Below are 57,671 nucleotides of genomic sequence, written 5' to 3' on the forward strand. Positions count from 1 at the left end.
GGTCGCCGCACGCCGGAGGAAATCGACGCCTTCAAGATCACGCCAAATTATCGCAAATTTGCACTGGAACTGGCCAAGGAACGTGAAGCACGTCCTGCGGCTCTGCGTGACGTGCTGAGCTTCCCAACGGATATCAGCTGGGCAACCACGGCAGATGAATTTCAGCACGAACTGTTCCGGCATGATCTGATCGGCAACAACAACTTCTATGTGCGTGGCTTGCGGGTTCATCACAACAAGGACGACAGCTTTACGGCCTTCTTTGCGAGCAAATATAGCCACGAAAGACTGGTCGCCCTTTCTGTAGCCCTGAAAAAACAGTTCGGTGACGAGTTGCTCACCATGGAAACTGATGGCGAACATATTCATATCACCGCCAAAGGGCTTGCGCATAACTATCTGGCCAACCACAAGCGCCCGAATGGCAAGCTGGCTCTGAACAAAGTGCAGCCTGCTCACGAAATTACGGCGATGCTTGCTTCTGGCGCCATGTCTCACGGGGCTTTGGTCGCTCCAGCTCATGAAGCCGTTGCCCATGGTGCAAATATGGTTGGTGCATTCTCCAACTCTGGTGAAGGTGGCGAGCATTATTCCCGTTATGGCACGATCCGCTCTTCGAGCATCAAGCAGCTTGCATCCGGTCGCTTTGGCGTTTGGACCGGCTATCTGGCTGACCCGACGCTGGAAGAAATCGAGATCAAGATCGCACAGGGTGCTAAGCCGGGTGAAGGTGGCCAGCTTCCGGGCAAGAAGGTAACGGTCGAGATTGCTGCCGCACGTGGCGGCACGCCGGGTGTTGAGCTTATCTCGCCTCCTCCACATCATGACACCTATTCCATTGAGGATCTGGCTCAGCTCATTCATGACGCCAAGGCGGCACGTGTAAGAGTTATCGTCAAGCTCGTGTCCTCTGAAGGCATCGGCACGATCGCTGTGGGTGTTGCCAAGGCTGGTGCTGACGTCATCAACATTGCCGGTAACACCGGTGGTACGGGGGCCGCAGCTGTTACCTCGCTCAAAAACACGGGCCGTGCAGCCGAGATCGGTCTTGCTGAAGTGCATCAGGCACTCTGCGCCAACGGTCTGCGAGACAAGGTCATTCTGCGTTGCTCCGGCGCTCATCAGACCGCAACGGATGTGATCAAGTCCTGCCTGCTTGGTGGCGACAGCTTCGAGTTTGGTACGACGGCCTTGATGATGCTCAAATGCGTCATGGCGAAAAACTGTAACGTCAAATGCCCTGCAGGCCTGACGACAAACTCAGAAGTGTTCGATGGTGACCCGCGCGCTCTTGGACAGTATCTGATGAATATCGCCCATGAATGCCGCGAGATTCTCTCAAATCTCGGCTTCAAGAGCATGCGTGAAGCCCGTGGCCGCTCAGACTATCTGCACCTGATCAAGCATCCAAGCGCGATCGGTCAGATGGATCTGCGCAACATGCTGCAAGTGGTCAAAGAAGTTCACATCAAAGAGCCGGTTTATCTGGAAGCGCATTTTGAAATTGACGATATGCTCTTGAAGGAATTCAAGAACAAGGCTGTTCAGCGCCATCACAGAAATGCAAAGCTCGTTGTTGAGAAGAAATTGGACAACCGCAACAAGACCGTTGGTGGCCAGTTGGCGATTGACATCGAACGCATGCTGCAGCACGAAATTTCTGAAAAGCATGTGAAGTCCATGCCGATGGTCTATACCGATGATCGCGGGCGCAACATGCTCAAGCCAGAAACGCTGGAAATCCACACGCACGGTTCAGCTGGCCAGTCTTTTGCGGCCTTCTGTAACTCCGGCATGGTGTTCCATCATGTCGGCACCTGTAACGATGGTGTCGGCAAGGGCGCATCTGGTGGCAACATCGCCATCCATACGCCGGGTGGTGGTACAGAAGAAAACTATCTGATCGGCAACTTCGCTCTCTTTGGCGCCTCTGGCGGGTCTCTGTTTGTTGAAGGGGGCGCTGGCGACCGCTTTGGCGTTCGTAACTCCGGGGCAACCGCAGTTGTCGAAGGGGTTGGTGACTTCTGCGGCGAATATATGACCAACGGAGCCATCATGAACCTTGGCGGCTTTGGCAAGGGCTTCTGTAACGGCATGTCCGGTGGTGTTGCCTACCAGTATGATCCTTATGATCAGCTGGAAGCCCTCTACAGCCATGACTCGGTCAAGCTGCATCGTCTTGACGGCGATAGTGACCGGGCCAAGCTCCACCAGATCGCAGTCAAGCGCCTGCTGCGTCATCACGTGAAGTTCACCGGTTCTGAAAAAGCCAAGTTCCTTCTGGAAAATTTTGATACTGAAATGGCTAACTTCAAGTTCGCCACGCCGTTGGCGCTTGAAACCTATCAGAATTATGAAGCTATTCTGAAGGCCAAACCACGCAAGGAACTGACCGAAGAGCTAGCAAACGCACTGGTTTCGTACCAACTGCGCAAGTTCAAGCTGGCCTATCGGGATGGCAAGGTGATTGCGAACGGCATCATTCCTCAGCAAGGTGAAACTGACACCAAGCTGATGTATGAGCTGATCAACAATTTCACCGTGATCAACATGGCCCAGCAGATCGTCAAAGGGCGCTATCGCGGCGCTGAAATCAGTGCGGAAACGCTCAATAGCGGTGTTCGCAAGCTAATCCTCACCGAGGATTTCACCCTGATGACGAAATTGTCCGGCATCGCGCGCAAGGCTCTGGAAGACTATTCAGATCTGGAACTGGCCGTGCTGGTTTCTGACAAGCGCATGAAGGACTATAAAACGGCTCTGTCCAACCGTAACGTCCGCCTGATGGATTCCATCGGGACATATGGTTGGATCCTGCTTCAGGATCGGTTGAACCGCAAAGCCATGGGCGAGTTGCCGGATTTCGAAAGCTTGTTTGCCGCGACTTCCAGCCAGGAACTGGTCAAGCAGGTGCCATGAGCACCTGCTTTCCAAGACGTCCTTTCGATATCAATTTCAATTGACGGATCAATGAGAGATGACCATACCTTTCCTTCCTGATGACTCCCCTTTTTCTGAAGACCAGAAGTCCTGGTTAGCTGGCTTCTATGCGGGGCTGCACACCCAGATGCTCGCCGGCAAAAAGTCCTCTACGTCCGAATCCCAATCGACCATTACCGCTCACATCCTTTTCGGTACCCAGACAGGGAACTCGGAAGGGTTGGCTGAAGATTTCGCCGCCACGCTCAAGGCAGAAGGCGTCAACGCCGTTGTCGCCTCGCTGGATGATGTGGAAGTATCCGCGCTGGTCGAAATGAATTATGTTTTCCTGATTACCTCCACCTATGGTGAAGGGGAAATGCCTGATAACGCGCAACTCTTCTGGGATGCCCTTAAGGCGGCGGACGCCCCTCGCCTTGAACATATGCATTTCTCTGTTCTGGCGCTGGGTGATACCGCCTATGACGGCTATTGCGAAGCCGGTAAGCAGTTTGACCTGCGGTTCGAACAACTGGGTGCCAAGCGTTTGGCGGCTCGTGTGGACTGCGACGTCGACTTTGAAGAAAGTGCTGACGGCTGGATGGCCTCAGCGCGCGAAGAACTGGCAAAACACAAGCCCGAAGACGCAGGTGGGCCAATCCCGCATAGCGCTGCGGCGGCTGCCAAGCCGGCCAAATCTAAATGGACGCGCAAGAACCCGTTTGAAGCGCCGGTTACGGTCAATCATCTGCTTTCCGGTGAAGGCTCCGCGAAAGAAATTCGCCATTACGAATTTGATCTTTCCAACGATGGACCAAACTATGTTGCAGGCGATGCCCTGAACATTATCCCGACCAACGACCCTGCCCTCGTCTCAGAGTGGCTGGACTATTTGGGTGTGTCCGGAGATACCGCTGTATCCGGCAAAGACAAGTCGCTTGAAGAACTGCTGTTCAGCCAGTTGGAGATTTCAACACCGTCCAGTGAATTCATCAAGGCCATTGCGGCTCGCACGGATGATGAGCATCTCCAGCATATTGTCGACTTCAACGACAAAGAGGCGATGGAAGCGTATTTGTGGTCCAAGGATGCTCTGGATATTGCAAGACTGCATCCCAAAGCACGCTTTTCGGTTGATGAGCTGATCAAGCTCTTCAAACCTTTGCAGCATCGTGCCTATTCTATCTCCTCCAGCTCGAAGATGTTTGCAGACAGCGTGCATCTAACAATTGCTTCCGTACGCTATGAAAGCCATGGGCGCAAACATGGTGGCGTTGCATCCTGTTTTCTTGCTGATCGTGTCGGTAATGAAAAATCCAAGGTTTTTGTTTCGCCCAACAAGAGCTTCCGCGTGCCAGAAAACAACGATGTTCCCATGATTATGGTTGGACCGGGAACTGGTATCGCTCCGTTCCGCGCCTTCCTTCAGGAACGTCAGGCAATCGGAGCCAAGGGCTATAACTGGCTATTCTTTGGTGACCAGCATGAAAAGACCGATTTCATCTACAAGGACGAATTGACCAAGATGCAATCTGACGGCATTCTGAACCGGCTGGATCTTGCCTTCTCTCGCGATCAGGCTGAGAAGATCTATGTCCAGACCCGTATGCAAGAGCATGCTAAGGATCTTTACGCTGCACTCGAAGAAGGTGGTCATTTTTATGTCTGTGGCGATGCCTCTCGGATGGCCAAAGACGTGGATCGCGCCTTGCACAAGGTGATTTCAGAACAGGCTGGTCTCAGCTCAGACGGTGCCATGGACTATGTCAACCTGATGAAAAAGGAAAAGCGATACGTTCGCGACGTCTATTGATCCGATCGAGAATAACCAACAAGAAAGCCAGCCTGCAAAGCTGGCTTTTTTATTGCGCGCCCTGTTCCTGCACCATTTTGACCGCCTAGTACAGGTGATCAATGTTATGTCGGCATTTTTCGGGATATACTAATATCTCAAGACGGTAAGCGGATTGCGGCCGTAGGGCCATTGATCAAGGGGATAGATTAATGAAAAAGGCTCGGTTATTTTCTTCCATCATGATGGCTGCTGGCATCATGTTCATATCACCATTGTTGGACGGAGCGCTGGGACCAAACAAGGCCGCTGCGCAGGGCTATCGCAACATGACCTGTGGCGAGCTTTGGTATGCCCGCAATGCCATTTTCGCTCGACAAGGATATTGCTTCAAAACCGCCAGAGCACGACAGGTCTTTGGCCCGCGATGCTATGCTCCATGGGGGCGTTTGACACCGGGGCAACAAAGACGCGTTGACACCATCGTCTATTGGGAAAGACGGTTTGGCTGCCGTCGCTGACGCGAATGATAATTGGAAACCAAAAGGAATGGCCTGTCGGCATGAAGCTGACGGGCCATTTCTGCATCCTGACACATATTGCGAAACGGTAAGATCTCAGAGACTTCGGCCGCTCTCTTTCATCATATGTGCTACCTCATCAAAGGCTTTGTCCTTAGGCAGATCCTCCAGCTCCAGTGAGCATTTTCTGCGCCAATTCGGATGCTGATCGACGGTCCCGGGCAGGTTCTGTGCTTCTTCCTCAGCCAGAATATCATCCAGCTGCACAGCCAACATCGCGACCGGTGAATGCGCCAAACTCCCATGGATCGTGTTAAAGAGATGATCAAAGCTCAAATCGCCATGTGTGCTTTCATCCGGATCCAGTTTGGCGAGTTCCGCGACATCGTGCGCACGCGCTTCCAAAGCTGCGGTTGAAGGATGCTCAGAGCCCCTGATCCGGTCCCGCCACTTGATGTCACATCCAGAGATGAAGCCCTTGAGGGTTGGCGTATCATGGGTGCTAAAGCTGGCCAGACTGAATTCTCTTAGTTCGTTGGGATGCTTGAAACGGCCATCGGGCCATTTTTCATATTGCAGGACCGAGTAGCCATAAATGCCATGCGCTTGCACAGCATCGCGGAAACCGTCTGGCACCAAGCCGAGATCTTCCCCGATTACAGCCGTATTGGAAGCATCTGCCTCAATGGAGAGAATGGAAAGGAATGTATCGAGTGGTTGAGTCACATACGCTCCGGGTATGCCACCATCAGGTATCCAGAAGCTTCGGTTCAAACCGAGCACATGATCAATACGCAGGACGCCTGCATATTGCATGGCGGATCGATAGATGTTGCGTAGAGACTTGTATTTGTTCGCGGCCAGCTTTTTGGGCGCATAGGCGACGAGGCCCCAGTTCTGACCGTCAGGCCCTAATTGATCAGGAGGCGCGCCTAAAGAAATGCCCTGAGCGACACTGTCATGCTCGCACCAGCTTTCGCCGCCTCCGCGACGCGCGCCAACGGCAAGATCCAGATAGAGCCCCAAGCCACCATTGCCGCTTGCCCGTTGCTGTGTTTGGGTCAGCTGCACACTTGCTATCCATTGGAGCCAGACATGGAAGTCAATCCGCGCAGCATACAATTCTCTGGCAGCACGTATGGCATCTTCTTGGCGATCTCTAAACTGCACCGGCCAGCGGTGCCATTCAGGGCCGTAATGATCTGATAGAGCCTCATAGAGCGCGAAGCGTTCAAGATAAGACCCTTTCTCAGCTCTGAAGGCCGCCAAAGCGTCGAGAGATGCCTGATCTGCATGAGCAAGGAAGAGCGAATGTAAATCGCGCAATGCCGCATTGTGACATACGCGATGGGATTGATATTCGACCTGATCAGTTGCTCTCAACTCAGTCCATTGCGTTTCCACGGCCTGCAACAACGCATGAAGTTGAGGAGTATCCTGCATGCCGCAAAACCGATCAATCGCGATATGCTGGGTGTTCAGAAAGCCCCGGTGCGTCGGAGAATAGGGACTCATGGCATATCGATCTGAAAAGCCCAAGGCGTGCACGGGATTTATGCCGACAAAACTCCCGCCAAGGGATTGCACATACTCGGAAAACTGAGCCAGGTCTTCAAAATCACCAATGCCGGAATTGCGATGTGACCGGAAGCCATATAACGGCGCATTGATACCCCAAACGCGGCCTTTGCCCGTCAATTGCTCAACGGATGGCGCTGTAAGCGGGGCAGTGATAAGCGTGACGATTTCGACTCGCCCACCCACTTCACAAACCAGCTCATGGATTCCTGATGGCAAGGGTGGCAGGGAGATATGCGTGTCGGCAATGCCACACAAGGCTTCATCCGGTATGCCGCTTCTAACCTCGTCAGAAAGGTCTTCATCCAACTCGATGTGCCAACGGGCACCAAGGCCGAAATTGCACTGATAATCAAAGCCGGTACCGGTGATCAACTCACGAGGAAACCATCGATCCTGTTCGGCCACCACATAGGCGTCAATGGCCTCGTCGATCATTGCATCATTGTCCAGATGCAAGCCATTGGCGCGCAGAAGGGCCAACTGAGTTTCTGCTGACGTCTGAACCAGATTGCCGTCAAAATCGTTGTAAGCAGTGTGAATTCCAAAAAAACCAGCAAGAGCGTTCAGCTTGTCTTGATTCATGTGTTTGCAGTATCCGCTTCTAGTATCAGGGCAACGACGGAGGAACCCGAAATTTCGGTGGAATCCTGCTGTGTTTCCAGGCTCGGGTGTTGGGTTTGTTGTGCCGTATCCAAGGCCCTGACCCAGCGAAATCCATCTGGACAGGAGGGCAAAACAACACTGGCAGCAACATTGCTGCGGTTAAAAATTATAAATACAACATCATTGTCTTTTTCATATGACGGTGCTTCAGCAGAGCAACGCAAGGTGAGACAGAAGCTTGAGAGGCTTGGGTCGCGCCATTTGAGCGAGAAGCCACCAAAATCAGTCCATTCCACGTCTCGCAGATCGTCCTGTTGACGCTTGGCACCATGCAAAAAGCGGTCCTGACGCAAAGCCTTGTGCTCGCGCCGGAAGCTACTCAGGTAGCGCACGAACTCCATCAGGTCATTGTCGGCATTGGCCCAATCAACCCAGCCAATTTCGTTGTCCTGACAATAGGCGTTATTATTGCCCTTCTGGCTATTGGCAATCTCGTCGCCCGCCAGCAACATTGGGCTACCCTGACTGAGAAACAGTGTAGCCAGAAAATTCCGCTGACGGCGTTTGCGACGCGCAAGAATGACCGGATCTTTCGTATCGCCTTCAGTGCCGCAATTGTCACTATAGTTGGCGCCATGGCCATCCATGTTGCTTTCACCATTCGCATCATTGTGGCGATTGTTGTAGCGGGTGATATCGGCCAGCGTAAAACCGTCATGGGCAGAAATGAAATTAACCGAAGACCAGGCGCGGCGCCCTGCCCGATCGAATTTGTCAGCCGAGCCGAGCAAACGGGAGGCCAGATCTGGCGTTGTTTGCGGATCACCTTTCCAGTATCGACGTGTGGTATCTCGATAGCTGTCGTTCCATTCGGAGAATTCAGGCGGAAAGCCACCAAGACGATAGCCACCCGGGCCAATGTCCCATGGCTCCGCGATCAGGCGCACGGTGGAGAGAATGGGATCCTGTCGGATGGCATCAAGGAAGCCGCCGTAAAGATCAAAGCCATAGTCTTCTCGAGCAACCGTCGTTGCCAAATCGAAGCGGAAGCCATCAACCCCCATACAAAGCACCCAGTAGCGCAAGGAATCCAGAACCATACGCAGAACATACGGGTGCGAAACATTGACCGTGTTGCCACAGCCGGTATCATTGACATAATAGCGTGGCTGGCCAGCAATCAGGCGATAATAGGTCGCATTGTCCAAACCGCGGAAACAAATGGTAGGACCATTCTGGTCGCCTTCTGCGGTGTGGTTGAACACCACGTCGAGATAGACCTGTATTCCGGCAGCCTTTAGCTTTTGCACCATGGCTCGGAAACCGACAATACCATCAGGCCCCAGATACCGTGGCTCCAAAGCAAAGAAACCGATGGAATTATAGCCCCAATAATTGACCAGATTCTTGTCGAGCAAAAATTCGTCGTCAAGAAAATGGTGCACCGGCATCAACTCAACGGCTCGTACATTGATCGACAACAGGTGATCAATCATGGCATCACTGGCGAGCCCTTCATAGGTGCCGCGCAAACTCTCTGGCACATCAGGGTGAAGTTTGGTGAGACCTTTGGCATGGGCCTCATAAATTAAATCACGCCCATCCATGACAGGCGCCTCAGTTTGCAGAAAGTCATTAAGTGCCGGATCCGAAACGACGGACTTCGGAACGCAAGCCGCGCTATCTGCAGCGCCAAAGGTCAAGTCTCCACCGCTTGCGCCTTTTTGATATCCAAACAGGGTCGCCGACGGGGTCCATTTCCCGAAAATCTCGCGCGTATAAGGGTCTAGCAACAATTTATTGGAATTGAAACGATGCCCCTGCTCTGGTGCATAGATGCCGTGTGCGCGATAGCCATACAGCGTTCCCGGCTGTAAACCATGTAGATAGCCGTGCCAAACCGGTCCTGTTCTTTCGGGCATAGATATCCGGTCGATCTCTTTCGTCCCGTCATCGGAAAACAGGCAGAGATCGATCTGACTCGCATTCGCAGAAAAAACCGCAAAGTTGGTGCCCTCACCATCATAGAAGGCACCCAGTCGATGTGGAGTTCCATGGGATATCTTGTATTTCATCAATGATCGGTCCTACTGGGCACAGTCATTCAAATGAGCGACTTGTACAGGTCTGCATATAGCTCGGCGGATTGGTTCCAACCCACCTCTTGCGACATGGCGCGTCGCATCATTGCCTTCCATTTCTTGGTTTCGGAAAACAGGTCACATGTCCGATGGATGGCCAAATCAAGGGCTTCAACTGTCGTCGGTGCGAACTGGATACCTGTAGCGCATTTGGTCGCTAGAGCGGCAGCATTGGCGTCGATAACCGTATCAGCAAGGCCACCCGTATGCGCAACGACCGGGATTGTGCCATAGCGCAAGGCATAAAGCTGTGTCAGACCGCAGGGTTCAAAGCGCGAAGGCACGAGAATTGCGTCCGCGCCCCCCTGGATCTTGTGTGCCAAATCTTCGCTATAACCGATTTTAACCGCAATATTTTCCGGTGCATTCTGTGCTGCATTGAGACACGCTTCTTCGAGCCGTTTCTCACCCGTTCCGAGGACAAGAAGCCGCGCTCCACGCTCGACAACGGTCGGAATGACTTCCATAAGCAGGTCGACACCCTTTTGGGTTGTCAGGCGAGAGACAATCCCGAACAAAGGCGCATCAGGATTGCTTGCCAAGCCATATTGCTGTTCAAGCCATTCCCGGTTGGCTGCTTTGCGCTTTAGGCTTTTGGCGCTGTAGGTCTTTGTCAGACTGGGATCTTCCTGCGGGTCCCATACACTGAGATCGATACCGTTTAAGATTCCGACAAGGTCGCTTTTTCGGCTTTTGAGAAGACCTTCCAATCCCATTCCGAATTCAGGCGTCAGCAGCTCATGGGCATAGGTGGGGCTTACCGTGGTGATCTTGTCTGCAAAGGCCAATCCGCCTTTTAGGAAACCGGCATGCCCCCAATATTCAAAACCATCTGGGTTGAACATATCGCCCGACAATCCCAGAGTTTGTACGACACTGCCATCAAACAACCCCTGAAATGCGATATTGTGGATTGTCATGACCGACGGAGGCGCTTCTCGGCCGGATTGCTTCATATAGACAGGAACGAGGCCTGCTTGCCAATCATGAGCATGGACGACATCAGGTTTCCAACCGCCAATGCCATCCAAGCCGATTTTAGCACCAATCAGTGATAAGGCCCCAAAACGAATGGGATTGTCTTCCCAGTCGAACCCCTCTTCATCAAGATAGATGGTCCCCTTCCTGTCATAGAGATGGGGTGCTTCCAACAGCAGAAGATTAAGCCCTTTGGCCCGCACGGATATGACGCGTGCAGGGCCTCCAAACAGATCTTCCAATTCGAGCAGAACATCACCATGTTGAGCCCAACCACTCACATCAGGATAGGCAGGCAAAAGAATTTTGATCGTGTGATCAAGCTGTTCGAGAGCCTTTGGTACTGATCCGATTACATCGGCCAGACCGCCGGTTTTTACGAATGGTGAGCATTCGGAAGCAACAAATAAAATGTTCATCTATAGGTCCAATCTGTCAATCATGGACTGGGTGATTAGGCAAATGCCCTTTTCAGTTCTGCGGAACCGTTTGGCATCAAGTTCAGGATCTTCGCCGACAACCAGACCCGCTGGTATTTTGACGTCGCGATCAACAATGACATCCTTGAGCTGTGCCTTTCGATTGATTTCGGCATATGGCAACGCCACGACACCACTCATTTTCGAGAATGAGTGTGCTTTTACGCCTGTAAAGAGCAGGCAACGATTAAGGGATGAACCTGAAATGATACAACCGCCGGATACCATTGAAGAAACGGCCTGACCACGACGGCCCTCTTCGTCATGAATAAATTTGGCTGGTGGCGTCAGCTCCTGATGCGTCCAGATCGGCCAATCATTGTCGTAGATATCCAACTCCGGAATAAAGTCCGTCAGGTCGATATTGGCTTCCCAGAAGGCATCTACGGTTCCCACGTCACGCCAATATGGTTTCGTTTCCAGTCCGGAACGAATGCAAGACCGGCTAAATGGATGGGCGATAGCTTTGCCACCCTTGACCAGCTTAGGGATGATGTCCTTACCGAAATCGTGATGCGTATCGGGATTGCAGGCTTCCTCGCGCAGAATGTCATAGAGGAACTTCGCCTCGAACACATAGATTCCCATGGATGCCAGAGCGCGTTCAGGATCGTTTGGCATCGCAGGTGGATTTTCGGGTTTTTCGATGAAATCTAAAATGCGATCATCTTTATCGACTTTCATCACGCCGAACGCCTTGGCTTCTTCCAGAGGCACTTCAATGGAGCCGACCGTCACATCCGCACCCGTTTCTACATGCTGACGCACCATCAAGGCATAGTCCTGCTTGTAGATGTGATCACCGGCGAGAATGACAATGTATTTGGGGCCATAGCTCTCCAGAATGTCGATATTTTGATAAATGGCGTCCGATGTGCCCTGATACCAAGCTTCGTCATTCATGCGTTGCGATGCGGGCAGAATGTCGAGAAACTCGTTACGTTCTTCACGCAGAAAGCTCCACCCCCTCTGCAGATGGCGGATCAAACTGTGGGCCTTATACTGGGTCGCAATACCGATACGTCGGATACCGGAGTTCACGGCGTTGGAGAGAGCAAAGTCAATGATGCGACTCTTTCCGCCGAAATACATGGCAGGTTTTGAGCGCTTATCCGTGAGTTCCTGCAAGCGGCTGCCCTTGCCGCCAGCGAGAATGAATGCCATCGATTGATTGGCAAGTTTCGACGTTTCACGATCGAGTTTCATAAAATGCTCTCCCCACTTGTGATTGTTGACACACGTTCAAATCCGTTCAGGCTTGCTCCAGTTGAAAATAGAGCGTTGAAAGTGGCGGCAAGGTCAGTGAGAGCGAAACATCGCGTTCATGCGAACCAATATTCTCGGTCTCTGCTGCGCCCAGATTGCCACGTCCACCGCCTGCATAAAGGCTTGAATCCGTGTTCAGAATTTCCACCCATCGACCCGCCTTGGGCACACCAAGGCGATAGCTCTGACGCTCAACCGGCGTCATGTTGCAAACCACCAGAACCGGTGCATCGCCCTCATCGCCATATCTAATCCAGGCAAATACGGAATTTTCAGCAGAATGGCATTCGATCCACTCAAATCCTTTTGGATTGCTGTCATTCCTATGAAGTGCAGGAACCTCGCGATAAACGCGGTTCAGGTCGCGCACAAGCGACTGCACACCACGCTGGAAGTCATATTGAAGAAGATGCCAGTCCAGACTTTCATTGTGGTTCCATTCTTCCCCTTGCGCGAATTCGCCACCCATGAACAGCAGCTTCTTGCCCGGGTGCCCCCACATGAAGCCGAAATAGGCCCGTAGATTCGCGAACTGATCCGCCGGGTAGCCGGGCATTCGGCTTAGCAAAGAGCCCTTGCCATGGACGACTTCGTCATGGCTAAGCGGAAGAATGTAATTTTCGGAAAAGGCATAATGCATTCCGAAAGTCATATCGTGATGATGATATTTGCGATGCACAGCCTCATGGGACATGTAGCGCAACGTATCATTCATCCAACCCATGTTCCATTTATAGCCAAAACCCAGTCCACCATGATTGGTTGGAGCACTCACACCTGGAAATGCCGTAGACTCTTCGGCAATCGTCATGATGCCAGGGGCTTCGCGATAAGAGGTAATGTTGGTGTTACGCAGAAAATCGATAGCTTCGTAATTTTCGCGTCCACCATCTTTGTTGGGAATCCATTCCCCGTCCTTGCGCGAATAATCCCGATACAGCATCGAGGCCACGGCATCCACACGCAAGCCATCGATATGATGTTCATTGAACCAGTAAAGCGCGTTGGCGGACAGGAAGTTGGAGACTTCGCGGCGACCATAGTTGTAAACGAGCGTGTTCCAGTCCGGATGAAAGCCTTCGCGGCGGTCTTCATGTTCATAAAGCGCCGTGCCATCAAAGCGGGCAAGACCGTGAGGGTCTTCAGGAAAATGCCCCGGCACCCAATCTATCAGCACACCAATGCCTGCAGCATGGAACGCTTCCACCATGTCACGAAACTCTTCCAACGTGCCGTGACGAATGGTCGGTGCAAATAGACCAACAGGCTGATACCCCCAAGAACCATCGAATGGATATTCCGAGATTGGCATCATTTCGACATGAGTGAAGCCCATATCCTTGACATATGGAACCAACTGTTCGGCCAGTTCTGAATAAGACAGCGGCCGGTTCCCTTCGTCTTTGACGCGGCGCCAAGACCCCAGATGCACTTCATAGATGGAAATCGGTTTGTCAATTTTTGTCGTCTGCTCGCGCCCCTGCATCCATTCGTCGTCTCGCCAGTCATGACCATCAAGCTTACGAACGATTGAAGCGGTGCGCGGAGCATGTTCCGAGCCAAAACCAACGGGATCAGCCTTCAATGGAAGCAGTTGGCCCTGACGATCAAGCAGCTCATATTTATATGCCTGCCCCTCGCCCACTTGTGGAATGAAAATTTCCCAAACACCGGTTACCCCACGCGGACGCATGGCATGGCGCCGGCCATCCCAGTTGTTCCAGTTGCCTACGACAGAAGCGCGGCGCGCATTGGGAGCCCAGACAGCGAAATGCGTCCCTTCGACTCCATCATGGGTAATGACATGGGCCCCGAGTACTTTCCAGAGCGACTGATGGGTTCCTTCACCCAGAAGATATTCATCTAGCTCACCGATAACGGGACCGAAACGGTAAGGATCTTCCTGAATCCAGACATGATCCCCAACGCGGGCCCGGATCTTATAGGCAAACCACTCTTTCTTGCCTGCAATCGGCTTGGCGAACAGATCTGGCGCGACATCATCGCGTTCCAGTTCCTCAATCAGTGCGCCAGTTTCGTGGTGGATTACTTCTACTTCGCATGCGCCGGGAATGAAGACCCGAACAACAAGCTGGTCTTCCCATTCTTGCAGCCCCAAAACCGAGAATGGATTGCTGTGAACACCATTCTGAATGGCCTGAGCGTCTCTTTTTGAAGTATATGTCGTCATCGCCCTGCTCCCCCTTTGTTACTTTTACGCTAGAGCATGTGATCCGCAAATGGAACTGCCAGTTGGGTAGTATCCCTTTGTTTTTTTAACCTAGAATTTCATACCGCCAATTTGTCGCAGGAGCTGATATTCTTTATAAAATCGGATTCTAGTTATAATTCTAAGACCCCGACGGCAAAGGCTCAAATTTCGCCGTCGGGTCATTGTTAGCGGTTAGCGCTCATAAAGAGATTTGGCGCCCCAGATATCTTTTGCATAGCCTTTGATGGTGCGATCCGATGAGAACCAGCCCATATTGGCCGTGTTCAAAATCGTCTTGCGGGTCCACTCCTTGGTATCGAGATAGGCTTTATCGACTTTACGCTGCGTATCGAAATAGTCGTCGAAATCACAAGTCACAAGGAAGTAGTCGCTCTCATACATCATCTGCACGATTGAACCGTAGCGATGAGGTTCATCAGGCGAGAATACACCGCTGGCGATCTGGTTCAGCACACGGTAAAGACGCGGGCTGGCCTCGATGGCGCGGCGGGAGTATTCGGGCTGATGACGGCGTTCCTCAACCTCTTCTGCGGTCAAACCGAACAGGAAGAAGTTTTCCGCCCCTACATGGTCGCGAATTTCGACATTGGCACCGTCCAGTGTGCCAATCGTCAAGGCACCGTTCAACGCAAATTTCATATTCCCCGTGCCTGACGCTTCCTTGCCGGCCGTAGAAATCTGCTCGGACAGATCTGCCGCTGGCATGAGGATCTCTGCCATGGACACATTGTAGTTTTCGGGGAATACGATCTGCAGATAGTCCTTCGTTGCCGAGTCATTGTTGATGACGGTAGCGACATCATTGATCAAGTGAATGATCTTCTTGGCCACTTCATAACCCGGAGCTGCCTTGCCACCAAAAACCTTGACGCGTGGCGTCCAGTCTTTAGTCGGGTTCTCCTTGATCTCGTTCCAGTAGGCCACGGCTTCGATCAGGTTCATCAGCTGACGCTTATATTCATGAATACGCTTCACCTGAATATCGAGCATTGCGTTTGGATCAATCTGAATATCACGAATATCAGAGAGCCAGTTGATGAAACGCCGTTTATTCTCGAGTTTCGCCTTATGGAATTCTTCCTGGAATGCGGCATCGTCGGCGTAGGGCGCCAGACGTTCCAGCTGTTCCAGATCATCCGGCCATTCAATGCCGATGGTGGAGTTGATCAGATTGCGAAGCGGTTTGTTGCAGTCATATAGCCAGCGACGCGGCGTGATGCCGTTGGTCTCGTTGATAATCCGTTTCGGATAGACCTTGTGCAGATCGCCAAAGACGGTTTCCTTGACCAGCTCGGTATGGAGAGCCGAGACGCCATTGACGTGGGTTGCCATGATAAAGGCCAACTCACCCATATTAACGTTGCCATCCTTGATGATACGGATGTCCGACCCGGTGTCTTTAAGATGCTGATCCTGAATGATTTCAATGATGCGATAATGACGCGGCAGAATGCGTGCGAATAGATGCTCAGGCCACCGCTCCAGCGCCTCAGGCAGGAGCGTGTGGTTGGTATAGCCAAGGCATTTGCGAGTGATATCGATGGATTCATGGATTTCGATGCCATGAATATCTGTGAGCAAACGCACCAATTCGGGGCCTGCGATGGCCGGGTGCGTATCGTTGAGCTGGATCGCTGCCTTTTTGGGCAAATCGCGCAGATCATCGTTGGTGGAACGATAGCGCCGGATCAGATCCTGAATGGAAGCAGAGGTAAAGAAATATTCCTGCTTCAGACGCAACTCTTTACCGGTGTCTGTGGTGTCATCGGGGTACAAGACGCGGGAAATGGTCCGCGCCAGAGCTTCCGGCGCACTCGCCGCAAGGAAATCGCCCCGGTTGAAGCTCTCAAGGTCGAATGCGCGGGTCGGTTTAGCGGACCAAAGACGCAAGGTGTTGCACCAACGTGCTTGCCAACCAAGGGCCGGAGCATCATAAGCCTGAGCCTTGACGGTTTCTGCCGGATACCAAACAGCACGACCATCTGTTTCGCTCACATGACCACCAAAGGCGATAATATAGGCCACTTCTGGGCGTTCGAACTCCCACACGTTGCGCTGAGCGAGCCAACCTTCAGCCGTCTCCACCTGCGCCCCATTTTCAAAATGCTGTTCGAACAGGCCGTGTTCATAGCGAATGCCATAGCCATGAGCCGGAATGCCCAACGTTGCCAGGGAATCGAGGAAACAAGCCGCCAGACGGCCCAAACCGCCGTTGCCGAGCGCGGCATCGGGTTCGTTGGCCACAATGGCGTCATAGTCCTGCCCGAACTCACGCATCGTTTCGCGGGCGACATCTTCAAATCCGAGGTTGATCGCCACATCTTCAATGAGACGCCCGATCAGAAACTCCATCGACAGATAATAAACGCGTTTTGCGTTGCTGTCATAGGTTTTGCGGGTGCTATCAAACCAAGGGTCAACGACGATATCGCGCAGAGCCAGAGACAGGGACATACGCCAATCATAAGGCGTTGCATGCCCTTGATCCTTACCGAGAGAATATTTGAGATGCCGGAGAACTTCTTGCTTTAGCTTGATTTGGAAAATCTTTGTGTTCATGAGCCCGAACGTCCAGTTGTTATATAGCCATTGGCGATACCGGAGGCTGTCCTCCAGATGTCAGTATGCAATCATGATACCTTATTGCGCATTCATGCTTTAAAAATCGCAAACTAATGCCTTCTTACGCGCTTGATATGTCACAAAAGTATACAGATGCCTTGTTTTCCACGGCAGGTACCGTCAAAATTTGAACTACTAAAAACTATCGTCAAATGCTTCTGCATAAAATACAAGCACTGTGGTTGAATCGGGGCAAAAATGGCAACTTTTAAGCAAATGCCTTCGCTCTTTGCGCATCAAGTGAGCAGAAATATTGGCAGTTTTCCCCAGTCAGGAAAAATCTCTCTGCCATTCTAGCACGTATCTCACCCTTTGAAAGAACCTTCAAATTTCCCCTCAGGTTTCAACGTCACCTTTCAATGTAAAGTTATAACACCCTAACAAGGGTGATTCGCCACCCCCAAATTCCAGAAATCTTTTCGGTTTCGAAAGCATGCTTTTTAAGCTTGAGAAACGCAATTCCCTGGCCGGTCATAACGGTGCCGAAAGGCACATGAAGCATTCGCACGCTACGCAAAAACATGCTTCGGACTTCTGCGAAGGGCAAACATCAAAGGAGAATTTTAACTGAACCGCATCACTGCTTGCATTAGCCAATAAAAAAGCGCAGCCAAGGCCGCGCTTTTTCGCAAGAGCATTCAATGTCATTTGTTTGATCAAGCCGCTTTTACATTGCTGAGCTTGGGCATCAATTCGAGCAAATGCTGCGAATATTCATGCTGCGGATTTTCGAACAGCTGCTCGGTGTCTGCTACTTCCAGCAATTGGCCATGTCGCATAACGCCGACCTTGTCGCACATCTGGCGAATAACCGGCAGGTCATGGCTGATGAAGAGCATGGTCAGGCCCAATTCCGCTTGCAAATCCTTCAATAAATTGAGGATCTGGGCCTGAATGGACACGTCCAGTGCAGATGTCGGTTCATCACAGATCAGGAAGCGAGGCCGTGTCGCCAATGCGCGAGCAATGGAGATACGCTGACGCTGTCCACCCGAGAATTCATGCGGATATTTGAGCGCCGCTTTGTCGCCCAGACCAACATGATCGAGCAAATCACGCACGATGGTTTCCGTTTCTGCCCGAGAGCTTGCCAATCCGTGGAAACGGATCGGCTCGGCAACGATATCCAGAACCTTCTTGCGTGGATTAAGCGAAGAAAATGGATCCTGGAAGATCATCTGCATCTGGCGGCGGAAATAGTCGCGCTTTTTCTCTGTCGTAATCTGGGTCAGATCCGTGCCGGCAAAATAGATGCTGCCTTCCGCTGGAGTGTAAAGGCCGGAAATCATGCGAGCGATGGTTGATTTACCGCTACCACTCTCTCCAACGAGGCCAAAGATCTCGCCTGAGTTGATTTCGAAGTTGGCGTCTTTTACCGCATCGAAATATTCCCGCTTGCTCTTGAACATAGAGTTTTTGGTCAGGAACCGCATATAGAGATTCTCGACGTGAATAAGCGGGCCCGTATAGTGGTCACCAAAGTCACGCGCCTGACCCAGCCAATGGTTGGCAACATCAAGGCTCTTTTTGGCATCACCGGCAGACTCGATATATTCGACCAGAGGAAATCGATCCAGACGCTTGTCTGGACGTGGCACAGCGCTGATTAGGCTCTGAGTGTAAGGATGGTCCGGATCACCAAGAATCTTGGCCGTCGGCCCCTCTTCCACCAGATTGCCGCGATACATGACAGCAACGCGGTCGGTCACATCAGCAATCACCCCCATGTCATGGGTAATGATCATCATGCCCACATTCTTCTCGATGCAGAGCTTCTTGATCAATTCAAGGATCTGGGCCTGAATGGAGACGTCCAGCGCGGTTGTCGGCTCATCGGCAATGATCACTTCCGGTTCAGCACACAGAGCCAGAGCAATCACCACGCGCTGTCGCATGCCGCCAGAGAATTGATGCGGATATTGTTTGACCCGATGGTCTGGATCGGGAATACCGACCTGCCGGAGAAGGTCAACGGCACGTTGTTGGGCTTCATTCTCATTCAGATCGAGATGCAGCAAGATGGTTTCCACCAGTTGCTTTTCGATGGTCTGAAGAGGATCGAGCGACGTTAGCGGATCCTGAAAGATCATGCCAATGCGCTTGCCACGCAGCTTGCGCTTGGCATTGTCGCTGAGATTATCGATGCGCTCGCCCTGAAGATGAACTTCACCCGCAGCCATACGCCCGGGAGGCTCAAGTAGGCCGATTACGGCATTGCCGATGGTAGACTTGCCGGCACCGGATTCCCCGACCACGCCCAGAACTTCACCAGGATTGACATGCAAATTCACCTTGTCCACGGCAACCATTGTGCCGCGACGGCTGGGGAATTCGATACGGAGATCTTTTACTTCCAAAAGAGTCATAATTGATCCACCTCGCCTTATCGCAGTTTCGGATTGAGCGCATCACGCAGCCAATCACCAAGAAGGTTCACGGCAAGGACGAGCAGGATGAGAGCAACGCCGGGGAAGATCGTGATCCACCACTCTCCCGAGAAGAGATAGTCGTTACCAATACGGATCAAGGTGCCCAGCGATGGAGTGGTCGGCGGAACGCCAACACCCAGAAAGCTCAATGTCGCCTCGGTGATGATGGCAAGGGCCAGATGGATCGTCCCAATAACGAGAACCGGACCGGTTACGTTTGGCAGAATGTGACGGAACAGGATCGTACCCGGGCGAATGCCGATGACGCGCGCCGCCTGTACATATTCCTTGCCCTTTTCCACCATGGTCGCTCCACGCACCGTACGGGCATATTGCACCCAACCGGAGATACCAATGGCGAAGATCAACACATAGACCGCCAACTCATCATGCAATTCGCGTGGGAAAATACCGCGCGCGACACCATCAATCAGCAATGCGATCAGAATCGCAGGGAAGGACAACTGAACGTCAGCAATACGCATGATGAAGGTGTCTGTGCGGCCGCCAACATAGCCACTGACGAGGCCGAGCCCGACACCGAGTACAACAGAGAAGGCAACCGATGCAAAGCCAACCAGAAGCGAAATACGGGCACCATAAAGAATGGTCGAAAGAATGTCGCGTCCCTGATCGTCCGTTCCAAGCAAGAAGCGGATATCGCCATCAAACTCGTTCCATGCCGGAGGCAGGTTGGAATCCATAATGTCGATCGCAGCAAGATCGAATGGATTGTGCGGAGCAATCCAGGGGGCGAAGATGGCTGCCAGAATGATGAGAAGTGTCACCACTGCAGACAGGATAACGATTGGCGAATGGGAGAAGCTGTACCAAAGGTCGCCGTCAAAAAACCGTTTCAGGGCTTGTTTCATTGGAAGAATTCCTGATTTACCATTGGGACACCTCTCATCGACCACTTGATACGCGGTCTACGCGCAAGCGCGGATCAACGAGGAAATACAAAACGTCAACAATCAGGTTGATGACCACAAAGAACAGGGCAATCATCACCAGATAGGCCGCCATAATAGGAATATCGACGTCACTGATGGCCTGAATGAAGAGAAGCCCCATACCCGGCCACTGGAAAACACTTTCGGTAATGATCGCAAATGCGATAATGGAACCGATCTGCAGACCGGTAATCGTGATCACCGGAACGAGCGTATTTTTCAGGGCGTGGCGATAATTGACAGACCGTTTGGGCAGCCCGCGTGCTCTGGCAAACTTGATAAAATCCGTACGCAGGATTTCCAGCATTTCAGCCCGAACAAGACGCATGATCAATGTCATCTGGAACAGCGCCAGAGTAAAGGCTGGCATGATGATGGATTTGAGGCCGGATTCGGTGAGCAAACCGGTGGACCACCATCCAAGATGGACGACATCTCCGCGTCCGAAAGTTGGCAGGACGCGCCAAACGACACCAAACAGCAGGATCATCAAAATACCGATAAGGAAAGTCGGTAGAGACACACCAATCAAAGATCCTGTCATGATCAGTTTTGAAATGATGCTGTCTCGATGCAAAGCTGTATAGACCCCTAACGGGATTCCCAACAACAAGGACATCAAGGCCGAAATGAAAGACAGCTCCAACGTTGCAGGCATACGCTCGGCAATCAGATCGCTGACAGGCTGTTTATGGTGATAGGAAAGACCGAAGTCTCCCTGCACCGCCTTGCCGACAAAACGTCCGAATTGCACGATAAATGGATCATTAAGACCAAGCTGTTCTCGCAATTGCTCACGCTCTGCAAAGGTCGTGTCCTGACCAACCATATTGCTGATTGGATCGCCGACATAGTTGAAGAGCGCAAAGGCTACGAATGCCACGGTCAGCATAACCAACACACTTTGCAGCAGCCGTTTCACGATGAATGAAATCACGGAATTTGCTCCCTGAGATCGAGTTGTTTGCCTGAAGATCATCTCCAAGCAAAAACCCGGGCATTCTGCGATGCCCGGGCGATGTTGTTGTTATTGTTATTCAGGAAGAACAACGTTGCGGAAGTCGAGAACGTTGTCGGCGCGCTGCGGCACGGTGACACCTTCGCGAACACCCCAGGAAAGAGGCTGCTGGTGCAGTGGCAGATAGCCAACTTCGTCTTTGACGATCTGGAATGCTTCGTCGATCATTGCCTGACGGGTTGCAGGATCGGTTTCTTTGCCTATCTCGTCAGTCAGTTCATCGACGCGAGCATTGGAATAGTGACCCAGGTTGAACATGCCTTTCTGAGCGTCTTTGTCGACAGAATGCATCAGGTTCAGGATGGCGTTGTGCGCATCGATGGAACCAGGTGTCCAGCCAAGCAGGTAGAAACTGGTGTCAAAACCACCTGTTGCAAGGATCTTGGCGAAATATTTGGACTTTGGCTGAGCGTTCAGGTCAACCTTCACACCAACTTTAGCCAGCATGGAAGCAACAGCCTGACAAACCTTCTCGTCGTTGACATAACGGTCGTTCGGGCAATCCATACCAACTTCGAAACCATCAGGATACCCGGCTTCTTCAAGCAGTTTCTTGGAGAGTTTCGGATCATAGCTATATGGCTTGGCGATTTCAGCATTGAAGCCGTTGATCTGCGGAGCAATCAGAATGCCAGCTGGCGTGGAAGAACCGCGCATGATCTTCTTCTTGATCGCATCAAGATTGATCGCATGAGCAAAGGCTGCACGCACTTTCTGATCTTTGAACGGGTTCTTGCCTTTGATGTTGGAATAGAGCAGCTCGTCGCGCTCCTGATCCATGCCAAGGAAGATCGTGCGGGCTTCAGGTCCGGTCAGCGGAGCAACGCCTTCTGCTTCATCAAGACGTTTCCAGTCCTGAACAGCAACCGGGTAAACCAGATCCATTTCGCCGGAAATCAGAGCAGCAACGCGGGTGGAAGCCTGCGTGATCGGAGTGAACTCGACTTCCTTGACGTTTGACTTGATGTCTTTCCAGTAGCCATCAAAACGAACCAGTTTGGTTTTCACGTCTGGCTGACGCTCGACAACCATGAATGGGCCGGTGCCGTTTTCATTGAGGTTGGCATAGTTGTTCGTGTTGGTGTCGCTTGGGCTGGTGGCTTCGAGCGTGTCGTGTTCTTCACTCCACTCTTTATCCATGATGTACAGGAAGGTAAGATCCTGCATCAGAACAGCGTTTGGCTGACCAGTGGTTGCCTCGATTGTGTAGTCATCCACTTTGGTCATGCTAGCGATCTGACCTGCGCGACCACGAAGGTCGGAGCCGTCGGTCTGGGCACGTTCCCAAGAGAAGATGACGTCATCAGCAGTAAAGTCGTTGCCGTTATGGAACTTGACGCCTTCACGCAGATGGAAGATCCATTTGTTTGGTTCCGGGTTTTCCCAAGACGTGGCCAAAGCCGGGATAAGCTTCAGATTTTCGTCATAAGCGGTTAGGGCTTCGTAGAAGTTTCCCTGGAAGCCGAGCGTAAAGGTCTCGTTGAGGCTATATGGGTCCAAAGAGCCCATGTCGCCCTGAAAGGCATATTTGAAAGTCTGTGCTTGCGAAGGAGCGGCGATTGCAAGGGCGCCGATAGCAGCCGCTACCAACAGTGATTTTCTCATTAATGTCATTTGCTGTTCCCTTTTTTATAAAAGATAACGAATTTTGCTCGGTGGGTTGCAGTTTGTTACGCGATCACATTTTGTACAAGGCCAAATACCACTTTTGTACAAGCGACCTTCATGTGATTCAGCTTTTTGTCTGAAGCACGATCAATTTGGTGATAAAATCCACGGCCTTGTCGACTTCAGAAACTTTTAAAAACTCATTGGCTTTGTGGGCCTGATCAATTGACCCCGGCCCGCAAACTATGGTTGACACTCCAGCTTCCTGGAATTGTCCACCCTCGGTACCATAGGGCACGACGCTACCGGTATTCTGGCCGGTCAGATGACGGCAGATCGCTTCAGCGGCGCCCTCCTCTTCGGGTGCCAATGGGGGCGCAGCGGCAATCACTTCGGTGACGATGTCACAGCCCGGAGCAACCTTGCGCATTTCTTTGAGCAGTTCAGCACAGTAGGCATCGAAACGATCCTTGATGTCGCTGATCTTGTCCCACGGCATATCGCGCACATCCCAATAGAAGGAGCAATCGCGGGAAACGATGTTTGGCGCAGTGCCACCCTCGATCATGCCAACATGCACCGTCGTGTATGGAGGCTCGAAGCCGCTGTCTGGGAAGCTGTGTTCCTTATAGAAATTAAGCTGACCTTCGAGAAAGCAGACCAGTTTCGCGGCTGTCATAACAGCGCTCACGCCCAAGTGGATCTTTGAAGAATGGGCTTCCTGTCCGGTGACGGTCGTCTTGAAAACGTTGATACCCTTATGAGCGTTGACCATCTTCATGAGGGTTGGCTCACCGACAATGGCGGCGGCCGGTTTTGGCACCTGCTTGACAATTTCCTCAATCATGAATGGTGCGCCGACGCAGCCGATTTCTTCATCATAGGAAAGCGCGAGAATGATTGGCTTCTTGAGGTCAGCCTTGACCATTTCCGGAACAAGCGAAAGATTGATGGCAGAAAAGCTCTTCATATCAGCCACGCCACGGCCGTAGAGATAGCCGTCTTTTTCGACGACAGTGAAGGGATCCGTATCCCAAGGCTGCCCCTCTACAGGCACGCAATCTGTATGGCCACTCAGGATAATGCCGCCTTCAACTTTCGGACCGATCACAGCAAAAAGATTGGCCTTGGTCTTGTCATCATTATAAACAAGAGTGCTCTCGATATCGAAGCCGGCCAAATAATCTTTGACATAATTGATCAGTTCGAGATTTGACTTTGCTGAGTTGGTATCAAAAGACACCAGTTTGGAAATGAACTCGATTGCTTTTTTTTGTGTCACTTCAGTTGTCCTGTGGCGCTCGAAATATTGTTATTATTATACATATGGATAATTAGCAGCAGCATAATGTCAAATCGAATTTTTTTTGTCTTCTATGCGTAGATGCTATACCCTGTCAATAATATCATTCGCTCTTTATGAAAAATGGACCGCCCATGCGACTACGACAGATTGAAGCATTCAGAGCCACGATGAATACCGGCACCATCACAGGTGCGGCAAACATGATGGCGGTTACACAACCCTCCGTTAGTCGTCTGATTGCGGATCTTGAAATCAATTTGGGATTTCGGTTGTTTGAACGAAAGGGAAGCCGACTGCAACCAACGGAAGAAGCGCTTCGTTTCTATCAGGAGGTCGAGCGAACATTTGCCGGAATTGATCAACTTGAAGCTGTAGCAGATCGAATTCGTCAGGAGCAGATGGGTCTGTTGAGTGTCTTTTCGACGCCCGCTCTTGCGACTTCCCTCATGCCGAAAGTTCTAAAAAACTTCCACCAATTATACCCAGAAACTAAAGTGCGCCTTGAAGTACGCATGCCCATGGAAATTTTTTCACAGCTCCAGTCGAGTGCAGGAGACGTCGGTGTTTCCAATCATGCCGCCGAGTTGCCGGGTGTCATACAAGAGCCTCTCTACGATGCGGCTTTTGTTTGTGTATTGCCAAAAGACCACCGTCTGGCAAAAAAGGACGTCATAAACCATGGCGATCTTGATGGAGAGACCCTGATCGGACTTTCGGCTGAGGGACCGCTCAACTGGAATAAGATTTTCAAGAATTTTCGAGAAAAGGGCATCGAGAACTATAACTGGATTTCGACGCAACATGCAGAGGCTGGCTATGCGTTGGTTTCCGAGGGCTTGGCAATTGGTGTGTTGGAGCCATTTTCGGCAAAACGCTGGGAAGGCATTGGGGTCGTCGTTCGTCCACTCAGACCCAAGATCTGTTTTTCATTCTCCATTTGCTTTTCAGCAAACAAAGCCAAATCATCCGTTGCCCAAGACTTCGCCAAGCTCGTTCGTCAGCAGCTCGCAGATGAGCCTCCTCTTTATCAGGATTAGGCCAGCTTACTAAGGGCACCGGTTAACCGCCCCTGATAGGGTATAATTAGAGGCGGTTTACCTGTTTTAGATTATGGGATTTGGTTCAGCCATTCTTCGGTGCTGAATTTTTCGGCCACAAGCTTTTCCGCAGCAGCATATTCTTCTGGTGTTATACCGCTCTCGGCTCCACCATTCAGGGACATGAAAGTTTGCTTCATGTGGTCGATTACGGCCCGTCTCTCCATGCCAGTCTGGCTCTTGACCGGATCGACACGCTTTGCAGCGCTCGCAGTGCCTTTGTCCGAGAGTTTTTCACGCCCGATGCGCAACACTTGCATCATCTTGGAGGCATCCATGTCGTAAGCCATCGTTACGTGGTGCAACACCGTATTGCGCTGATAGCGCTTTTGTGCTGCGCCGCCAATCTTGCCCTTAGAGCTGGTGATATCGTTGAGTGGCTTGTAAAAGGCGTCGATCCCCATTTCATTGAGCGCCTTAAGTACCCAATTATCAAGAAAAGCGTAGGAATCGGCAAAGCTCATATCGGCTACGAGGTCTGTTGGCGCATATAGAGAATAGGTGATGGCGGTCCCCTTCTCCACGAACATGGCCCCTCCACCCGTCACACGGCGAATGACTTCCACGTCATGCTCTTTGGTCGCGCCCAAATCGACTTCGTTCCTCAGGGACTGGAATTTACCGATGATAATCGCAGCCCGATCCCATTCCCAGAAGCGTAGTGTTGGAGCGCGGCGACCAGAAGCAACTTCTTGTGCGAGTACATCATCCAGTGCCAAATGCATAGCGGGAGGCACCGCGCCGCTATCAATGATCTGCCACTCGTAATCGCGCCATGTTTTGCTGACACCAAGAGCACGGCGCACGGCGATAGCGACAGATTCTGGTGTAAAGCCGATCATCGCAACATCACTATCGAGCTTGGCATTGATCGCCTTGGCCATCTCTTCGACGGATGCACTAGCCGACACGCCTTCAAGGGATGCACATATATCGTCCAAAGCTTCCGCAGGTTCGAGGAAAAAGTCACCGGCGATCTGTACGTCGCTCAAAGCGCCATCTTTAACCTCGACGTCGGCGACGACTAGTTTCCCGCCATGTACCTTATATTCACCATGCATGAAATGTCTCCTGTAAAGCTCTGAATTCACTATTCGCTCAAGCGCGGGCAACCTAGGCTTAAATAGGAACCCGAGCAAGATTTTTCAGGGTCCCCCTTTTTAAAACCTGCTGCGCATTTTCTGCATAAGAGCTAACCATCCTTTATATTCGTGTGATTTGGACATGAAATCCGCCCCATCTTCATTGAAAAGACATTATTCCAGCATTAAATGTAGCACGCTACACAATCTCCGGAGGGCGCAATGTCCGAATTTGCTGGTGTCGGTTTCATTCTCAAACAGATCAACGACAAGCTAAGCCAATATATGAATAACGAGCTTCAGCCGTTTGGTCTAACCATGACGCAAGCCAAGTTTTTGCGCTTTCTCAATAGCCGAAAAGGCATGGATACGTCCCAAAAGGACATCGAGGACTATTTCGACATTGCCCACTCCACCGTTATTGGCGTTTTGAGGCGCCTTGAACAAAAAGAGTTGGTTACCTTTGTCGATGATCCCAAAGACCGAAGGAAGAAGCTGGTCATCCTCCTGCCAGCTGAACAAAAAATCCACGACCAGGTTCAAAGAGCCAAAAAGCGGATTGACGAACAAATGTTAAAAGGCATGACACAAGACCAGATTGAAGCGCTGGAAAAGAGCCTGAAGCAGCTTCACGACAATATTCTGGACTTGACACATAACAATAAGAACGGACCGCACGAGATATGAAACCGCAAGACCTATCCAAAGAGAACTATCTCTTCGAGAGAATGCCCGTCCCTCGAGCCATTCTCATGAACGCCCTGCCAACCATTGCCGGCATGGTTGTCATTCTTGTCTATAACATTGCCGACACCTTCTTTGTTGGCCAAACCAACGATCCATTTCAGGTAGCTGCCGTTTCGCTAGCAACGCCCGTTTTTCTACTATTCATGGCAACGGGTAACTTAATTGGCATTGGTGGTACATCCGTCATTTCCAGGGCGTTTGGTGAAAAACGCCCCGAATTTGCCAATCACGTCAGTTCCTTCTGCTTTTACGCGGCGTGGCTCGTAGGGATTGTCTTTGCGACAGTCTTCCTGTTTTGCATGCCTCAAATCTTGCAAGCGATTGGGGTGAGCGGCAACACGATCGTGCCGACACGTGACTATCTGACCTATGTGGCTCCCAGTGCGCCTTTTGTGATCATGAGTGTTGCCTTCGGCAATATCGTCCGCTCTGCAGGCAAGGCAAAGGAAGCAATGTTCGGCATGATGTTGGGCACGGGGCTCAACATCATTCTCGATCCTATCTTCATTCTCTATTTTGATATGGGCGTTGGCGGGGCAGCTATCGCGACGCTGATTGGCAACGTTGTTTCGGCCTACTATTTCTGGCGTCTGGTATCGGGTGGCAAAACGTCCCTTTCCATCAGCTTTGCCGACTTCCGCATTCGCGGCGTCATCCTGCCCGTTATCTCCATTGGTATCCCGGCTGCTCTAAACAACGTCCTTATGAGCACCTCAATCATCGTTCTCAACAATGTGCTGTCGAGCTATGGCGACATTGCTGTCGCAGCAATGGGCGTCGCAACAAAGGTGTCGATGATAGCAGTGCTGTTGCAGATCGGGCTTGGTGTCAGCATTCAGCCGTTGTTGGGCTATAACTATGGAGCCAAGAATGCAGAGCGCTTTCGTGCAATCTTGCAGACAACGATCATTTATGCTCTGGTCATGGGCTCAGTGTTGACACTGGCTAGCTGGCTTGGGTCTGGCTATATCGTCAATGCCTTTATCGAAGATCAGGCGGTTTATGATCAAGGCGTACGCTTTGTCAAAGCCCTGCTACTGACAGGTCCCGTCATTGGCATCATGTTTGTCTATATCAACACTCTACAGGCAATGGGGGCCGCTAAGGAGTCACTTATTCTTTCAATCAGCCGACAGGGCTTCATCTTCATCCCGATGATCTTTACACTGAACTATTTCTTCGGGCTCTCTGGCGTGGTTTACGCCCAGCCTGTAGCAGATGTCATGGCCATCCTGATTTCGATTGCTCTGGTTTATCCGCATTTGGCGAAATATCTGCCCGAGAGCGAAACCGTAAGCAACCAACCTGCTGACTATGAAAGCCAACCAGCGCACTAGATGACTCTAGGCTTTCAAGATAAGATGACAAAGCCCCCAATGGATATCCATCCACGGGGGCTTAATGTTGTCTGGAGGCTTTTCCCCAAGGCTTTAATCAGCCCTTGTTGTTTGCCTTGAGTGCTCTGAAGACACGGTCAATCAACTCGTTGAGGATTTGTGGTGAGGTTGCATAGTTGAAGCGGACAAATTGTTCGTATCCCTCGCCGAAATTGGCACCGTCGCCACCAACCACACGGCCTGTATCGCGCAAATAAGTAAAGGCTGAAGATGGCAGATCCAACGTGGAGAAATCAGCCCAACCCAGATAAGTTGCCTCGGGTTTGATCAACCCCACTTCCGGCATCTCACGTGCAAATCGATCAACAAAGAGGTTCCGGTTTGCTTCGAGCTGAGCCAACGCTTCCGCGAACCAGACATCGCCCTTCTCCCAAGCTGCGATGGTTCCCAACATACCACCAATGCCAGGGTGCCCTAAAAGCATCGGCGGCAGTTTTTGCGAAAAGCGATCCATGAGCGTCTTGCTGCCGAAATACATCACAGCGCAGCCCAGTCCGGGGATGTTGAATGTTTTGGAAGCCGATTGCAGCGTAACTGTCTGATCAGCCAATTCCGGGAACATCTTCAAGAAAGGCGTGTGCTTACGGCCATCAAAGAGAATGTCGCAGTGTATTTCATCTGAAATGACAACAAGTCCGTGCTCTTGGGCAAGTTTGGCAAGTGGCGCCAGCTCTTCCTTGGAAAAGACCCGCCCCGTTGGGTTATGGGGATGGCATAGCAGCAGGATCTTTACATCTGATGTGATCTGCCTTTTTAGCCCTTCGATATCTAGCTCATAGCGACCATCAACAACGGGCATGGCGTTGCAGACCGCGTTCCTTCCTGTTTGCTTGATGGCGGCAAGAAACATTGGGTAAGCAGGAATCTGAACAGAGACGCCCTCGCCCTTTTCGCTGAATGCGAAAACCGTTGCAGCAATCGCCTGAACGAGATTGGTCACCGGTAAAACCGTCTCGGTATCGACACCCCAATCAAATTTTCTTTGCATGCGATCCTGGAAGGCCTTCTTCAATTGCGCTTCGGGGCCGTGGGGGCCATGAGAAGAATAGCCGAAGCGCTGATGATCAACGGCTTCTTGCAACGCCTCGAGGATGACAGGTGCTACGGCAAAATCCATTTCGGCAGGATTGGACGGTACAATGTCTTCATCAAAATCAACCCACTTACCGCTTGCCCGCAATCGCAAGCTCTCGATATTCAGACATTCAAACATGGCTATCCTTTCGCATTTTCATAATTGAGCAATCAGATATAGGTATGAGAAAATATGATGGTAGGCAATGGGGACTGTCGGATCTGTCGCCAAAGGCGAGGCTGAAGTATCCGAGTCTACCCGTAAGGACAGTTTATCGCATCGGGGCTATTTGAAAGCCGGTTATCAGGCAATTGTCACAAGATTTTGGGTGACGACTAAAATTTCTGCAGTTTTCCAATTCGTGCCTGATATTCAGACATTTACCATACATCCACACACTATTGACTCGCTATTGGGGTCGAATTTCTGCCAATTGGTTAGAAATACGCAAATGATCGCCCAACGCACATCGTGCACAAATTATATTCATCACTAGAAACAAACACCTAAAGAAAGTATTCGCGAATTGTCCCCGCTTGACAGAACGGCTCTAAAGTAGTTGATTATACGCATGACACATCGTTTTGATGTCTCTCCAAATGTTGAATATTTATATTACTCTCCACCATTAAGCAGTCGTTGCCCGCGAGAATTTTACAGTAACCTAATTATAGAGTATCCACAAAACTACTTTTAAAAATTTACATTTTTATTATATATTACAAAAAACAAGAATTATATTAACACTCTACTTTGAATTTGAATTCAAATTCAGGATGACCTCAATTTTGCCAAAAAAATGGCAAGCTGCGGAGGAACAATTTCCCTTACCAATAGAATTAAAGCTTGGCTCTCAAGGAAGGGAAATATAGTGCAGCTTGCCAGTTGGATTGGTGAGGTTGGGAGGTCCGCCCCTCACCATAGGAAGATCGTTTGTCAGGCGATATGTGAGGCCACGATTTAGGCGGCCAGACACGAAATCGTTCTTTGTTTTGCGATGCCAGTTATCTTTGGCGGGACGCAATTGCTAGACTGACATATTCTTAGAAAAGACGAATTTCATGCGATTGCTGTAGGTCTCACCGGGTTTGAGAACCACCGAAGGAAACTCGGGGTGATTGGGCGAATCCGGATAATGTTGCGTTTCAAGCGCAAAGCCGGGATAGGTTTCATACAGCGCACCGCTCTTCCCCTTTGTTGGCTGATCCTTGAAATGATTGGCCGTATAGAATTGTACGCCGGGCTGGTTTGAGTAGAGTTCAAATCCCCGTCCACTGGCAGGATCGGCCGCTTTCGCAGTCAACCGCATCTTTCCGTCATAAACCGCGTGGCACAGATTGTGATCATATCCTCCATCCGGCCAAGCATCGGCAATATTGTCGCCAATGGCGTGGAGTTTGTTGAAGTCAAACGGAGTTCCCTTGACAGGCACAATCTCACCGGTTGGGATTTTTTCTGGTGTTACGAGTGTGTAGCGGTCAGCGAGGATGCAGAGCTGCTGGTCTTCGACACTGCCGCTGGCATGTCCTGCCAAATTCCAATAGCCATGATAGATAATGTTTATAATGGTAGTCTTGTCGGTTGTCGCTTCCATTGTCAGCTCAAGCGAGCCCATGCAATCAACACGATAGGTCGCCGTCACCTCGACAGTACCGGGATAGTTCTGATCGCCATCGGGACTATACATGCGGAAGGTAACGGAATTGTCTTCAGCATTTGGCTCCGCCTGCCAGAGGCGCTTGCCATAGCCGGGCAAGCCGCCATGCAAATGGTGGGGACCACTGTTTGTAGGTAGCTGAATATCTTTCCCTTCCAGCGTAAATTTGCCCAGATTGATCCGGTTTGAAAAGCGGCCGCATATTGCGCCAGCATTGCCCGGATTATCTATATAGCTCGCGGGATCATCATAGCCGAGCACGATGTCTTCGACTTTGCCGTTCCGGTCTGGGCGCAACACGCGCGTCAGGATGGCCCCATAGGTCATGACTTCGATGGTCGTTTCACCGCCGGTGATGCGATAGGCTTCGACATCCTTGCCATCGATCTTGCCAATCACTTCGTGCTCAATTGCTGAATTTGCCAAAACAATTCCTCCTCGCCCGGAAAGACGTTCATTTAAGGTGGGTCGCTTCGCATGAATTGAAACGGATGGCCCACCTGAATTATGACCGCGTTTTCCAGTACGGTACGTCCCTTTTTCGGGATTGATCTTGAATTTCAGATTGCCTCTATAAAGGACAGAGGCTGTCCTCTTTTCCGGAGGCCAGCGGTGTGCGCCGGCCTCCAGATTGTCAGATTGCAGATCTGCCAGTCTAATCGGCAGCCTCGCTTTAGAGGACAGATTTGACCGCTTCAGCAACCGCTTTGTCGGTAATGTTGAAGAAGTCATACAGCACAGCCGGAGGAGCAGACTCGCCGAAGGTGTCCAGGCCGACGCAAGCGCCTTCAAGCCCGACATATTTGCGCCAGTAGTCGGTATGAGCGGCTTCAACGGACACCCGCGGAATGCCTGCAGGCAAAACTTCCCTCTTGTAAGCCGCATCCTGACGATCGAACAGGTACGTGGATGGCATAGAAACAACGCGCGCGTTGATGCCTTCCTTGGCCAGAAGGGCCTGCCCTTTGAGGGCGATATCCATTTCGCCGCCCGTTGCGATGATTACCGCCTGCAGATCGCCTTTTTCTTCGCTGATGACATAGCCACCCCGTTTGATGGCATCGATCTGGGCGTCATTGCGTGCAAAGGCTGGGCAAACCTGACGGCTAAGAGACATTAGCGTCGGGGTCGTGTCATGTTCTAGAGCACATTCCCAAGCAACAGCAGCCTCTGTTGCATCGCATGGACGCCAGACATCGAGGTTCGGGATCATGCGCAGTGAGCCCAGATGTTCGATCGGCTGATGGGTTGGACCATCTTCGCCAACGGCGATAGAATCATGGGACAGTGCATAAATAACGCGCTGTTTCATGAGCGCACCCATACGAATGGCATTTCTCTGGTAATCCGAGAAAGTAACATAGCCGCCACCAAACGGGATAAGACCGCCATGCAAGGCAAGACCGTTCATGATGGCACCCATGCCGAATTCGCGAATACCGGCAAAGAGGAAGTTGCCTCCATCTTCAGGGGTAATGGCTTTGCAGTCATCCCAGATGGAAAGGCACGAGCAAGCAAGGTCTGCGGACGCACCGATCAGCTCTGGCAGTTCTTTGGCGATCATGGTGATTGCCTTGTGACTGGCCATCCGAACCGGCATTTCTTCCTGAGCCTTGGCGGTTTCCGCGATGTAAGCCTTCATCTTATCGGCAAAATCAGCAGGCACTTCACCGGCCATGCGACGTTTGTAGCTTGCGGCTTCTGAGGGGAACGCTTTTTCATAGGCTGCGAAAGCGTCATTCCAAGCGGCTTCTGCTGCAGCTCCTTCATCGACAGCACTCATTTCGTCATAGACTTCCTGAGGAATTTCGAATGCAGGATAGGTCCAGCCCATCAGCTTGCGTGCGTTGGCGATTTCTTCGTCGCCTAACAGATTGCCATGACAGGCAGCAGTGCCACCAACAGTCGGAGCGCCCTTGCCGATGGTGGTTTTGCAGCAGATCAGGGTCGGCTTGTCGCTCTGTTTTTTCGCTTCAGCAACAGCAGCTTCAACAGCTTCGATGTCATGCCCATCAATGTCACGAATAACATTCCAGCCATAGGCTTCGAAACGCTTCGGAGTATCATCTGTAAACCAGCCTTTCACCTCACCATCAATGGAAATGCCGTTATCGTCGTAAAGCGCGATAAGCTTGCCAAGACCTAGGGTTCCTGCGAGCGAGCAGGCTTCATGGGAGATGCCTTCCATCATGCAGCCATCGCCAAGGAACACATAGGTGTTGTGATCAACGATGGTGTGGCCCGGCCGGTTATATTCAGCAGCCAAAACCTTTTCGGCAAGCGCCATGCCGACAGCGTTGGCAATGCCCTGTCCGAGAGGTCCGGTGGTTGTTTCAATGCCTGGCGTTACACCATATTCCGGATGCCCTGGCGTTTTGCTGTGTAGCTGACGGAAATCCTTGATGTCGTCCATGGTAACGTCATAGCCGGTGAAATGCAGCAGACTATAAATCAGCATGGAACCATGACCGTTGCTGAGCACAAAGCGGTCGCGGTTGTCCCATTTTGGATTTTTGGGGTTGTGTTTGAGATGACCTTTCCAAAGGGCAACCCCCATTTCAGCCATGCCCATAGGCATGCCGGGGTGGCCTGATTTGGCGTTCTGGACTGCATCAGCCGAAAGGAACCTGATTGCGTTTGCGAGAACAGTTGGGGCTTTATCTGCCATTTTAAACCTCGTGGAGACTTACTTGTATGCCGTAACAAAAATTTCGATCAGGGTGTCGCCGCCCAAATCAGGAGAACAAAGTGTTGCGCGTGCAGGAAGATGCTCGGCTTCAAACCAGTCACCCCAGACTTCACTCATCTCGGCTTTCAGATCGAGACTGGCGAGATAGATGGTTGCGAACAGAACCTTGTTCTTGTCTGACCCTGCTTCGTGCAGATAGCCTTCCATCTTTTCGAGGGTTTCGAGCGTTTGCCCTTTGATATCCTTGCTGGTATCATCGCAAGCGGTACCGCCGACAAAGACAAATCCATCTTTCTCAACGACACGATGCAACACAGGGGTAGGAAGATATCTGTTTACCATGGTGTGTTTCCTTTCCTTGTTTGTGGGGGAATTGTCGCAATGCTTGTGGAAGGGCGCGGCAATTCCCTTGATCCTTTTTGGCGTTATTTCTTTTGTTTCTTGAACTCTTGCTCGATCAAAGCTGTCATGTGTTCGAGAGACGCCATCGCTACGACGCCATAGTGGATTTGCGGTGCGGCCGATGTCTCGCCCCTGAAGGCGGCGGCGGCATCGGCGATCAAAGCTGCATAGCCTTTGTGATCTTCGTTGGCTGCAGCAGTGAAGTTTGGCTCCCAACAGAGCGTATCAACGTTCGGATTGAGAGTGGCCTCCCTGTCATCCGCCTTGAATGGTGGGTGACGGAAATATTTGACATGGATGATATTCTGGATCTCGATCCGCTTGTGATCACCCATGATGATCATGCTTTCGGTAGGCGTTCCGCGTGATTGGGTTGTGCCCATTGCGACGGAGCCGATCGAACCATTTTCGCATTCGAAGCCGAGGTGAACGAGAATATGTCCCGGTTCCGAAACGTTGACGCGCACTGACAGATCTGCAAAGGGGGCCCCTGCCATCCATGGCAACAGATCCATATAATGCACGCAGTGATGCAGGTAGAAGCTTGAATAGTCGGCCTTGCCTGCAAAGTAAGCGGGCTCGTTCATATAGTAGCCAGAGAGCCCCATAATCGGCCCGAATTCAGGTGCTTTTAGAATATTCCTTGCGATGCGGTTGCCCGTTGCATAGCGTTTCATGAAGCCGACAACGACCGGCTTGCCAGCCTTGTCAGCGGCATCTGCAAGCTCTTGCGTGCTAGCCAGATCCTTTGCGGGTGGCTTTTCTATAAAGACGGGCAGCCCTTTTGCGAGAGCAGCAAGTGCGGCATCATGATGAACCTCTGGCCCGACAGCCATACCGATGGCATCAAGCCCCTTGTGATTAATCAGGTCGCGAAAATTGCCATAGGAAGCATCTGCACCATATTGCCATGCAGCCTTGGAGGCGGCCTGTTCGTTCAGATCGCAAACAGCAGCAATTCGTAGATCATTCTTAGCCAATTGCGGCATCAGCATTTGAGACGCGTGGCGGCCACAGCCAATCCAGCCGATATTGAGTGTCATCTTTGAAACTCCGCCATGTGGGCACATGCGCGCACCAGGTCTATTGAGGCAATCAGTTTCTGGCTTTCGTCTTCGTGAGGTGGGCGCCATTGAGCGATAGGCAAACCGATCCGGTCATCATCGCGCCGGAAGGGTTCGAGTGTAATCGGCCCTTGATAGTTTATGTCGCGAAGAGCCTTCATAATTTCTGGCCAGTTCATGTTTCCCGTACCGGGAAAGCCACGATGATTTTCATTTCCTTGGAAATAAACCAGTTTATCGCCTGCCAGCCGGATCGCATCAGGAATGGACCGCTCCTCGATGTTGGCGTGGAACGTGTCAAACAACAGACCAAGCGAAGGGTGATCCACCGCACTGATCACACGCATGGCCTGCGAAACCGTAGAAATCACGTCCGTTTCGTAGCGATTGAGGGGTTCGAGAGCGAGCAGGCAACCTGCTCCGTTGGCCAGGAGGGATAATTTGGACAAGGCCTCAATCACCCGCTGCTCTCTAGCTTTCATTTCCGCATCAGTGACGGGCGCGGGCGCCCGTCCTGCAAACACCATGGGAGCACCATACAATGGACCGCCAACCGAAATGGCGCCGACTGCATGCGCCAGATCGATGCAATATTTCAGATAGTCGGATCCCGCTAAGCGAATTGCTGGGTCTCCATCCGAAATAGAACGTGTAAGAGATACTCTTGCGGCCAGCGCAATGGTAAGACCAGCATCATCGAGCGCCTTTCTTACATCGCTTGCATCAAGCCCTTCTTCAGGTTCGGGAACCAACAGTTCTACCAGATCAAATCCGAGCTCTTTCATCCGGGCAAACAAGCCCAGATGCTCCCGCCTGAAGGGGCGGGCAAATTGCATCGATATGATTCCGATTGGGTTGTTCATTGTCTTGTCTCCATGGGGCACAAGGCCCCTACCCCTTCACTGCACCCTGGGTCATGCCGCTGATCAGACGTTTCTGAACGATCAGGAACAAGATGGTGGCTGGCAGAGCTCCGACGATACCGCCGGACGTCAACAGACCCCACTGCACTTCATATTCACCAATGAGCGTCTGGATGGCGACTGTGATCGGGCGCACATTGGAGCCCCCGAGAGACAGCGCATAAAGATACTCGTTCCAAGCGGTGATGAAGATATAGATGCCCGTTGCCACAATACCCGGCATGCAGAGCGGCAGAACCACCCGGCGCAATGCGCCCAGTCGCGAACATCCGTCTGTCATCGCGGCCTCATCAAGGGACTTGGGGATTCCATTGATGTAACTGGTCATCATCCAGACCGAGAAGGGAATAGCGACAGTGGAGTTCGCGATGATCAAAGCCAGATGGGTATCCAGCAGACCAAGCACACGCATCAACACGAACAGAGGCAGGATCAGCAGAACGATCGGGAACATGTTGATGATCAGAAACTGCGTCAGAAGGTATTTCTTGCCAAAGAAGCGGAAGCGCGAGAAGGAGTAAGCCGCCGTTACGCTCAGTGTTAGGCCCACGACAACCGTGCCCGCAGCCACAATGAAGGACGTGATCATATTGTCCAGAAAACCAACCGTCTCGAATAGGCGGATATAGTTTTCAAAGGTTGCCCCGATCAGGCTTGGCCCTTGGGTGAAGAGTTTGTCTTCCTGTGTCAGAGACGTCAGCATCATCCAGAGATACGGGCCCAAGGTGAAGAGCAGGATGACTACCATCGGCAGCTCAACAGTCAGAAAGCGACGGAGTTTGCTTTTATGGCTAACCATTATTTCGTGTCCTTTCCAACCTTGCGCAGATAAACCACAACAACGCCAAGAAGCATGATGGTGAAGAGCACTGCGAGAGACGATCCGTAACCGAAATCGAGATTGGTGCGCGCTTTGACGAAGGCATAAAGCGGCAATGTGTAGGTGGAGTAGCCCGGGCCACCGCCGGTCATCACGTAGATCACGTCAATGGAGTTGGCCACCCAGATCGTTCTCAGAAGGACCGCCGTCACCAGCACACCGGAGATGCCCGGCAGAGTAATGTGCCAGAATTGGCGCCACTTGCTGGCTCCGTCGATGGATGCGGCTTCATAGTAGCTTTTCGGTATGGATTGCAGGCCAGCAAGGATCATCACCGCGAAGAATGGGAACCCTTGCCAGGTGAGCGTGAGGATAATGGCATAAAGTGCGGTATCCGGATCAGCCAACCATGGTACGGAATCCTGAATGATGTTCATTCGAAGCAGGAAGTCGTTGAGGATACCGTAGTTGGAATCGTAGATCCAAACCCACATCAGGCCGATCACAACGGATGGCAGCGCCCAGGGAATGATGATGAGTGCACGCGCCAGAGGACGCCACGGAAATTCCTGGTTTAGCAGCAGCGCGGTTATGAGCCCAAGAAGGAGCTGGCTCGGGATGGTCAAGCCAATCCAGATCACCGTGTGCTTAAGAGAGATCCAGAAGACCTCATCGTTGAACGCGGCGAAGAAATTCTTCAGGCCAACGAAGCTGATAGCATTTGGTTTCCACAATACATAGTCATGCAGGCTCATCCAGGCCGCTTGCAGCATTGGGAAGAAAACAATTGCCAAGGTTACGATCACGGCGGGCGATAAAAGCGCATAAGGCAGTACGCGCTTAGCGAGCGCCGCGCGGCTCGATGGCCACTCAGATGCAGTCATAGTCATAGTCATTTCACCGGGTAGCGGGCCGGTGTCCTATGTGCCGCCATCCTGACATCTCCATCCAGGAGCAGATGTCCGACAGCGCAGAACCGGAGTCATTGGGGGATAGGTTCGGCCGAAATGAATTCGACCGAACCAATTGCATCTGCTCAATAATTAGTGATTGAACAGGGCTTCGATTTTCTCGTTCATTTCTTTAGCAGTGATTTCGCCTGTCAGGGCGCGCTGCATGTTGACCGGCCATTCGGTGTTCACGAAGTCGGACGTTTCCGGCCGGTTCGGAAGCATATGGGCGAACGGCAAGGATGCGACAGTCGCATCAACGAAACGCTTCGGATGCAAGGTCCAGTTTGCGGAGTCAGACTTGGTTACCGGCAGCTGGCCAGTGGACTCGTTAAACTCTTTGTTGTTGCCTTCGGAGGAAAGGAAAGCAATCCATTTCCAGGCAGCATCCTTGTTGGAAGCGGATGAGAAAACCGCCGTGGATTCATCCCCGAAGGAGGTCCAGCGACCGCCACCACATTCAGGCACGGTGGTTGCAGACACCTTATCACCCAAAGCGGCAACCATGTCGTTTGCAGAGCCGATATGGTGAATGGTCATTGCGGTTGTGCCAGCTTTGAATGCGCCGGTCACTTCCTTAAAACCATCATTTGGTGCAGATGGTGGGAAGACCTTGTCTTTCTCGAACAGGTCAACAACAAACTGCGTGCCAGCAACAGCTGCATCGTTTGTCAGACCACCCTTGTCAAAGCTTGCGCCTTCACGAGAGAGGACCATACTGCCCCAGTGATCATGACCACCCTTGCCACCACGGAAGCCGAAGCCGTAAACATCTTTGCGGCCGTCACCATTGGTGTCGCGGGTCAGTTTGATCGCAGCGTTGCGGAAGTCATCGCATGTTTTGGGTGGTTCAAGACCCAATTCCTTGAACATGTCTGCACGATAGTAGAGATACAGAACAACATACTGAACCGGCAGATAATATTGATTGCCATCAGGACCTTTGGTCAAATCGAACAGATTTTCCTGAATATCGCTCGCTCCATCCCATGCGGCGATACGATCATCAAGCGGCTCCAAGGCACCCATTTCAACCAAGCGGGGCTGAGCGTGCATTTTTACCATGGCGGCGTCTGGTGCGCTGCCTGCGATGATAGAGGTATAAAGGTTGTCGTAATAACTATTCCATGGAATATTTTCTGCCTCAATTTTGATACCAGGATTCTTGGCTTCAAATCTTGAGACAAGATCCGCCATAGGGTTGTCTGCATTATCAAAATGATACCAGAATTTCACAGTATCTTCTGCGTTTGCAGCTGAGCCGCAAACAAACATTGCCGCAGCAAGCGCTGCGACTGACAGTGATTTCTTCATCTTCTCCTCCGCTTTATACCGTGCAATCACGGCAAAGTGGTTTCCTCAATGCCCGTAGTATGACAAGAGAAGCCTCCCGCTCCTCCCGAGGCCGCTCGGGCTTCGGCCAACTCTTTCCCCGATCTTTCGATCTTCCTTCAAAGACAGCCCCTCTCCTGACTTATCCCTGAATGATAAAGCCGCCCTCCTTCCCTTCAGGCAGCGCGCAAATCCTACTCCTCTTCTTCCGTAATATCGGGCCCGAACTCCTCAATCGTGGTAACGTGGTGGGCCATGGCGGCGGTTGCCCCTTTGGCATCTCCCGCGGTCAAGGCGTCCAGAATTGCCTCATGTCGCACAGCTGTTTCGTACAGATCGCGTTGACTACCAGAATTCAAAATTTTGAAACGGTGGTTATGAATAAGGCAGCGCTGAAGAACCGGACGGACACTTGGCAGATCTGCAGCATCAAACAGGTTCAGATGAAACGCCCGGTCATGAATGGTCACCTGATAGACGTCGTCTTGCATCGCTGCACTTTTCATAGCCTCGATAATGTCGACCAGTTCGTTTTTGAGCAGCGCACCAAAGCGGCGCAAAACGCGCGACATGCTGCGCGACTCAATGTCTCGACGAATGCGGATCAGCTCGTGCGCATCATCCGCGCGCGCATCAGCAACGAATGTTCCGCGGTGAGAACGACGCTCTACCAGTCCATCATTGCTCAAGGCAATCAGAGCTTCACGCACCGTACTCTGGCTACAGGCGAAACGTTCGGCAATATCCATTTCCACAATGGTCGCCATGGGCGGCAGAGCACCCAGCATAATTTCACGCTGTAAATCTTCATAGACAGTGCGGCTTCGCTTCACACCGCGCTTTGGAGCTGCGACTGCGCCTCCTGCCATTTTATCAAGATTTCCGTTCGCCATTTTGTACCCAGAGCTTGCATCTCAGTTTCATTATCGATAATATAGCGATAATTAATCGATATGACAAGCCGACTTTTTGCAGTCTCTATCGATTGTCCCCCTCATCGGCACTGATGCCGACTATGGAGCCAATTTACACGTGGAATAGTCGGGGTTTACCGATCCCGGCAGGTCATCTGGGAGGAACTGATGGCGAGTATTAAGCTTGAACGTCTCATCAAGAACTATGGGACGTTTCGCGCGATCAAGGGTATTGATCTGGATATTGCGGATGGTGCATTTGTGACCTTTGTCGGGCCTTCCGGCTGCGGCAAATCGACCTTGTTGCGGATGGTTGCCGGGTTGGAGGAAATCTCGGGAGGCACCCTTAAAATCGACGATGAAGTGGTCAACGAACTGGAGCCTCGTGACCGTGATATCGCCATGGTTTTTCAGGATTATGCGCTTTATCCTCATATGTCTGTTGCGGAAAACATCGGCTTCGGACTCAAAATGCGCGGCATGGAGGCCGGTGAAATCAGCAAACGCGTAAAAGAGGCGGCAGATATTTTGCAAATTTCTCCCCTTCTGGAACGCAAACCGGGCCAGCTATCAGGTGGACAGCGCCAGCGAGTTGCCATGGGACGCGCCATTGTCCGCCGCCCGAAAGTCTATCTGTTTGACGAGCCTCTCTCCAACCTTGATGCCAAGCTGCGTGTTGATATGCGCACCCAAATCAAGCGTCTGCACAATCTTCTGGAAACGACCACCATCTATGTGACTCACGATCAGGTTGAAGCCATGACACTGGCTGACCACATCGTTATTCTCAAGGATGGAATCATCATGCAACAAGGCAATCCAGTCAGCGTTTATGAACGCCCGATCAGTCGGTTTGTTGGTGAATTCATCGGCTCTCCCAAGATGAACATTATTAGCGCGACCGTTTCACGCGACAGCGACAAGGTCAATTTCACCAATGAAGGCTTTGCCTTGAGTGTTTCGGCTTGCGAAAAGGCCGATGGTCAATTGATTGAAGTGGGTATTCGTCCGGAGCATCTCATTCCTTGCGATAAGGAGAATGCCTTGATTGCTGCGCGCGTTGACGTTTTGGAACCGCTGGGCTCGGACACGCATGCCATTTGTCTTGTTGGGAAGCAGGAATTGACGGCGCGCCTTGATCCTAGTCTTCGTCTCAGCCCCGGCGATACGCTCTATCTCAGAGCTGAGCCTGAAAAAATCCACTTCTTTGATCCAGAATCAGGAGATCGCCTGGAAATTGATGTGCCGCAGCAGGCTGCAGCCTGATAGTCGCTGGACAAGCAACCTATTTTACGACTTCTCCGTCCTCAACATAAGCTTGAGAAGCACTTAGACCAACTTAAAGTGGCTTGTTCCTGCAAGTCACTTTTTTCTTTGTTATGACAAAAGCAAGACGCACCCGGAAAATCTCTGTGTAATTGCACCTCAGCTCCCTGAATGTATATTCTAAGCATTCAATCAAACCGAGCAATAATCTACAATTTTCAATTTCTTTTTCTAAAAATCACCTGATTCTGTTCTCACTGCCATCACATTTATCAGTTAACACCGTTTCTTAAGATCCAAAATGCAACCCTAGCGTTTAGAATACGAAGGCGCAGAAAACCATCGTATCAATGAACCTACAGTCGGGAGAGTATCAGTCATGGCAGCGCCATCAGATTATGAACAACTCATGTTGGAACTGATCAACAGGGCTAGACTTGATCCTTTGGGGGAAGCTGCGCGCTATGGCATTGATTTGAACGCCGATCTTCCCGCCGGAACTATCAGCGCCAGCATCAAGCAGCCTTTGGCAATGAATGAAATTCTTATTGATTCTGCTCTTTCTCACAGCCAATGGATGCTAGATACCGACATTTTCTCGCATACCGGTGCCTATGGTAGTGATGCGGGAGATCGCATGGCCGATGCTGGATACTCATTCACCGGCTCATGGGCATGGGGAGAAAATCTCAGTTGGCGCGGCTCAACAGGCACTTATGATGCTGAAGAATTTGTCTATCTACAGCACCAAGGTCTTTTCCTCAGTGCAGGCCATCGCGAGAATACTCTCTATGACTATTTCAGGGAGGTGGGCATTGGTCAGCTCTATGGCGTATTCACCTACGCTGACAACGGAGTTGACTACAATGCCTCAATGACGACGCAGAATTTTGCGACATCCGGCTCTTCCTATTTTCTAACCGGAGTTGCCTTTGATGATGCCGACAACAATAATTTCTACTCCGTGGGAGAAGGACGCAATTATTTAGCCGTCTCGACTTCGGCGGGTACGGTGTGGTCCAGTCAGTCAGGCGGTTACAGCCAGCCAATATACAATGGGACCAATGCGATCACCTTTTCCGGAGGTGGTTTAAATGCGCCAATGACGGTTACGGTCAATGTGTCGAACGGCAACGTCAAGCTTGATGTCGTTGATGGGGATACCATCTGGAGTTCGGCTGATGTGATACTCGGAACCGGCGCCCACAAGCTCAAGCTTCTGGGTGCAGGCAATCTTTCCGCTACTGGCACTGCGCTTGATGACCAGCTTGAGGGTAACAAGGGGGACAATAGCCTCAAAGGAGAGGCTGGAGATGACACACTCTTTGGTCTGCTGGGGCAGGACAATCTTAACGGTGGCAGTGGCAACGACAGGCTCTTTGGCAATATAGGTAACGACACGCTTTTTGGCGGATTTGGCAATGACCTTCTCAATGGTGGGCAAAATGTAGACATCATGTATGGCGGCGCTGGAGACGACATCTATGTCGTTGATCACTCATCTGATAGTACACGCGAATTTGCCGGAGAAGGTGCTGACCTCGTACGGAGCTTCGTCAATTTCTCCTTGAAAAATGACGGCGCCTATATCGAGAATCTAACCCTCGTCGGAAAAACAGCAACAGACGGGACAGGAAACGCCCTCAGTAACGTCATCCGGGGAAATGCCACAGACAATACGCTCATTGGCAACAACGGGTTTGATCATCTCTATGGCCATATGGGCAATGATACGCTGAGAGGTGGCAACGGAGAAGACCGGCTGTTCGGCGGCCTTGGCAACGACAAGCTCTATGGTGGCAATCATAACGACGCCCTGTTTGGAAATCAGGGCAATGATGTTCTGTTCGGCTTTAATGGAAATGACATCCTCAATGGCGGCTTTGGGGACGACATCATATATGGCAATCAGCACAATGATACGCTCAACGGAGACAATGGCCACGACCGCCTTTATGGAAATCTAGGGTCTGATACCTTGCGTGGAGGTAACGGCAATGATTGGCTCTTTGGCGGCGTCGGCGATGACGTGATTTATGGCGGCAACCATGCCGATCATCTGTTTGGCAATCAGGGCAATGATTTTTTGCATGGCCGTCTGGGCATGGATACGCTCGTTGGAGGCCTCGGAACAGACCTGTTATATGCAGGGCAAGACCAGTTAAAGGACACATTTGTCTTCAGAACTGTTCAGGACAGCCAGCCGGGCACAGCGCGCGACAAGATATTCCAGTTTGAAACCACGCAGGATGTTATCGATCTCAGCCAGATTGATGCAGACACATCCAACGCTGGTGATCAGGATTTTTCTTATACCGGCACGATGGCATCAGCCAATTCTGTCTGGATCAGATATTCGGCGACAGATGCATTCATCTATGGCGACCATGACGGCGATGCTATTGCCGACTTTGAAATCCAGATCGTCGATGTCAATTCTCTGCGGCAAACAGACCTGATTTTGTAAAATTTCAGGCAGCTAGGTTCTGTTGACAAACTGGATTCCCAAATCAGCTGAGATATGATTCAAGATAGCTTTCAAGGAGGCTATCTTGGCGCGATTGACGATGAGCGGTGCCGAATGGGCATTTTTCGAACCTTTTATCCACTCGATCCGTGGTCGTGGCGGTCGCCCTGCGGGAGATCACCGCTTGGTTCTGGATGGTATCTTCTGGATTGCTCGTACTGGAGCACAGTGGCGTGACTTGCCGGAGGAGTTTGGCAAATGGTCGTCGGTCTATCGCCAATTCCGACGCTGGACGTTGGCGGGTCTCTGGGAGATGGTTCTTGAGGCGCTGAACGAGAGTGGCGCCGCACCAAATCAGGTTCAAATGATCGACAGCACCGTCATCCGCGCCCACCATCAGGCAGCGGGCGCAAAAGGGGGACTCCAAAAGAAGGTTTTGGCCGTTCAAAAGGTGGTTTCACGACGAAAATTCACCTGATCACCAATGCTCATGGCTTACCCATCAAGGCTGAGATATCACCGGGGCAGTGCTCCGATTATACCGGTTATGCTCTGTTACAAGATGAGGATTTGGAAGATCCGAAGGTCTTCATTGCTGACAAGGGCTATGACGCCAATGCCATCAGGAAGGACGTCGAGGATAAGGGGGGCATTGCGGTCATTCCAGGACGATCTAATCGCAAAGAACAGCCTTTCCTCGATCCGTTCGTCTATACTTTGCGCAACCAGATCGAGCGATGTTTCAATAAGCTCAAGAATGCCAGACGATTGGCAACTCGATATGATAAAACGGCCAGAAGCTATTTGGGCTTCATTCATATCGTGTCAGCAAGGCTTTGGGTCAAACAGTTTGTCAACAGAACCTAGTCGATGAAAACAATAAACAGGCAAGGCGCTCGTACGCGACCTTGCCTGTTTTATTTGTTTGTAATGAAATGGATACTCAGAGGACGAAATCCGATGCGCTGATATTATTCAGGTTCACCAGTTGGATCTGGAAATCGGCAACGGCGTCTCCGTTGACATCGCCATAAATGGTAACGTCCGAGCCGGTATCATCATACCAGACAGAGTTGAAGTCAGCATGGAGGCCACTGAACTGAAAAGTCTGGTTGCCGCCGCTTTGCGTGTTAGCGTCTATACCAGACAGGTCGATAACATCCTCTCCACTGTCAAATAGAAAAATCCTGTCATGAGCAGCCCCAACCTTACTATCGTTGGCATTGTTAAAGATAAAAGTGTCTTGAGCATTGTCTTGACCAGCATACATGCGATCAAAGCCTGTTGACCCAATAAATCTATCAGCACCGGCGCCGCCATACAGGGTATCGTTGCCCTGATTGCCCTCAAGTACATCGGCGCCATTGCCTCCATACAAGAGGTCGTTGCCAAACCCTCCCTTGAGCGTGTCGTTGCCACCATTGCCAAAGAGCTTGTCATTACCATTTACACCGTTGAGGATGTTTCTGGCGTTGTTGCCTTCGATCGTGTTGGCCAATCCGTTGCCAATGCCATTGATGGCCTTGTTGCCCATCAAGGTCAGTGTCTCGATATATTGGCTGTGCGCCTTTAGCGAGAAGTCGATATAGCTTCGAACTTGGTCGACCCCTTGGCCTGGGGCCTCATTAACTTCATCGCCTGTATGATTGACGATATAGGTATCGTTGCCCTTGTTGCCCCACATCTTGTCAGCGCCAAGGCCACCATTGAGTGTATCATTGCCAATCCCACCATACAGTTTGTCTGCTCCGGCATTCCCGAACAGATGATCACTGCCATTGCCCCCGTTCAGCAGGTCGTTGCCATTTCCTCCATGCAATGTGTCGTCACCGGAGACGCCGTAAAGCTTGTCATTTCCATTGACACCAAAGAGAACATTCTTGGCACCATTGCCCCAAATAACGTTGGCTAGCCCGTTGCCGATTCCATTAATATTCTGATTTCCGATCAAGGACATTTTTTCGATGAACTGACTATTATCCTTCAAGGAAAAGGTCACGGAGCTTTTGACAAGGTCTACCCCCTGCCCGGCGACTTCACTTACCTTGTCGTTGACATTGTCAACGATATACGTGTCGTTGCCTTGATTGCCAGCCATCCGATCAGCACCGCTACCACCATCGAGATAGTCGGCTCCCAGCCCACCCACAAGGTTGTCTCTACCGGCTCCGCCGAACAAACGGTCTTGACCATTGCCACCATTGACAAGGTCATTTCCGTTTCCACCCTTCACTGTGTCGTTTCCGGCTCCGCCAAAGAGCCTGTCATAACCGGCTAATCCGTTTATAACATTCTGTGTCGAGTTGCCCCAAATTGTATTGGCCAAACCGTTGCCGGTTCCATTGATCGCCTTACTTCCACTCAAAGTAAGATTTTCAACATTGTTACCCTTAATGTTCAGATTGAAACTTATGGAGCTTTTTATCAGATCAGTACCGTTGGGGGCTTGCTCAATAATGCGATCTGACCAGGAATCAACGATGTAAGTGTCATTTCCAGGCCCCCCATACATCGTATCGCCACCTGAACCACCATTCAGAGTGTCTCTTCCCTTATATCCAAACAGGAAATCATCACCAGAGCCGGCACTCAGATAATCATTGCCATTGCCGCCCTTGCGCACTTCATAGTCGATGCCGCTATCAAGAATGGTTGCAATGCCGATATTGTCTTCGGTTCCATTGGCGATGACCAGAGTTGGCGTGACTATGAGCGAAATGGTCTCGGTGTTTTCGATGATCGTGTCGCTCTTAACATTGACAGCTACGCTGGCGACAGTCTGGCCGGCTTTGAAGGTTACGGTTCCACTCTTGGCGATATAGTCCGGGCCTGCGCTGGCAGATCCATTCTGGGTGGAATAGTTAAGAGTGAGGTCTTTATCGTAAGGCCGAGAAAGCTGTATCTCAAACACAGCCTGTGCCACACCACTTCTGGGCTCTGTGATAACCGGATCGGACACAAACAAGGCAAGATTTGACCCTGTTCCATCGTCATCAAGAATGACACCCGTGGCCGAGAGACTGCCTTCACCGCCTGCCAATGTTGCGTTGGTGGGATCAGTCAAAACCAACGAGAAATTTTCGTCTGCCTCATCCAGATTATCACTGTAAGGATTCGCAAATATCGTCTTTACGGTCTCTCCAGCTGCAAATGTCAGTGTACCGGAAAGACCCTCGACATCGTTGTAATAGCCTTCGATTGCGCTACCATCTTGCTGGGTCTTAAAGTCAACTTTCACTTCCGCATCGGAAGCCTCGGAAAGCTCCACAATGAAGACAACATATTCGTCTTCGGCCCCGACGCCATTGGAAACGGATATAACCGGTAAATTGGCTGTAGCAGGGTCATCGTCCTTGATTGTGGCAATACCGGCAGCGTCATCAACCGAATTGGTTATGGCGCCGGTCGGGCTCACAACCAGCGAGAAACTCTCGGAATCTTCAACGTTAGTGTCGCCTTTAATGCTCACCACTACACTTGCAACGGTTTGCCCTGCATCGAATGTTATGGAACCGGTTTTGGCCACATAATCAGATCCGGCAACGGCAGTGCCGTTGCGTGTTGTATAGTCAAGGGTGAGATCCTTGTCATATGGCTGAGAAAGCTGGATTTCGAAGACAGCTTGCTTTGTTCCGCTATCCCCTTCCCTAATCGTTGGATCAGAAACAAACAGAGCCAAGTCTGAGCCCGTTCCATCATCATCCAATATGACACCTGTTCCAGAAAGGGTTTCCTCGCCGCCAGCCAACGTGGCGTTGGTTGGGTCGGAAAGGAGCACCGAAAAATTCTCGTCAGGTTCATCAATATTGTCACTATAGGCATCAAAATAGAGCGTTTTGACCGTCTCTCCTGCTGCGAAGGTGATTGTGCCATAGTCCAGATCGTAGTCGTTATAGTAACCCTCGCTCGCGGTGCCGTTCTTGAGTGTTTGATAGGAGACTGTGACTTCTGCATCCGATGCTTCAGAGAGCGTTACTGTGAAAATGACATATTCGTTTTCAGCTCCTTCTCCATTTGAAATGGAGATCACCGGTAGATTGGCTTTATCGGGGTCATCATCCTGTATAGTGGCAATGCCTGCAGAGTCATCAACCGAGTTTGTAATTGCACCAGTTGGCGTCACAACCAGTGAGAAACTCTCTGAGTCCTCAATTTTTGTATCCCCTTTGATATCGACTGCGACACTGGCAATCGTCTGACCTGCATCGAAGGTGACGGTTCCACTTTTGGCCACATAATCTGCGCCGGCGACCGCCGTACCATTTTTGGTTACATAGTCGAGGGTAATGGCCTGATCATATGGCTGAGAAAGTTGTATTTCAAAAACAGCTTGCTTCGTTCCGCTGTCGCCTTCAATGATAAAGGGATCAGAAACAAACAGAGCCAGATCAGATCCTGTTCCATCATCATCCAGGATCACCCCGGTGGCAGATAGGGTCTCCTCGCCGCCTGCCAGCGTAGCATTGATCGGATCGGATAATCTCAAAGAGAAATTTTCGTCAGATTCATCAAAATTATCACTATAGGGATCCATAAAAATTGTCTTTACGGTCTCACCGGCGGCGAAAGTGAGTGTCCCATATTCCAGATCGTAGTCGTTGTAATATCCCTCGATAGCAGAGCCATTCTGAAGAGTCTCGTAATATACGGTCACCTCTGCATCGGATGCCTCGGACAGCGTCACCGTGAAAACAATATATTCGTTTTCTGCCCCTTCACCATTTGAGATGGAAATCACCGGCAGGTTCGCAGTGTCCGGATCGTCATCCAGAATTGTGGCTACTCCAGTAGAATCCGAGACCGAATTGGTGATAGCTCCGGTTGGTGTTACCACCAGTGAGAAATTCTCGGGTGCCTCAACCATCGTATCCGCTGTAATCGGCACAGAAACACTCTTGATCGTTTGGCCTGCATAAAAGGTTATGGCACCGCTCTGCGCAGTGTAATCATCCCCCGCAATTGCCGTCCCGTCCTTGGTGTTATAATCGAGGGTTATGTTGTGGGCGTAGGAACGAGACAGTTCAACATCAAAGACAGCATATTTGGTGCCGCTGTCGCCCTCCACGATTTGTGGGTCAGACACAAAGAGGGCCAAGTTAGAGCCCGATCCATCATCATCGAGGATAACACCCGTAGCAGAAAGTGTGTTCTCTCCACCAGACAAGGTCGCATTGATTGGATCGGATAAAACCAACGAGAAATTCTCATCAGCCTCGTCCAGATTATCGCTATAAGGATTGACATATATGGTTTTGGTCTTTTCACCTGCGGCGAAAATCAGCGTACCATATTCCAGATCGTAGTCGTTATAATACCCTTCGATGGCGCTACCATTCTGAATGGTCTGATAATAGACCGAGACCTCTGCATCCGATACCTTTGAAAGAGAAACGGTAAAAGCGACATAATCATTTTCGAGGCCTGCGCCCCCTGTGATGGAAATAACCGGGTTGGCCATAATTTTCTCCAGAACCAACGCATCAACGCGTTGTGAGTAAAATGGTTTTCAGAATCTAATTTTTCTTTTCAATGGTTTCTGGTGCTCAAATATGGGAACACCCAAAAGGTCGACCGTAATTTTGCCGCCCCGTATAACATCGAGAGTTTATTTCAAATTTTATATTTTTCAAATATTGACAAATGAAAAACCGAATAATTCTACAATATATTTATTCCAAACTTTTATATATTGATTTTATTATCTGGAATATTTGAAAATCACCAGAATAGATACCATTGTTAAATATATGTATTTTCCATATTTGATGCCGTAAATGCATATTTGTTGCGAATTTATGACACGCAAGCTAAGCCATTATATTTTATTGAGTTATTAGGCTACATCATAAAACTTCTGTTTTGACCGACGTATTATACCTAGACATAATTACAGCTTTGAAATTTATCGCTATGCGATTTTCGATTTATTAGCCCCCGATTCATTCTCACCACAGGCAGTTACAATGGATCTTTCTATCAAAAGCAGGATCTAAGGAACTACAATTTCGCCCCCCCTTGGTTCAAATAGTAGCTGGCCACGGAATTTTCTAAAGAGAAGAGCTTCAACCTCAATTGAACTTTCCGCTTTTTGTTTCGGAGATTGACATCAATCGGCAAAGTGGGAGAAAATAAGCGGCCTTTCCAAAGCGGATTATATTGATCGCAATTCACCTTTGTATTTCAAATCAATGGAAATAGGTTTTGTCTAGTTCAGATGAATTTATCACTTCACTCTGTCTGGCGCGGCAAGGCATTTACGAAAGCAATGCGCTGTAAATTTACGTTTGAATATTGGAGTTCCATTCGTGTCCCGAAGAACCTCGCTCGCCTTGATTGGCCTCGTCATAATCGCGCTCTATGCGGTTCCCTATCTTGCCATTGGTCATATCGCAGCGTGGTATGGAAGCTTCCTGTTCTGGATCTGTGCCGCTGTGGTCATCATTTTCCTAAACCTTGCGGCGACAGCTGGCTTTAAGGGAGGGGAACAGTGAGCACTTCATTCATCTGGACCGGGATCGTTATTTACATCGTTATCGCTTGCATCGTTGCCTATCTGTCGCGCCGGAGCAACGCCCCGGACATGACGGACTATTTTGTTGGCGGCCGTAACTTCGGTGGCGTGATATCGGCGCTGAGCTATTCGGCGACGACCTATTCAGCCTTCATGATGGTTGGTCTGGCGGGCCTCACCTATAAGGGAGGCGTTGGAGCGCTCGGCTTTGAAATTGTCTATTTCGCTGGTGTTTCACTCGTGGCCATATTCGGTCCCCGCTTTTGGTTGGTAGGCAAGAAATACGGTTTTGTAACACCCTCGGAAATGCTCGGTGCGCGCTACGGCTCACGTTGGGTGGCCATTGTGGTGGCGCTCGCGAGCTGTCTGTTTCTGGTGCCCTACTCCGCCGTTCAGCTGGCCGGTATCGGCTATCTGCTTTCAGGCATGAGTGATGGCGCCATTTCCTTTCCTGTCGGCCTTGTGATTGCGACATTGCTGGCAATCATCTTGTCTTATGTTGCCGGTATCCGCTCCGTTATGTGGACAGACAGCCTTCAGGCGCTGCTGATGATCTCAGCTTCAGTTCTCGTGACTATCGTGGTTATAGATCAGTTGGGCGGCTTTTTTGGCATGTTTGCCAGCATCGCAGAAACCAAACCGGAAATGCTTCAGGTGCCCGGACCGGGTCTTTTCAGCTTCAAGACAATGCTTGGATTGACCATTCCCTGGTTTTTCTTTTCCATTTCCAACCCGCAAGTCAGCCAGCGCCTGTTCATGCCCAAATCATTGGGCGCCCTGCGTCGCATGTTGTTGCTCTTCCTCTGCTTTGGCCTTGTTTACACGATGGTTGCCGTCCTCTGGGGATTTGCTGCATTTGAAGCCTTCCCTGATCTGGAAAATGCCGATTTGGCCAGCGCGGCTTTGCTCGGGGCAGATTTCCTGCCACCCGCTCTTTCCATCGTTGTTATGATTGGCATTCTCGCAGCGGCCATCTCGACCATCGATTCCATCCTGTTGACCCTATCCTCCATGTTGGCGCGCGATGTCTATGGCGGGTTCAAAGCCGGAGCCACGGATGCCGCACAGCTGAAAATTGGCCGCTTCGTAATCCCGATCATCTCTCTAATCGCGCTGGCCTTTGCTTCCCTCAAACTGAGCCTGATCTCGATCCTGTCTGTCGCCGCCTCATCGGGGCTTGTAGTGATGGTCCCTGCCATAGTTGGTGCTTTCTTCTGGAAGAAGGGCACTGCTGCGGGAGCCTTGAGCAGCATCCTCTTGGGAGGTCTGTTCGTTATCGTGATGTATATGACGGATAATAGTCTTTTTGGGCTGAATGCCGGCATTCTGGGCTTGCCTGTTGCTACTATTCTCTTCGTTCTTGTTAGCCTTGTCACCTCTCGCAAGGATGACGTGACGCACATCTTCGTGGATGAAATCAGTGATCAGCTTGCTCATCTGACGAAGTAGCACCGAATACAGGCCCCGCAGTGATCTGCTTGAGCCTTTCTCCATCTCTGATGAGGAAAAGGGCATTGATCCCCTTGGCACGGGCGACATGCAATCCGGCTTCCGCGCCCATCACCATGAGTGCGGTTGCCCATGCATCCGCAGTCATGCATTGCTCGGCAATCACGCTGACTGAAGCTACATTATTTTGAAGTGGGCCATTGCGGCGCGGGTCCATCGTGTGGCTAAAAGTGCGGCTTCCAACTTTTACCCAGTGACGATAGTCGCCGCTGGTCGCAATGGCAGCGTCCTGCAAATGCACCATACCAAACGCCTCTCTCTTACTATAGTCAGGTTTCTCCAAAGCAACAGACCATGGCACGCCGCTTACCTTGGAGCCAACAGCGCGCATTTCACCATCGATACCCACAAGCCCGTTCTTGATGTCGAACGCATTTAACACTTCGGCCATGGCATCAACGCCATATCCCTTGGCTATACCGCATAGGTCGAGCTTTACCTGTGCCTTTTTGAGTACGGCCTGCCGCTGATGATCCAGCTCCAAAAGCGCATGTATCGGCGGTCTTGTCTGGCCCAGTTGCTCACGGATACTTTTTACATCGGGTTGTCGCGAGGTGGCTCCAAATCCCCATGCATCGACGATGGAACCAACGCTCGGATCGAACAGGCCACTTGAAGCGCGATTGATCGCCAAGGCTTCTTCCAGCACCTTGAAAAGGTTTGCTGGCACTGTCGTCCATACACCGACCTTGGCTCTGTTTAGCTGCATGAGATCTGAATCCGGTTTCCAGGTGGACATTTGCTTATCCACCCGCTCCACGGCGGCGAACAGCGCATTTTCAAGCTCTTCGTCCCGTTGCGCCTTCTCGCTCATGATGATGGTGCTATAGCGAGTACCCATCGTTTGGCCGTTGAAAACATGCCGGTGCAAGCCAGCTGGCTGGGGACCCTTTCGTTTCATATCAAAAGACATCTTCAACATACCGCCCTTCCTTTCTTAAATCTGTCAATTCAATCCCGGTGGTTTGCAGAATATCTGTTAGGGTTTCCTCGATGCCTTTGGCCATGCCTCGACCACCGCACACCATGATCTGGGCACCATCGCGCACGAGCGCAGCAAGTTCTGCTGCGTCTTGCCTTAACCGATCCTGAACATAGAGTCGCTGCTGTGTGCGCGAGAAGGCTACCTTCAAGGAATGCAGGAACCCCGCCTTATGCCATTCGCCCAATTCTCGACGATAAAGGAAATCTGACCTTGGGTGACGAGCCCCGAAGTAAAGACGCATTGGTCTCTTGCGGCGATTATTCCGAATGAAACCGACAAGAGGAGCAATGCCTGCCCCAGCCCCAATCAGGATAACCGGAGCCTTGGACGCTTCCAGACGAAAACCGGGATTGGCCTGAAAGGCTGGCTCAATAGTATCGCCAGTTTTCAAGCCATGCAGCTGCCCTGAGCAAAGGCCGCCGGGAACATTGCGCACGCAGATTTCGACAAAGCCGTTCTTGCGGCCGGATGCGAGCGAATAATAGCGTGGAACCTTATCTCCCTCTGGCGTGATGGCGAGCAAATCGCCGGGTTCAAAGGCTGGCAGGCTTCCGCCCATCAGACGCGAGATCCGCGACTTCGTGTCGTTGGCTATCTCAAACCGAAAAACAGAGGTTGGCGCCTGCACGTCTTGTCCATAATCTGCCCGTGACACGAGCCGCAATTTGTGGCGTTTCACATCGATCTGAACGGGATCCAGTTCCAGCGTGATGCCAAGATTTTGCGACAAGGCGTCATTCCAATGGTTGAACTCCTGGACGGACTGCCGGTTGATTGTGGCCAGCGGCATAAACTGATGCCAGCCATTCCGGGTAAAGCGTTCGCCAACCCTGAAGGCAAATTGACAGAATTGAGAAAACTGCTTGTCACCAAATCCGAGTATGGCAACGGGAACATCCTTGTTGCCTTCATAGGCATCCAGCCTCGTCATAAAGTTGTTGGCAGATGCAGGAGCTTCCCCATCGCCATACGTAGCCGTGAGGACGTAGATCTGGTTCGCATTCGGATAAATTTTGGCCATATCGTTCATTTTGGCAGTGTGAACGCGCAATCCGGCTCTGGACAACCCATCATGAAGGCTACGCGCAAAACCCCAAGTGCTATTGCCTTCGCTGCCAACGAGAATAACTGCGTCGGCATCCTGTGATTTTGTGTTGTTGGAAATCCTTGGTTTGCTTTGTCTTTTCTTCCACCAGATGAGAGCCCCGGTCGCCCCCATGGCTGGCACACCTAGCGACGCAAAACCGAGCAGCAGAGCGAGCGGCGCAAGTCCGTCACCGGTATGCAGCATATAGATGAATTCATAAATCTGATTTGCACTGCTATTGGGCGTATAAGCCAATAGCGCACCGGTTGCCTGATCCACATATCCAGACCCGTTGGCGGTCGTCAGCGTAAAAGCGTCACTTGCATCCCCGTTATAGGGGAAGGTCAGTTCGCGCAGTTGTATTACCGGTACATTCTGCAGCCCCTCAAGGGAGATGATGGGGGCTGGAGGACTGCCATTGACCGCAGGGAAAGCCATGTCCGAACCGGAACCGTCTGGCGCAAACCCGAATGTTGCAGCAGTCATATAAAGGCCCGTAACGGCACTAAGGCTCAATCCGAGTATGGCCATCCGCGCTAATTCAAGGTGAAAACGTTGGGACAGCGTTCCCCGGATTGGACCAAAGAGCTGGCGCCAGCCCCCCATGCGGCGTTTGAGCATAATCAGACCAGACACACAGATGAGCAGCATGACCGCGGCCCCCAAACCAGCGGTCATGCGCCCGCCATCACCCAGAAACAGGGACCGATGCAAATCGGTGAGCCAAATCCGGGTCTGCGATGGTTGGTAGGCCCCAAGGCTCTCGCCCGTTGTTGGATTGATAAGGTCTGCCCCGGAGTTGCCATTCTCGAAATAGTAGGCAACGATCTGCCCGGAGGCGTGACGCACAATTTGTGATGTACCGGGATGGCTCTGTTTAACCGCATCAGCCAGCGCCGCGACCGAAAGGTTCCTTGCGGGATCTGACGATTGTCTGGTCTGTTCCAGTACAGGAAAAATGGAAAGGGCCGACCCGCTGATGGCGATAACCAGAACAAGAGGCATGAGAAAGAGGCCGGTGATTTTATGAATAAGCTGCTGCATGGCAAGAAATCTCGTTATCAATCAAGGCAATCAATTTGATTTCTGAGACAGGGGTTACATGTCGAAACTGAATGACTGAATGAAGCGACGGCCAGATGTCATCTTGCCTGAATTGTCGCTATCAAGCGGTACAACGACTTCCGAGGGAGCTGAGCCCATATGTTCAACGGCTGTGTCTATGTGTAGCTCATAGCCTGCATCAAACAGGGCATCGGACAAGTCCAGCGTCACATTCAGCGTACGCCCGCTCCCAACGCTTGCACCGGTGATGCCATCCACTTCGGCTGAGTTGCCACCTGTTGCGCGAGACCAATCGCGCAGATCCCGATAATATTTTGAGCGGCCACCCGACATCCATAACGAGCCCTGATAGGCTCCGGAGGCATCGGTGACATACATCACCATATAGGCTTCCGGACCGCCATAGTTGCTCATGGTGGTTGAGAAGGTTACCGGTTTGGCTTGCGCTGCGACGGGCAACACGAACGCGCTGGCGAGAGCAGCAGAAGCGAGGTATTTATTCATGTCTGGTTTCCTTTGAAAATATATTTGCCCCGAGCTATTTTTATTATCCGGTTCGGGGCCGAGAGGTTGGCTCCAGGTGCGTGGGATAGTCAGTTCATAGTGACCTTCGGGGATGATCCCTTGTTGATCAGTTTGTTGTTGTTGATCGGGCCTGTCGGATTTTGTGCTGCGGCCTGTCCGCGCCCTCCCCGATGATCCTCATCGTCATCATCGTCCCAACCAAAGGGCATCTTCCAGCCAAACAGGCTGAAGTGATGATCCCTGTCGCGATCATGATCGCGATAGCGGGCTTCTTCGCTTTGGTCATATTCGCGTTCCTGTCCGGAATAACCGCGTCCGTCATGGCCGTAACCGTCGGCATAGGTTGCTCCGGCTGCGAGTGTGATGCCGCTGATCAGCAAGGCACCTGCAATTAGTTTCTTCATGGCTCTGGTCTCCCGTTGCGTTGATTTGATGGGGGCACTATCGCGGACCAGACTGAAGGCGACCTGACTGATAATTTCTTTTTGCTTCAGCTTCCTGTAAGGTTGCGCAGCAACACTGCGGCAGGCTTTGAAAGCCGTTCGGTGTAGAATAATCAAAAAGAAGGCAAAGAAAGATGCGGGTCTTGTTGGTCGAGGATGACACGGTATTGGGGTCCGCGGTGCGCGACCAGATTGCCGCAGACGGACACAGCGTGGATTGGGTACAGCGTCTTGATGCTGCAAGTGACTATATACACGCCGCGCCTTATGAGTTGATCCTGCTGGATCTCATGCTTCCTGACGGCCTCGGCATTCCGTTCCTCAAGAAATTGCGCGGATCAGGCGATGTTACACCGGTGATCATTCTCACAGCACTGGACCAGATCTCTGATCGAATAGACGGCCTCAATGCCGGAGCCGATGACTATCTGGTCAAGCCATTTGATCTTCAGGAGTTGACGGCGCGCCTCAAGGCTGTTGCCAGACGCTATAGCGGCAACCCCAATCCAATTGTCAAACTTGGTTCTCTGGACATTGATATCGCCGCCCGCTCCATCGCTCGCGAAGGCAAGCAGGTCACACTCACCGCGCGGGAATGGGCCTTGTTTGAAGCCTTTTTGCAACATCCCGGCAATCTCCTATCCAAGAGCCAACTTGAAGAAAGCCTTTATGCGTTTGACTCTGAAATCGAGAGCAACACCATTGAGGTTCATATTTCTCGGATGCGCAAGAAACTGGGTGCCGGGATTATAGAAACCGTGCGCGGCATGGGGTATCGGCTGGAGCAGCCATGAGATTGAAATCCTTCGTAAAAAACAGCCTGCAACTGCGGCTCTCGCTCGGTTTGGCCCTCGGGGTTGGCCTTCTGTGGGCGGCCGCGACAACGGTCAGCGGCTTTGTCGTCAAGCACGAACTGGATGGCGCTTTCGATCAGGCGCTTGCCGAGGCCGTTGAGCGCCTGTTGCCTCCCGTCATTCATGATATTGTCGAAGGGCGAGACACGCGCGATGAAATGGGCAACCTTGAGATCGATGGCCTAAATTTAGGGCGCATTGGCAGATCGTGGCGCCAAGAAAGAGGTCTTGATCGCGAAGGCTTCAAACGTCGGCTCCATAGGGAGCGGGATGACGAAGATGACAACGAAAAAAACGAAGACAAGCATGAAAGAGAAGATGATGAAAAGCCTGTTTTCACCTCGCCTGAAAGCCAGTATCT

Annotated in this window: 39 protein-coding genes and 1 pseudogene (2 of these 40 cut by a window edge); 13 read left to right on the forward strand and 27 right to left on the reverse strand. The window is 51.3% G+C overall.

The features are described from left to right. The 3 genes from ACKPCT_RS06865 to ACKPCT_RS06875 all read left to right on the forward strand — a co-directional run. On the forward strand, window positions 1-2,919 hold the 3' portion of the coding sequence (locus ACKPCT_RS06865) for a glutamate synthase-related protein (protein ID WP_319568766.1). Its footprint begins 2,562 nt before the window's first position; 2,919 of the gene's 5,481 nt are visible here — the last part of the coding sequence; its start codon lies off the left edge, out of view; its stop codon occupies window positions 2,917-2,919. A 58-nt stretch (window positions 2,920-2,977) separates the two neighbouring features. Continuing rightward, window positions 2,978-4,732, forward strand: a complete 1,755-nt coding sequence (locus tag ACKPCT_RS06870; protein ID WP_319568767.1) for a diflavin oxidoreductase — start codon at window positions 2,978-2,980, stop codon at window positions 4,730-4,732. 191 nt (window positions 4,733-4,923) lie between these two features. Continuing rightward, window positions 4,924-5,232, forward strand: a complete 309-nt coding sequence (locus tag ACKPCT_RS06875; protein ID WP_319568768.1) for a YARHG domain-containing protein — start codon at window positions 4,924-4,926, stop codon at window positions 5,230-5,232. 96 nt (window positions 5,233-5,328) lie between these two features. On the opposite strand, the gene malQ is transcribed toward ACKPCT_RS06875, so the two are convergent. From malQ to argE, 11 genes are all read right to left on the reverse strand, one after another. Beyond that, entirely contained in the window at window positions 5,329-7,395 is a 2,067-nt protein-coding gene (malQ, locus tag ACKPCT_RS06880) for a 4-alpha-glucanotransferase (protein WP_319568769.1), read from the reverse strand. After that, window positions 7,392-9,491 (reverse strand): glycogen debranching protein GlgX, encoded by a 2,100-nt coding sequence (glgX, locus tag ACKPCT_RS06885; protein ID WP_090074737.1) that lies wholly within the window; start codon window positions 9,489-9,491, stop codon window positions 7,392-7,394. The genes malQ and glgX overlap by 4 nt, the downstream gene beginning before the upstream one ends. Before the next feature lie 29 nt (window positions 9,492-9,520). Then, on the reverse strand, window positions 9,521-10,954 hold the full coding sequence (gene glgA, locus ACKPCT_RS06890; protein WP_319568770.1) for a glycogen synthase GlgA: 1,434 nt from the start codon (window positions 10,952-10,954) through the stop codon (window positions 9,521-9,523). Further along, window positions 10,955-12,220, reverse strand: a complete 1,266-nt coding sequence (glgC, locus tag ACKPCT_RS06895; RefSeq protein ID WP_090074735.1) for a glucose-1-phosphate adenylyltransferase — start codon at window positions 12,218-12,220, stop codon at window positions 10,955-10,957. Window positions 12,221-12,266: 46 nt separating this feature from the next. Continuing rightward, complete coding sequence (gene glgB / locus ACKPCT_RS06900) at window positions 12,267-14,471, reverse strand: 1,4-alpha-glucan branching protein GlgB (RefSeq protein ID WP_090074734.1); 2,205 nt, start codon at window positions 14,469-14,471, stop codon at window positions 12,267-12,269. Window positions 14,472-14,684: 213 nt separating this feature from the next. Beyond that, window positions 14,685-17,072: a glycogen/starch/alpha-glucan phosphorylase gene (locus ACKPCT_RS06905; RefSeq protein ID WP_319568771.1), complete on the reverse strand. Its 2,388-nt coding sequence runs from the start codon at window positions 17,070-17,072 to the stop codon at window positions 14,685-14,687. 719 nt (window positions 17,073-17,791) lie between these two features. Beyond that, window positions 17,792-19,501 (reverse strand): ABC transporter ATP-binding protein, encoded by a 1,710-nt coding sequence (locus ACKPCT_RS06910; RefSeq protein WP_319568772.1) that lies wholly within the window; start codon window positions 19,499-19,501, stop codon window positions 17,792-17,794. Between the two features lie 17 nt (window positions 19,502-19,518). Next, entirely contained in the window at window positions 19,519-20,436 is a 918-nt protein-coding gene (locus ACKPCT_RS06915) for an ABC transporter permease (RefSeq protein WP_090074731.1), read from the reverse strand. A 34-nt stretch (window positions 20,437-20,470) separates the two neighbouring features. Beyond that, window positions 20,471-21,454: an ABC transporter permease gene (locus ACKPCT_RS06920; RefSeq protein ID WP_175528155.1), complete on the reverse strand. Its 984-nt coding sequence runs from the start codon at window positions 21,452-21,454 to the stop codon at window positions 20,471-20,473. Window positions 21,455-21,550: 96 nt separating this feature from the next. Next, window positions 21,551-23,140, reverse strand: a complete 1,590-nt coding sequence (locus tag ACKPCT_RS06925) for an ABC transporter substrate-binding protein (RefSeq protein WP_090074729.1) — start codon at window positions 23,138-23,140, stop codon at window positions 21,551-21,553. A 127-nt stretch (window positions 23,141-23,267) separates the two neighbouring features. Further along, on the reverse strand, window positions 23,268-24,425 hold the full coding sequence (gene argE / locus ACKPCT_RS06930; protein ID WP_090074728.1) for an acetylornithine deacetylase: 1,158 nt from the start codon (window positions 24,423-24,425) through the stop codon (window positions 23,268-23,270). 191 nt (window positions 24,426-24,616) lie between these two features. Here argE and ACKPCT_RS06935 point away from each other — a divergent pair, with 191 nt between their 5' ends. Next, a complete protein-coding gene (locus ACKPCT_RS06935; protein ID WP_210186809.1) occupies window positions 24,617-25,486 on the forward strand; it encodes a LysR substrate-binding domain-containing protein in 870 nt (289 codons plus the stop codon). Between the two features lie 71 nt (window positions 25,487-25,557). Here the strand turns inward: ACKPCT_RS06935 and ACKPCT_RS06940 are convergent, their stop codons facing one another. Beyond that, a complete protein-coding gene (locus ACKPCT_RS06940; protein ID WP_319568773.1) occupies window positions 25,558-26,607 on the reverse strand; it encodes a lipoate--protein ligase family protein in 1,050 nt (349 codons plus the stop codon). 243 nt (window positions 26,608-26,850) lie between these two features. On the opposite strand from ACKPCT_RS06940, the gene ACKPCT_RS06945 reads away from it, so the two are divergent. Further along, on the forward strand, window positions 26,851-27,315 hold the full coding sequence (locus ACKPCT_RS06945) for a MarR family winged helix-turn-helix transcriptional regulator (RefSeq protein ID WP_319568774.1): 465 nt from the start codon (window positions 26,851-26,853) through the stop codon (window positions 27,313-27,315). Next, complete coding sequence (locus ACKPCT_RS06950; protein ID WP_319568775.1) at window positions 27,312-28,712, forward strand: MATE family efflux transporter; 1,401 nt, start codon at window positions 27,312-27,314, stop codon at window positions 28,710-28,712. The genes ACKPCT_RS06945 and ACKPCT_RS06950 overlap by 4 nt, the downstream gene beginning before the upstream one ends. Before the next feature lie 97 nt (window positions 28,713-28,809). On the opposite strand, the gene ACKPCT_RS06955 is transcribed toward ACKPCT_RS06950, so the two are convergent. The 10 genes from ACKPCT_RS06955 to ACKPCT_RS07000 form a co-directional block, all read right to left on the reverse strand. Then, complete coding sequence (locus ACKPCT_RS06955; RefSeq protein ID WP_319568776.1) at window positions 28,810-29,985, reverse strand: MalY/PatB family protein; 1,176 nt, start codon at window positions 29,983-29,985, stop codon at window positions 28,810-28,812. An 889-nt stretch (window positions 29,986-30,874) separates the two neighbouring features. Next, window positions 30,875-31,930, reverse strand: a complete 1,056-nt coding sequence (locus ACKPCT_RS06960) for an aldose epimerase family protein (RefSeq protein WP_319568777.1) — start codon at window positions 31,928-31,930, stop codon at window positions 30,875-30,877. Between the two features lie 247 nt (window positions 31,931-32,177). Beyond that, window positions 32,178-34,172 carry a transketolase gene (tkt, locus tag ACKPCT_RS06965; protein ID WP_319568778.1) on the reverse strand — a complete coding sequence of 665 codons (1,995 nt, stop codon included), beginning with the start codon at window positions 34,170-34,172 and terminating at the stop codon, window positions 32,178-32,180. Window positions 34,173-34,190: 18 nt separating this feature from the next. Continuing rightward, the gene (locus tag ACKPCT_RS06970) at window positions 34,191-34,535 is read right to left on the reverse strand and encodes a RidA family protein (RefSeq protein WP_090074720.1); all 345 of its coding nucleotides are present in this window, start codon (window positions 34,533-34,535) and stop codon (window positions 34,191-34,193) included. Between the two features lie 83 nt (window positions 34,536-34,618). Next, window positions 34,619-35,638, reverse strand: coding sequence for a Gfo/Idh/MocA family protein (locus ACKPCT_RS06975; protein WP_319568779.1), 1,020 nt, complete (start codon window positions 35,636-35,638; stop codon window positions 34,619-34,621). Next, a complete protein-coding gene (locus ACKPCT_RS06980) occupies window positions 35,635-36,522 on the reverse strand; it encodes a sugar phosphate isomerase/epimerase family protein (protein WP_319568780.1) in 888 nt (295 codons plus the stop codon). The genes ACKPCT_RS06975 and ACKPCT_RS06980 overlap by 4 nt, the downstream gene beginning before the upstream one ends. Window positions 36,523-36,550: 28 nt before the next feature. Next, window positions 36,551-37,381 carry a carbohydrate ABC transporter permease gene (locus tag ACKPCT_RS06985; protein ID WP_210186808.1) on the reverse strand — a complete coding sequence of 277 codons (831 nt, stop codon included), beginning with the start codon at window positions 37,379-37,381 and terminating at the stop codon, window positions 36,551-36,553. Next, complete coding sequence (locus tag ACKPCT_RS06990) at window positions 37,381-38,292, reverse strand: carbohydrate ABC transporter permease (RefSeq protein ID WP_210186807.1); 912 nt, start codon at window positions 38,290-38,292, stop codon at window positions 37,381-37,383. The genes ACKPCT_RS06985 and ACKPCT_RS06990 overlap by 1 nt, the downstream gene beginning before the upstream one ends. Before the next feature lie 153 nt (window positions 38,293-38,445). Then, window positions 38,446-39,666, reverse strand: coding sequence for an ABC transporter substrate-binding protein (locus tag ACKPCT_RS06995; protein ID WP_090074715.1), 1,221 nt, complete (start codon window positions 39,664-39,666; stop codon window positions 38,446-38,448). Window positions 39,667-39,878: 212 nt separating this feature from the next. Beyond that, window positions 39,879-40,577 (reverse strand): GntR family transcriptional regulator, encoded by a 699-nt coding sequence (locus ACKPCT_RS07000; protein WP_210186806.1) that lies wholly within the window; start codon window positions 40,575-40,577, stop codon window positions 39,879-39,881. 189 nt (window positions 40,578-40,766) lie between these two features. On the opposite strand from ACKPCT_RS07000, the gene ACKPCT_RS07005 reads away from it, so the two are divergent. The 3 genes and pseudogenes from ACKPCT_RS07005 to ACKPCT_RS07015 all read left to right on the forward strand — a co-directional run bounded on the left by ACKPCT_RS07005 (window position 40,767) and on the right by ACKPCT_RS07015 (window position 45,198). After that, window positions 40,767-41,864: an ABC transporter ATP-binding protein gene (locus ACKPCT_RS07005; RefSeq protein WP_090074714.1), complete on the forward strand. Its 1,098-nt coding sequence runs from the start codon at window positions 40,767-40,769 to the stop codon at window positions 41,862-41,864. A gap of 379 nt (window positions 41,865-42,243) precedes the next feature. Further along, entirely contained in the window at window positions 42,244-44,331 is a 2,088-nt protein-coding gene (locus tag ACKPCT_RS07010; RefSeq protein ID WP_319568781.1) for a CAP domain-containing protein, read from the forward strand. A gap of 100 nt (window positions 44,332-44,431) precedes the next feature. Further along, window positions 44,432-45,198, forward strand: a pseudogene (locus tag ACKPCT_RS07015) (IS5 family transposase). Window positions 45,199-45,274: 76 nt separating this feature from the next. On the opposite strand, the gene ACKPCT_RS07020 reads toward ACKPCT_RS07015, so the two are convergent. Beyond that, window positions 45,275-49,789: a Calx-beta domain-containing protein gene (locus ACKPCT_RS07020; RefSeq protein WP_319568782.1), complete on the reverse strand. Its 4,515-nt coding sequence runs from the start codon at window positions 49,787-49,789 to the stop codon at window positions 45,275-45,277. 847 nt (window positions 49,790-50,636) lie between these two features. On the opposite strand from ACKPCT_RS07020, the gene ACKPCT_RS07025 reads away from it, so the two are divergent. Continuing rightward, on the forward strand, window positions 50,637-50,822 hold the full coding sequence (locus ACKPCT_RS07025; protein ID WP_319568783.1) for a hypothetical protein: 186 nt from the start codon (window positions 50,637-50,639) through the stop codon (window positions 50,820-50,822). Continuing rightward, a complete protein-coding gene (locus ACKPCT_RS07030) occupies window positions 50,819-52,291 on the forward strand; it encodes a sodium:solute symporter family protein (RefSeq protein ID WP_319568784.1) in 1,473 nt (490 codons plus the stop codon). The genes ACKPCT_RS07025 and ACKPCT_RS07030 overlap by 4 nt, the downstream gene beginning before the upstream one ends. On the opposite strand, the gene ACKPCT_RS07035 is transcribed toward ACKPCT_RS07030, so the two are convergent. The 4 genes from ACKPCT_RS07035 to ACKPCT_RS07050 form a co-directional block, all read right to left on the reverse strand. After that, complete coding sequence (locus ACKPCT_RS07035; RefSeq protein WP_319568785.1) at window positions 52,260-53,252, reverse strand: FAD:protein FMN transferase; 993 nt, start codon at window positions 53,250-53,252, stop codon at window positions 52,260-52,262. The genes ACKPCT_RS07030 and ACKPCT_RS07035 overlap by 32 nt on opposite strands. 1 nt (window position 53,253) lies before the next feature. Next, complete coding sequence (locus ACKPCT_RS07040; protein ID WP_319568786.1) at window positions 53,254-55,467, reverse strand: PepSY domain-containing protein; 2,214 nt, start codon at window positions 55,465-55,467, stop codon at window positions 53,254-53,256. A gap of 54 nt (window positions 55,468-55,521) precedes the next feature. Then, window positions 55,522-55,992 (reverse strand): DUF2271 domain-containing protein, encoded by a 471-nt coding sequence (locus tag ACKPCT_RS07045; protein WP_090074709.1) that lies wholly within the window; start codon window positions 55,990-55,992, stop codon window positions 55,522-55,524. 89 nt (window positions 55,993-56,081) lie between these two features. Next, the gene (locus ACKPCT_RS07050; RefSeq protein WP_319568787.1) at window positions 56,082-56,417 is read right to left on the reverse strand and encodes a hypothetical protein; all 336 of its coding nucleotides are present in this window, start codon (window positions 56,415-56,417) and stop codon (window positions 56,082-56,084) included. A gap of 173 nt (window positions 56,418-56,590) precedes the next feature. On the opposite strand from ACKPCT_RS07050, the gene ACKPCT_RS07055 reads away from it, so the two are divergent. Both ACKPCT_RS07055 and ACKPCT_RS07060 read left to right on the forward strand, forming a co-directional pair. Then, window positions 56,591-57,250, forward strand: a complete 660-nt coding sequence (locus ACKPCT_RS07055) for a response regulator transcription factor (protein WP_319568788.1) — start codon at window positions 56,591-56,593, stop codon at window positions 57,248-57,250. After that, window positions 57,247-57,671: the start of a sensor histidine kinase gene (locus tag ACKPCT_RS07060; protein WP_319568789.1), read on the forward strand. Its footprint extends 1,081 nt past the window's final position; only the first 425 of its 1,506 coding nucleotides appear in the window; its start codon is at window positions 57,247-57,249; its stop codon lies beyond the right edge, outside the window. Before ACKPCT_RS07055 ends, ACKPCT_RS07060 begins: the two co-directional genes overlap by 4 nt.

Source organism: Cohaesibacter marisflavi (genome assembly GCF_963665895.2).
Taxonomy (GTDB): domain Bacteria; phylum Pseudomonadota; class Alphaproteobacteria; order Rhizobiales; family Cohaesibacteraceae; genus Cohaesibacter; species Cohaesibacter marisflavi.

What these genes read in the sequence shown, in the direction of transcription:
- ACKPCT_RS06910 (WP_319568772.1), bottom strand. Translation starts at nt 19,501, where the DNA reads ATGACTCTTTTGGAAGTAAAAGATCTCCGTATCGAATTCCCCAGCCGT.
- ACKPCT_RS07055 (WP_319568788.1), top strand. Translation starts at nt 56,591, where the DNA reads ATGCGGGTCTTGTTGGTCGAGGATGACACGGTATTGGGGTCCGCGGTG.
- ACKPCT_RS07040 (WP_319568786.1), bottom strand. Translation starts at nt 55,467, where the DNA reads ATGCAGCAGCTTATTCATAAAATCACCGGCCTCTTTCTCATGCCTCTT.
- glgC (WP_090074735.1), bottom strand. Translation starts at nt 12,220, where the DNA reads ATGAAACTCGATCGTGAAACGTCGAAACTTGCCAATCAATCGATGGCA.
- ACKPCT_RS06970 (WP_090074720.1), bottom strand. Translation starts at nt 34,535, where the DNA reads ATGGTAAACAGATATCTTCCTACCCCTGTGTTGCATCGTGTCGTTGAG.
- ACKPCT_RS07010 (WP_319568781.1), top strand. Translation starts at nt 42,244, where the DNA reads ATGGCAGCGCCATCAGATTATGAACAACTCATGTTGGAACTGATCAAC.
- ACKPCT_RS06935 (WP_210186809.1), top strand. Translation starts at nt 24,617, where the DNA reads ATGAATACCGGCACCATCACAGGTGCGGCAAACATGATGGCGGTTACA.
- ACKPCT_RS06940 (WP_319568773.1), bottom strand. Translation starts at nt 26,607, where the DNA reads ATGCATGGTGAATATAAGGTACATGGCGGGAAACTAGTCGTCGCCGAC.
- ACKPCT_RS06985 (WP_210186808.1), bottom strand. Translation starts at nt 37,381, where the DNA reads ATGGTTAGCCATAAAAGCAAACTCCGTCGCTTTCTGACTGTTGAGCTG.
- glgB (WP_090074734.1), bottom strand. Translation starts at nt 14,471, where the DNA reads ATGACGACATATACTTCAAAAAGAGACGCTCAGGCCATTCAGAATGGT.
- ACKPCT_RS06945 (WP_319568774.1), top strand. Translation starts at nt 26,851, where the DNA reads ATGTCCGAATTTGCTGGTGTCGGTTTCATTCTCAAACAGATCAACGAC.
- tkt (WP_319568778.1), bottom strand. Translation starts at nt 34,172, where the DNA reads ATGGCAGATAAAGCCCCAACTGTTCTCGCAAACGCAATCAGGTTCCTT.
- ACKPCT_RS06955 (WP_319568776.1), bottom strand. Translation starts at nt 29,985, where the DNA reads ATGTTTGAATGTCTGAATATCGAGAGCTTGCGATTGCGGGCAAGCGGT.
- ACKPCT_RS07005 (WP_090074714.1), top strand. Translation starts at nt 40,767, where the DNA reads ATGGCGAGTATTAAGCTTGAACGTCTCATCAAGAACTATGGGACGTTT.
- ACKPCT_RS07050 (WP_319568787.1), bottom strand. Translation starts at nt 56,417, where the DNA reads ATGAAGAAACTAATTGCAGGTGCCTTGCTGATCAGCGGCATCACACTC.
- ACKPCT_RS06870 (WP_319568767.1), top strand. Translation starts at nt 2,978, where the DNA reads ATGACCATACCTTTCCTTCCTGATGACTCCCCTTTTTCTGAAGACCAG.
- ACKPCT_RS06905 (WP_319568771.1), bottom strand. Translation starts at nt 17,072, where the DNA reads ATGAACACAAAGATTTTCCAAATCAAGCTAAAGCAAGAAGTTCTCCGG.
- malQ (WP_319568769.1), bottom strand. Translation starts at nt 7,395, where the DNA reads ATGAATCAAGACAAGCTGAACGCTCTTGCTGGTTTTTTTGGAATTCAC.
- glgA (WP_319568770.1), bottom strand. Translation starts at nt 10,954, where the DNA reads ATGAACATTTTATTTGTTGCTTCCGAATGCTCACCATTCGTAAAAACC.
- ACKPCT_RS06875 (WP_319568768.1), top strand. Translation starts at nt 4,924, where the DNA reads ATGAAAAAGGCTCGGTTATTTTCTTCCATCATGATGGCTGCTGGCATC.
- ACKPCT_RS06990 (WP_210186807.1), bottom strand. Translation starts at nt 38,292, where the DNA reads ATGACTATGACTGCATCTGAGTGGCCATCGAGCCGCGCGGCGCTCGCT.
- ACKPCT_RS07020 (WP_319568782.1), bottom strand. Translation starts at nt 49,789, where the DNA reads ATGGCCAACCCGGTTATTTCCATCACAGGGGGCGCAGGCCTCGAAAAT.
- ACKPCT_RS06995 (WP_090074715.1), bottom strand. Translation starts at nt 39,666, where the DNA reads ATGAAGAAATCACTGTCAGTCGCAGCGCTTGCTGCGGCAATGTTTGTT.
- glgX (WP_090074737.1), bottom strand. Translation starts at nt 9,491, where the DNA reads ATGAAATACAAGATATCCCATGGAACTCCACATCGACTGGGTGCCTTC.
- ACKPCT_RS06975 (WP_319568779.1), bottom strand. Translation starts at nt 35,638, where the DNA reads ATGACACTCAATATCGGCTGGATTGGCTGTGGCCGCCACGCGTCTCAA.
- ACKPCT_RS06925 (WP_090074729.1), bottom strand. Translation starts at nt 23,140, where the DNA reads ATGAGAAAATCACTGTTGGTAGCGGCTGCTATCGGCGCCCTTGCAATC.
- ACKPCT_RS06950 (WP_319568775.1), top strand. Translation starts at nt 27,312, where the DNA reads ATGAAACCGCAAGACCTATCCAAAGAGAACTATCTCTTCGAGAGAATG.
- ACKPCT_RS07045 (WP_090074709.1), bottom strand. Translation starts at nt 55,992, where the DNA reads ATGAATAAATACCTCGCTTCTGCTGCTCTCGCCAGCGCGTTCGTGTTG.
- ACKPCT_RS06915 (WP_090074731.1), bottom strand. Translation starts at nt 20,436, where the DNA reads ATGAAACAAGCCCTGAAACGGTTTTTTGACGGCGACCTTTGGTACAGC.
- ACKPCT_RS06980 (WP_319568780.1), bottom strand. Translation starts at nt 36,522, where the DNA reads ATGAACAACCCAATCGGAATCATATCGATGCAATTTGCCCGCCCCTTC.
- ACKPCT_RS07000 (WP_210186806.1), bottom strand. Translation starts at nt 40,577, where the DNA reads ATGGCGAACGGAAATCTTGATAAAATGGCAGGAGGCGCAGTCGCAGCT.
- ACKPCT_RS07035 (WP_319568785.1), bottom strand. Translation starts at nt 53,252, where the DNA reads ATGAAACGAAAGGGTCCCCAGCCAGCTGGCTTGCACCGGCATGTTTTC.